The organism is Burkholderia sp. Bp8963, from assembly GCF_003854275.1.
Lineage (GTDB): Bacteria > Pseudomonadota > Gammaproteobacteria > Burkholderiales > Burkholderiaceae > Burkholderia.
The window spans coordinates 1-55,706 of record NZ_QTQP01000016.1 but is presented as its reverse complement, the minus strand read 5'-3'; the positions used below and the strand labels follow the sequence as shown (position 1 = coordinate 55,706).

At 68.4% G+C, this 55,706-nt stretch carries 56 protein-coding genes and 2 pseudogenes (1 of these 58 running past the window's edge); 22 read left to right on the top strand and 36 right to left on the bottom strand.

Annotated elements, in window-relative coordinates; translation table 11 throughout:
* The 12 genes from flhC to DID96_RS15720 all read right to left on the bottom strand — a co-directional run.
* Positions 1-113: the 5' end (the start) of a flagellar transcriptional regulator FlhC gene (gene flhC / locus DID96_RS15780; protein ID WP_124600226.1), read on the bottom strand. It extends 415 nt beyond the left edge of the window; 113 of the gene's 528 nt are visible here — the first part of the coding sequence; its start codon is at positions 111-113; the stop codon falls past the left edge of the window.
* Positions 114-124: 11 nt separating this feature from the next.
* On the bottom strand, positions 125-442 hold the full coding sequence (gene flhD / locus DID96_RS15775; protein WP_124600225.1) for a flagellar transcriptional regulator FlhD: 318 nt from the start codon (positions 440-442) through the stop codon (positions 125-127).
* A gap of 97 nt (positions 443-539) precedes the next feature.
* Positions 540-680: a hypothetical protein gene (locus DID96_RS15770; protein WP_124600224.1), complete on the bottom strand. Its 141-nt coding sequence runs from the start codon at positions 678-680 to the stop codon at positions 540-542.
* 352 nt (positions 681-1,032) lie between these two features.
* Positions 1,033-1,563 carry an SRPBCC family protein gene (locus DID96_RS15765; RefSeq protein WP_124600223.1) on the bottom strand — a complete coding sequence of 177 codons (531 nt, stop codon included), beginning with the start codon at positions 1,561-1,563 and terminating at the stop codon, positions 1,033-1,035.
* A 15-nt stretch (positions 1,564-1,578) separates the two neighbouring features.
* Positions 1,579-2,211: a DUF1571 domain-containing protein gene (locus tag DID96_RS15760; RefSeq protein WP_124600222.1), complete on the bottom strand. Its 633-nt coding sequence runs from the start codon at positions 2,209-2,211 to the stop codon at positions 1,579-1,581.
* Positions 2,208-2,630: a quinol oxidase gene (locus tag DID96_RS15755; RefSeq protein ID WP_124600221.1), complete on the bottom strand. Its 423-nt coding sequence runs from the start codon at positions 2,628-2,630 to the stop codon at positions 2,208-2,210. Before DID96_RS15755 ends, DID96_RS15760 begins: the two co-directional genes overlap by 4 nt.
* A 33-nt stretch (positions 2,631-2,663) precedes the next feature.
* Entirely contained in the window at positions 2,664-3,443 is a 780-nt protein-coding gene (locus tag DID96_RS15750; RefSeq protein WP_124600220.1) for an anti-sigma factor, read from the bottom strand.
* Entirely contained in the window at positions 3,440-3,955 is a 516-nt protein-coding gene (locus DID96_RS15745) for a sigma-70 family RNA polymerase sigma factor (RefSeq protein ID WP_124600219.1), read from the bottom strand. The genes DID96_RS15750 and DID96_RS15745 overlap by 4 nt, the downstream gene beginning before the upstream one ends.
* A gap of 27 nt (positions 3,956-3,982) precedes the next feature.
* Positions 3,983-4,342, bottom strand: coding sequence for a hypothetical protein (locus tag DID96_RS15740; protein ID WP_124600218.1), 360 nt, complete (start codon positions 4,340-4,342; stop codon positions 3,983-3,985).
* Positions 4,343-4,708: 366 nt separating this feature from the next.
* A complete protein-coding gene (locus DID96_RS15735; protein ID WP_124600217.1) occupies positions 4,709-6,085 on the bottom strand; it encodes a hypothetical protein in 1,377 nt (458 codons plus the stop codon).
* Between the two features lie 520 nt (positions 6,086-6,605).
* Positions 6,606-7,850: an FAD-binding oxidoreductase gene (locus tag DID96_RS15725; protein ID WP_124600216.1), complete on the bottom strand. Its 1,245-nt coding sequence runs from the start codon at positions 7,848-7,850 to the stop codon at positions 6,606-6,608.
* Between the two features lie 66 nt (positions 7,851-7,916).
* Entirely contained in the window at positions 7,917-8,702 is a 786-nt protein-coding gene (locus DID96_RS15720) for an ABC transporter substrate-binding protein (protein WP_124600215.1), read from the bottom strand.
* A 380-nt stretch (positions 8,703-9,082) separates the two neighbouring features.
* On the opposite strand from DID96_RS15720, the gene DID96_RS15715 reads away from it, so the two are divergent.
* The 5 genes from DID96_RS15715 to DID96_RS15695 all read left to right on the top strand — a co-directional run bounded on the left by DID96_RS15715 (position 9,083) and on the right by DID96_RS15695 (position 14,318).
* The gene (locus tag DID96_RS15715) at positions 9,083-10,045 is read left to right on the top strand and encodes an ornithine cyclodeaminase family protein (RefSeq protein ID WP_124600214.1); all 963 of its coding nucleotides are present in this window, start codon (positions 9,083-9,085) and stop codon (positions 10,043-10,045) included.
* A gap of 18 nt (positions 10,046-10,063) precedes the next feature.
* Positions 10,064-10,825, top strand: a complete 762-nt coding sequence (locus tag DID96_RS15710) for a transcriptional regulator (RefSeq protein ID WP_124600213.1) — start codon at positions 10,064-10,066, stop codon at positions 10,823-10,825.
* Positions 10,826-10,975: 150 nt separating this feature from the next.
* Positions 10,976-11,731 (top strand): DsbA family oxidoreductase, encoded by a 756-nt coding sequence (locus DID96_RS15705; RefSeq protein ID WP_124600212.1) that lies wholly within the window; start codon positions 10,976-10,978, stop codon positions 11,729-11,731.
* A gap of 112 nt (positions 11,732-11,843) precedes the next feature.
* A complete protein-coding gene (locus tag DID96_RS15700) occupies positions 11,844-13,286 on the top strand; it encodes an MFS transporter (RefSeq protein ID WP_124600211.1) in 1,443 nt (480 codons plus the stop codon).
* Between the two features lie 243 nt (positions 13,287-13,529).
* Complete coding sequence (locus DID96_RS15695; protein ID WP_124600210.1) at positions 13,530-14,318, top strand: sulfite exporter TauE/SafE family protein; 789 nt, start codon at positions 13,530-13,532, stop codon at positions 14,316-14,318.
* Positions 14,319-14,493: 175 nt separating this feature from the next.
* Here the strand turns inward: DID96_RS15695 and DID96_RS15690 are convergent, their stop codons facing one another.
* The gene (locus DID96_RS15690; protein ID WP_124600209.1) at positions 14,494-16,341 is read right to left on the bottom strand and encodes a S10 family peptidase; all 1,848 of its coding nucleotides are present in this window, start codon (positions 16,339-16,341) and stop codon (positions 14,494-14,496) included.
* 44 nt (positions 16,342-16,385) lie between these two features.
* Between DID96_RS15690 and DID96_RS15685 the strand changes: the two genes are divergently transcribed.
* The gene (locus DID96_RS15685) at positions 16,386-16,676 is read left to right on the top strand and encodes a hypothetical protein (RefSeq protein WP_124600208.1); all 291 of its coding nucleotides are present in this window, start codon (positions 16,386-16,388) and stop codon (positions 16,674-16,676) included.
* A gap of 284 nt (positions 16,677-16,960) precedes the next feature.
* Here the strand turns inward: DID96_RS15685 and DID96_RS15680 are convergent, their stop codons facing one another.
* Together DID96_RS15680 and DID96_RS15675 are read right to left on the bottom strand one after the other, a co-directional pair.
* A complete protein-coding gene (locus tag DID96_RS15680; RefSeq protein ID WP_124600207.1) occupies positions 16,961-19,060 on the bottom strand; it encodes a D-(-)-3-hydroxybutyrate oligomer hydrolase in 2,100 nt (699 codons plus the stop codon).
* A 112-nt stretch (positions 19,061-19,172) separates the two neighbouring features.
* On the bottom strand, positions 19,173-19,538 hold the full coding sequence (locus tag DID96_RS15675; RefSeq protein ID WP_124600206.1) for a BON domain-containing protein: 366 nt from the start codon (positions 19,536-19,538) through the stop codon (positions 19,173-19,175).
* A gap of 413 nt (positions 19,539-19,951) precedes the next feature.
* Between DID96_RS15675 and DID96_RS15670 the strand changes: the two genes are divergently transcribed.
* From DID96_RS15670 to DID96_RS15660, 3 genes are all read left to right on the top strand, one after another.
* A complete protein-coding gene (locus tag DID96_RS15670; protein WP_124600205.1) occupies positions 19,952-21,373 on the top strand; it encodes a TAXI family TRAP transporter solute-binding subunit in 1,422 nt (473 codons plus the stop codon).
* Positions 21,374-21,514: 141 nt separating this feature from the next.
* Positions 21,515-22,153 (top strand): DsbA family protein, encoded by a 639-nt coding sequence (locus DID96_RS15665; protein ID WP_124600204.1) that lies wholly within the window; start codon positions 21,515-21,517, stop codon positions 22,151-22,153.
* A 68-nt stretch (positions 22,154-22,221) separates the two neighbouring features.
* Positions 22,222-23,172: a LysR family transcriptional regulator gene (locus tag DID96_RS15660; RefSeq protein ID WP_124600203.1), complete on the top strand. Its 951-nt coding sequence runs from the start codon at positions 22,222-22,224 to the stop codon at positions 23,170-23,172.
* Between the two features lie 107 nt (positions 23,173-23,279).
* Here DID96_RS15660 and DID96_RS15655 read toward each other — a convergent pair whose 3' ends face one another.
* The 4 genes from DID96_RS15655 to xdhA all read right to left on the bottom strand — a co-directional run bounded on the left by DID96_RS15655 (position 23,280) and on the right by xdhA (position 28,383).
* Entirely contained in the window at positions 23,280-23,681 is a 402-nt protein-coding gene (locus DID96_RS15655; RefSeq protein ID WP_124600202.1) for a nuclear transport factor 2 family protein, read from the bottom strand.
* Between the two features lie 85 nt (positions 23,682-23,766).
* Positions 23,767-24,420, bottom strand: a complete 654-nt coding sequence (gene xdhC, locus DID96_RS15650) for a xanthine dehydrogenase accessory protein XdhC (RefSeq protein WP_124600201.1) — start codon at positions 24,418-24,420, stop codon at positions 23,767-23,769.
* A 1-nt stretch (position 24,421) separates the two neighbouring features.
* Positions 24,422-26,776, bottom strand: coding sequence for a xanthine dehydrogenase molybdopterin binding subunit (gene xdhB, locus DID96_RS15645; RefSeq protein WP_124600200.1), 2,355 nt, complete (start codon positions 26,774-26,776; stop codon positions 24,422-24,424).
* Positions 26,777-26,790: 14 nt separating this feature from the next.
* A complete protein-coding gene (xdhA, locus tag DID96_RS15640; RefSeq protein ID WP_124600199.1) occupies positions 26,791-28,383 on the bottom strand; it encodes a xanthine dehydrogenase small subunit in 1,593 nt (530 codons plus the stop codon).
* A gap of 410 nt (positions 28,384-28,793) precedes the next feature.
* Between xdhA and DID96_RS15635 the strand changes: the two genes are divergently transcribed.
* Entirely contained in the window at positions 28,794-30,008 is a 1,215-nt protein-coding gene (locus DID96_RS15635; protein ID WP_124600198.1) for an MFS transporter, read from the top strand.
* Between the two features lie 199 nt (positions 30,009-30,207).
* Here the strand turns inward: DID96_RS15635 and DID96_RS15630 are convergent, their stop codons facing one another.
* Positions 30,208-31,098, bottom strand: coding sequence for a DMT family transporter (locus DID96_RS15630; RefSeq protein ID WP_124600197.1), 891 nt, complete (start codon positions 31,096-31,098; stop codon positions 30,208-30,210).
* 247 nt (positions 31,099-31,345) lie between these two features.
* Here DID96_RS15630 and DID96_RS15625 point away from each other — a divergent pair, with 247 nt between their 5' ends.
* A complete protein-coding gene (locus tag DID96_RS15625) occupies positions 31,346-32,221 on the top strand; it encodes a helix-turn-helix domain-containing protein (RefSeq protein ID WP_185732272.1) in 876 nt (291 codons plus the stop codon).
* A 64-nt stretch (positions 32,222-32,285) separates the two neighbouring features.
* Here DID96_RS15625 and DID96_RS15620 read toward each other — a convergent pair whose 3' ends face one another.
* On the bottom strand, positions 32,286-33,497 hold the full coding sequence (locus DID96_RS15620; RefSeq protein ID WP_124600195.1) for an alanine--glyoxylate aminotransferase family protein: 1,212 nt from the start codon (positions 33,495-33,497) through the stop codon (positions 32,286-32,288).
* Positions 33,498-33,509: 12 nt separating this feature from the next.
* Between DID96_RS15620 and DID96_RS15615 the strand changes: the two genes are divergently transcribed.
* The 6 genes from DID96_RS15615 to DID96_RS15590 all read left to right on the top strand — a co-directional run bounded on the left by DID96_RS15615 (position 33,510) and on the right by DID96_RS15590 (position 39,766).
* Positions 33,510-33,833 carry a hypothetical protein gene (locus DID96_RS15615; RefSeq protein ID WP_124600194.1) on the top strand — a complete coding sequence of 108 codons (324 nt, stop codon included), beginning with the start codon at positions 33,510-33,512 and terminating at the stop codon, positions 33,831-33,833.
* 408 nt (positions 33,834-34,241) lie between these two features.
* On the top strand, positions 34,242-35,225 hold the full coding sequence (locus DID96_RS15610; protein ID WP_124600193.1) for a LysR family transcriptional regulator: 984 nt from the start codon (positions 34,242-34,244) through the stop codon (positions 35,223-35,225).
* 30 nt (positions 35,226-35,255) lie between these two features.
* Positions 35,256-36,254: a 2-hydroxyacid dehydrogenase gene (locus DID96_RS15605; RefSeq protein ID WP_124600192.1), complete on the top strand. Its 999-nt coding sequence runs from the start codon at positions 35,256-35,258 to the stop codon at positions 36,252-36,254.
* A 166-nt stretch (positions 36,255-36,420) separates the two neighbouring features.
* Positions 36,421-37,158 (top strand): 5,6-dimethylbenzimidazole synthase, encoded by a 738-nt coding sequence (gene bluB, locus DID96_RS15600; RefSeq protein WP_124600191.1) that lies wholly within the window; start codon positions 36,421-36,423, stop codon positions 37,156-37,158.
* A 144-nt stretch (positions 37,159-37,302) separates the two neighbouring features.
* The gene (locus tag DID96_RS15595; RefSeq protein WP_124600190.1) at positions 37,303-38,472 is read left to right on the top strand and encodes an MFS transporter; all 1,170 of its coding nucleotides are present in this window, start codon (positions 37,303-37,305) and stop codon (positions 38,470-38,472) included.
* 133 nt (positions 38,473-38,605) lie between these two features.
* Positions 38,606-39,766 (top strand): MFS transporter, encoded by a 1,161-nt coding sequence (locus DID96_RS15590; RefSeq protein ID WP_124600189.1) that lies wholly within the window; start codon positions 38,606-38,608, stop codon positions 39,764-39,766.
* A gap of 64 nt (positions 39,767-39,830) precedes the next feature.
* Here the strand turns inward: DID96_RS15590 and fahA are convergent, their stop codons facing one another.
* From fahA to DID96_RS15565, 5 genes are read right to left on the bottom strand one after another with little or no spacing between them, the layout of a single operon-like run.
* A complete protein-coding gene (fahA, locus tag DID96_RS15585) occupies positions 39,831-41,138 on the bottom strand; it encodes a fumarylacetoacetase (protein ID WP_124600188.1) in 1,308 nt (435 codons plus the stop codon).
* Entirely contained in the window at positions 41,135-42,469 is a 1,335-nt protein-coding gene (hmgA, locus tag DID96_RS15580; protein WP_124600187.1) for a homogentisate 1,2-dioxygenase, read from the bottom strand. The genes fahA and hmgA overlap by 4 nt, the downstream gene beginning before the upstream one ends.
* Before the next feature lie 23 nt (positions 42,470-42,492).
* Positions 42,493-43,848 carry an MFS transporter gene (locus DID96_RS15575; RefSeq protein ID WP_124600186.1) on the bottom strand — a complete coding sequence of 452 codons (1,356 nt, stop codon included), beginning with the start codon at positions 43,846-43,848 and terminating at the stop codon, positions 42,493-42,495.
* A complete protein-coding gene (locus tag DID96_RS15570; protein ID WP_124600185.1) occupies positions 43,845-44,075 on the bottom strand; it encodes a DUF2783 domain-containing protein in 231 nt (76 codons plus the stop codon). The genes DID96_RS15575 and DID96_RS15570 overlap by 4 nt, the downstream gene beginning before the upstream one ends.
* 29 nt (positions 44,076-44,104) lie before the next feature.
* A complete protein-coding gene (locus DID96_RS15565; protein WP_124600184.1) occupies positions 44,105-45,775 on the bottom strand; it encodes an FAD-dependent oxidoreductase in 1,671 nt (556 codons plus the stop codon).
* A gap of 395 nt (positions 45,776-46,170) precedes the next feature.
* Here DID96_RS15565 and DID96_RS15555 point away from each other — a divergent pair, with 395 nt between their 5' ends.
* Entirely contained in the window at positions 46,171-46,974 is an 804-nt protein-coding gene (locus tag DID96_RS15555; protein WP_124600183.1) for an EAL domain-containing protein, read from the top strand.
* Between the two features lie 42 nt (positions 46,975-47,016).
* On the opposite strand, the pseudogene DID96_RS15550 reads toward DID96_RS15555, so the two are convergent.
* Both DID96_RS15550 and DID96_RS15545 read right to left on the bottom strand, forming a co-directional pair.
* Positions 47,017-47,217, bottom strand: a pseudogene (locus tag DID96_RS15550) (GFA family protein); the annotation flags it as partial.
* Positions 47,218-47,361: 144 nt separating this feature from the next.
* Positions 47,362-48,153: an IclR family transcriptional regulator gene (locus DID96_RS15545; RefSeq protein WP_124600182.1), complete on the bottom strand. Its 792-nt coding sequence runs from the start codon at positions 48,151-48,153 to the stop codon at positions 47,362-47,364.
* A gap of 127 nt (positions 48,154-48,280) precedes the next feature.
* On the opposite strand from DID96_RS15545, the gene DID96_RS15540 reads away from it, so the two are divergent.
* Positions 48,281-49,468, top strand: a complete 1,188-nt coding sequence (locus DID96_RS15540; protein WP_124600181.1) for an acyl-CoA dehydrogenase — start codon at positions 48,281-48,283, stop codon at positions 49,466-49,468.
* A 191-nt stretch (positions 49,469-49,659) separates the two neighbouring features.
* On the opposite strand, the gene DID96_RS15535 is transcribed toward DID96_RS15540, so the two are convergent.
* Complete coding sequence (locus DID96_RS15535; RefSeq protein WP_124600180.1) at positions 49,660-50,298, bottom strand: peroxiredoxin; 639 nt, start codon at positions 50,296-50,298, stop codon at positions 49,660-49,662.
* 305 nt (positions 50,299-50,603) lie between these two features.
* Here DID96_RS15535 and DID96_RS15530 point away from each other — a divergent pair, with 305 nt between their 5' ends.
* From DID96_RS15530 to DID96_RS15520, 3 genes are all read left to right on the top strand, one after another.
* A complete protein-coding gene (locus DID96_RS15530; RefSeq protein ID WP_124600300.1) occupies positions 50,604-50,906 on the top strand; it encodes a YqjD family protein in 303 nt (100 codons plus the stop codon).
* A 124-nt stretch (positions 50,907-51,030) separates the two neighbouring features.
* Entirely contained in the window at positions 51,031-51,420 is a 390-nt protein-coding gene (locus tag DID96_RS15525; RefSeq protein ID WP_124600179.1) for a phage holin family protein, read from the top strand.
* A 43-nt stretch (positions 51,421-51,463) separates the two neighbouring features.
* On the top strand, positions 51,464-51,910 hold the full coding sequence (locus tag DID96_RS15520) for a DUF3318 domain-containing protein (protein WP_124600178.1): 447 nt from the start codon (positions 51,464-51,466) through the stop codon (positions 51,908-51,910).
* Positions 51,911-51,978: 68 nt separating this feature from the next.
* On the opposite strand, the gene DID96_RS15515 is transcribed toward DID96_RS15520, so the two are convergent.
* From DID96_RS15515 to glyA, 7 genes and pseudogenes are all read right to left on the bottom strand, one after another.
* Complete coding sequence (locus DID96_RS15515) at positions 51,979-52,422, bottom strand: type IV pilin protein (protein WP_124600177.1); 444 nt, start codon at positions 52,420-52,422, stop codon at positions 51,979-51,981.
* A complete protein-coding gene (locus DID96_RS15510; protein ID WP_124600299.1) occupies positions 52,419-52,901 on the bottom strand; it encodes a hypothetical protein in 483 nt (160 codons plus the stop codon). Before DID96_RS15510 ends, DID96_RS15515 begins: the two co-directional genes overlap by 4 nt.
* A gap of 65 nt (positions 52,902-52,966) precedes the next feature.
* Positions 52,967-53,797 (bottom strand): PilW family protein, encoded by an 831-nt coding sequence (locus tag DID96_RS15505; protein WP_124600176.1) that lies wholly within the window; start codon positions 53,795-53,797, stop codon positions 52,967-52,969.
* Entirely contained in the window at positions 53,787-54,206 is a 420-nt protein-coding gene (locus tag DID96_RS15500; RefSeq protein ID WP_124600298.1) for a hypothetical protein, read from the bottom strand. The genes DID96_RS15505 and DID96_RS15500 overlap by 11 nt, the downstream gene beginning before the upstream one ends.
* On the bottom strand, positions 54,200-54,763 hold the full coding sequence (locus DID96_RS15495) for a GspH/FimT family pseudopilin (protein ID WP_124600175.1): 564 nt from the start codon (positions 54,761-54,763) through the stop codon (positions 54,200-54,202). The genes DID96_RS15500 and DID96_RS15495 overlap by 7 nt, the downstream gene beginning before the upstream one ends.
* A gap of 152 nt (positions 54,764-54,915) precedes the next feature.
* Positions 54,916-55,395: a transcriptional regulator NrdR gene (gene nrdR, locus DID96_RS15490; protein ID WP_124600174.1), complete on the bottom strand. Its 480-nt coding sequence runs from the start codon at positions 55,393-55,395 to the stop codon at positions 54,916-54,918.
* 6 nt (positions 55,396-55,401) lie between these two features.
* Positions 55,402-55,706: pseudogene (gene glyA, locus DID96_RS15485) on the bottom strand (serine hydroxymethyltransferase); the annotation flags it as partial.

Below are 55,706 nucleotides of genomic sequence, written 5' to 3'. Positions count from 1 at the left end.
TCGCGCGACAGCGTGAGCTCCGCTTCGAGCAGCTGCATGCGCGCGCCGAGTTCGATCAGGTCGACCGCACGCGACACTTCCCGCGCGTATTCGATGAGGCTCGCCTTCGACATCGCCGCCCCCGTCACGCGAACTGCGCGGCCGGCTGGCCCGCGAGCAGGATCGCCGCATGCGTGTGCGACACGTCCGCGTGCTTCGGCGACCCGGCGAGCGCGGACAGCATCGTGTGATCGTTGAACCGGAACGCGCACAGCAGCTGGTCGCACGCGGCGAGCCGCGTCGTCTGCGCGAGCGTCAGCGACGACAGCAAGTCGGCGAGCGCCGCCGACAGCCCGAGCCTGAACATGCCGGCCGCGCGATCGTCGCGCAGCAGGCGCTGCGCGAGCATCAGGTACGACAGGTTGATGTCCCGGATCGCGTCCAGCGTTTCGTGTTGGTTCACGTCTTTTCTCCGTTCAGCCAGGGGGCCGTCGCGTTCGGCCGGCGTACTTTGCCGGCGTGCCGCACGTCATCGATGCACCGCGTACCGCGCGGCGCGTTCAACATCCGCCGCGTGCGTCGGTCACGCCCGCGGCGATCAGGTTCTTCGCGAGTTCTCGCAGAAGATGCTGGGTCAATGCGCCTGCGCCGTTCCGGGCAAGGCGTTGCAGTTCGATCAGGTCTCGTGCCGCGCGGCTCATGATGGCCTCCGTTGGTGTGATGCCGGAATTGGAGCTGCTGGTTCGACAAGGGAGCATCCAGCCACTCAAGCCTCATGCGGCGTTCATACGTGGAACCGGGCACGGAGGCGTCCGCCGCGTGGGGATCGACGCCCGTCCCGGAAGGGGTTCGGGAACGGGTTCGATCGCGCCGGACGAAACACGGAAAACGTTTGTTGTGACGAAAGTATCGACGACGGCAGGCGGGATTCAAATCGTCGGACGCTGATCTTCACGTCATATTTTTGCGGTCCGTCGTGTAGGGATTCGCCGACAGGGTTGGTACGCATAGGGCTACTGCGGGCGCAGCGCCGCCTCGACCTGCGTCACCCACTCATCCGCGCCCGTCCGGCGTACCGGCGTAGCCCGCGCCGGCGAGCGGCGCGAACGAGCGGCCGTCCGCTTCGACGCAGGCGCCGAGCAGTTGCGCGAGCCCTTGCGCGCCGGCGCGCATCACGACGTCATGGTTCCATTTGAACAGCGGCCGCGCGAGCGGCTCGAGCCAGTTCATCCACCGCACGTGCGTGCGGATGTGCCACGCGTAGCGAACGACCGTGCGCTCGCCGTCGTCGAAGAACGTCCAGCGGCCGTCGCCCTCGACCGCGCCGCTCGCGCGGCCTTCGAGCGCGTGCATCGGCTCGACGCGCACGATGCGCATGTCGAAGCTCAGCCGGTACGGCAACGCGCCCTTCCACGTATACCGGTGCAGCGCGCCGACCCCGTGCGCGTCGCCGCGCTCGAGCTCGACAGTGCGCTCGGCGCCCTTCCACCAGTCGGGCCACATGTCGGCCTGGTAGATCGCGTTCCACACCGCCGCGAGCGGCGCGTCCACCCGCCACGTCGTCGCAAACCGGTACTCCGCCATGCGGCCTCCCGCGCGTCAGGGTTCGAAGAAGTGATCGGGGAACGCGACGTCGATCTCGACGTCGTCGAGCGTCACGGTCTCGAGCGGCCGGTCGTCGCCGTCCGCGAAACTGACCACCTTCAGCGGAAAGCCGTCGTCCGTATCGAGCCAGAGCTGGTAGCGATGCACGCCGGCGATGTCGTGCGCAGGCGCACCGGTCACGGACACGCGCAGCGCGGTCCGGCCGCCGACCGTCTCCTCGCCCTGCATCACCGTCACACCGCCCACCTGCAGCGCACGGACGTTGCGCAGCAGCTCGCCGACGTCGGACTGGTCGATCCGGTGCCCGCTCGGGTCGACCACGAGCGGATTGGTCGGCGACAGCGACAGCGCGGGCGGCACGTGCGCGCCGAACGGCCGCACCCGCACCTTGCGTTTCACCGGGTCGTAGACGAGCACCGCGCCGCGATGCGGCGCGACGAAATCCATCCGGATGTAGCCGGGCTTGCGGTACGCGTAATGGATCTCGGTCGGCTCGCCCTGCCGCGGCGACGAGCGGATCGTCGCACGGTACGAGCTCGCGTGCTCGAAGTGTTCCTGCGCGACGGTCACGGGATCTGATGTCATGCTCGCTCCAATCAACGCGGCGGCCAGCCAGGCGGCAATCACGGCGCCCCCTCGACCTCCAGCACGCCTTCCATTCCGCGCTCGCGATGGCTCTTGAAGAACAGCAGCCGATGCGTGCAATAGTAGGCGAAGCGGCCGCGCTGCGTCGGCGTGAAGCGGAGCGTCTTCGGCGTCGTGCGCAGTTCGGTGCGTACCGCAACGCCGGCCTGCGGCGCATCGATCACGAAGCTGTGCGGCACGAGCCCCGGCTCGGCCGACACGGTCAGCTCGACCGGCACGCCGGCCTTCACGATCACGTGGTCCGGGCGAAAGAAATAGCTGCCGCCGACGATCGCGACCCGCTGCACGCCATCCACATCGACCGGCACGCGCACCGGCGCGTCAGCGGCGGCGGCGTTGGGGGCGTTGGCGGCGCCCGCCGCCAGCGCGAACATCAACAGGATCGGGGCCAGCAGCCTCATCGCAACCTCCGTTCCCGCGCGGCGCGCGGTGCGTCAACCCTTCCACGCGTCCGTCGGGCCGCCGAGCGCGCCGCACGCTTCCATCGCGATCTCGCGCAGGCGCGGCTCGTCGCCGCCGCCGGACAGCGCATAGCCCATCCCGCGATCCGACCAGAAATACGTGCGGCGGCCATCGTCGGCCATCGCGCGCGGCGTCACGTTGCGGTCGGCGTATGCGGTCATGTACAGCGTCACGCGCCGGCCGTCTGCACGCTGGTACATGAACTGCGCTGCCGGCCCCGACTCGCCCGGCAGCAGCCGTCCGCCGATCAGCGCATAGCCATATTCGGCGAGCGACGGCGCGCGCACCGGCCGGCCGACGCGCGCCGACAGCCAGGCTGCGAGCTCGGGCTCGCTCGCGTCGAGCTCGACCGGACGCTGGCGATCGGATGCGTATAGCGCGTACGCGACATCCGCGCGTGCGGCAAACGCAGGCGCCCCGCCGAACGCCGTCCAGCCGGCATGCAGCGCGATGCCGAGCACGAACCCGGCCGCCAGCGCGCCAACCCCGACTGCGACGCTGCGCCGCCACGACGCGCGGCGCTGCACGAACAGCGCCGGCGCGGCGCCGGGCAGCGGAAACAGCGCCTGCAGCGCGGCGCGTTGCGCGCGGTAATGCGCGAGTCGTTCGGCGTCCCCCGGATTCGCCTGCAGGCGTTCGAGCACCTCGCGCCGCTCCGGGCCGGACAGCTCGCCGTCCAGCAACGCGGACAGCAGCTGGGCCGAGACATCGGCGTCGTGCTCGTTCGAGGGCTTGCGCGAATCGTCCATCATGCCTTCCTGATCACCCGTAGCGTCGCGCCGCGGCCGGCGGACGGCTCGTCCGACAACAGCGCGCGCATGTGCTCGCGCGCCCGCGCGAGCCGCGACATCACCGTACCCACCGGCACCGCCAGCACCTGCGCGGCTTCCTGGTAGCTCAACTCCTCGAGCGCGACCAGCAGCAGCACCTCGCGCTGCTCGACGGGCAGCCGGTACAACGCGCGCTGCACGTCGCGCAACAAGAGCCCGCTGATCTCGCCGGCGGGCGCGGCCATCGTCTGCCACGGCGCGGTCGCGTCGTCGACCGCGATCTCGCGACGGGCGCGCAGCTGGTCGATGAAGCGGTGCCGCAGCAGCGTCAGCAGCCATGCGCACAAATTGCCGTCGACGCGCGGCGGCTTGTTCAGCGCGCGCTCGAGCGTGTCCTGCACGAGGTCGTCGGCCCACGCCGGGTCGCCCGTCAATGCACGCGCGTACCGCGTGAGGCGCGGCAGCCACACCAGCAGGTCGGATTCGTAGCTCATCCGGATGCCCCGTGCGCCGCCGCACCGTCACGGCCGCGCGACGTGCCACATGCCGCCCATGCCGTCGCCGCCCGCGTCGCCGGCCTTGCTGTCCATCTTCCAGCGGTACAGCGGGTGCCCCTTGTATGCCCATTGCATCTTGCCGTCGTCGCGCTTCACGAGGCTCCACGCGCCCGACGCCTTGTCGTATGCGTCGGCGACCGCCGGCGGCCAGCTTGCCGTGCACGCGCTGTCGCACATGCTCTTGCCGGCCGCGTCGTGATCGAACGTGTACAGCGTCATGTGGTCTTCGTCGACCAGCTTCCCGCCGCTGACCTGCGGCGGCTCCGCGGCCGCGGGCAGCGACGCCCCGACCGTCAGTGCGGCGACGAGCAGCATCCGTTTCATTCCCGTTCTCCTTTGCGTGGCGTCGCGGCGCGCGCGGCGCCGCAGGACGCGGACGCCGCTGTCGCGAAACGGGACGATCAACGCCGGGACGATCAACTTCGGGACGATGAACTCCGTCGTTGAAATTATCCCGCCGCGCGGCCGCGCCGTGACTTGGTAGATAAACGGACGAACGCGCCCGATTATTCCGGCGGGAATGCGCGCTTCGCGTGCGGCGGCCGTTTGGCAACGCGGGCGCCGCGTTTTCGGCATGCGCGGGAACGGGGTCGCATGTAAAAAGGCGACATGACATAGCAGTCATGCCGCCTTGCGTGACCGGTGACGTGCGGCGGGCAACATGCACCCGCCGCGCGCCGTCCGGCTGTCTTACTTCGGCAGTGCGCCCGTCAGCGTCGTGATCAGCGACGACACGGGTGCGAGCGGGTTGTTCGGCGAGCCGCCGCTCGAGTGCGGCGTGACCGACAGGCCCGGCGTCGAGCCGAGCGCCGTGCCGACGGCCGTGCCGACCGAATTGACGACCGTGGCCGTCGCATTCGCGCCGTTCGTCAACAGCGAGCCGGCTGCGCCCGCCGTGCTGCCCGCCGCATTCGCGCCCGAGCCCATCAGGCTGCCGCCCGCCGCGGCTGTCGATCCGGCCGCGCCCGCGAGCGCGCCGCCTGCCTGCGACAGGGCCGCCGGGCCATTCGCGAGCGCCCCCGTCAGTGCGCCGGCCGCATGCGACAGCGGAGCGCCGGCGTTGCCTAGCGCACCGGTGACCGAACCCAGCGCGCCCGTCAGTGCACCAGCCGGGTTGCTGCCGCCGGGCAGGCCGCCCGTCAGGCCGTTCACGAGATTCGTGATCGGCGCGATCGGGCTGCTGCCCGCGGCACCGGACAGCGTGTTGACCACCTGCGTCACCGCGCCCTGCACCGGCGCCAGCGGGTTCGTGCCGCCGAGGTTGCCGAGCGCACCCGTCAGCGAGTTCACCGCGTTACTCACCGCGGCGCCTGGGTTGTCGCCGAGCGTGCCCGCGAGCTGGGTCACTGCGCCCTGCACCGGCGCGAGCGGATTCGCGCCACCGCCGACGTTGCCCAGCGCACCCGTGATCGTGTTGACTGCGTTGCTGAGTGCGCCGGCCGGATTGCCGCCGCCGAGTGTGCCGACGACCTGGTTCACCGCACCTTGCACGGGTGCGAGCGGGTTCGAGCCATTGCCGGCCTGGCCAGCGATCGCGTTCACCGCGCTGACGAGCGCGTCGGTCGGGTTGCCGCTGCCGAGCGTGCCTGCGACCTGGTTCACTGCGCCTTGAACCGGCGCCAGCGGGTTCGAACCACCACCGACATTACCAAGCGCTCCCGTCACCGTGCCAACCGCATTGCTCAGCGCGCCGGCCGGATTGCCGCTGCCCAGCGTGCCCACCACCTGATTCACCGCGCCCTGCACCGGCGTCAGCGGATTCATCGTGCCGCCGCCACCGCCAAGCGCGCCCGTCACCGAATTCACCGCGCCGTTCAGCGCGCTGGCGGGATTGCCGAGCGACGTCTGAATCGCGCCCGAGCCGGACGCGGTCACGGTAACCGAACCCATCGGCGTCGCCTCCGTCGCGACGATGCTCGCCGATGCGCCGTTCGTCGACGGATTCACGATCACCTGCGGAATCGACAACCCATCGAGCGGCCCTGCTACTGCGGAACCCGACACCAGCACCCCGAACACCGTCGCGACCGACAGCGCGACACCCGTCAATTTAAAATTTTTTCCCATCGTGATCTCATCCCGGTTGGCACTACGTTGATAAAGCACGGGGACAGATCGCACGAAGCGTGCCATCGATAAATTCAGGTCTTTTATCTCGATTTATTGCATCGCAATAACGCGCCACCACCTGATTTCATTACGAAAAATTCAGATGCGCGGCGTGACTTGCCCGAGGGGAATCGGACGCGGAACGCGGATGTAACGTAACGTTTTCGAGGCCCGATGTAACGTGTTCCGGTACACACGGGGCGCTGCAGGGGCCCCGCCGTTCACCGGTCATCGGTGTCAATCCGATTGACGGGAAGCACCCCGTTTCACGCATATGAAAATGCATAAAAAAATCGCGTATTCATTGATTTTCTTATTTCGCGATTTCTTTCCGGACAATTACGCAGATCATTGCGAATCCGGATAATTCGTCGATTATCGACAGCCGCATGAAAAACTGTGTCGCGAAGGCCCGCGTGCACGCGGCCCCGGACCTGCGCCGCCAGCGCGCCCGACCGCGCGCGCCGTCGGCACCCACTCAGCCGAAGCGAGCGGCCCGGAACGGATGAGGATCGATGTAGGTCGGCGCGCCCGTCATCATCTCGGCGAGCAGGCGGCCCGTCGCGGGGCCGAGCGTCAGCCCGTGATGGCAATGGCCGAACGCGAACCACAGGTGTCGATGACGCGGCGCAGGCCCGATCACCGGACGCATGTCCGGCGTGCACGGCCGCATCCCGAGCCACGGTGCCGGGTCGAGCCGTTCGCCGATGCCGAACGCGTCACGCGCGAGCGGCTCCGCACGCGCCAGTTGCACGCCGGTCGGCGGCGCGCCGCGCAGCGCAATCTCGACGCCGGTCGTGAGCCGCAGGCGCCCGCCGTCCATTGGCGCGACGACGAAGCCTTCCTCGGTATCGCAGACGGGCACGTTCAGCAGCGTGCGCGTCGGCCGGTAATGCATGTGATAGCCGCGCTTCGTGCGCAGCGGGATCCGGTAGCCGAGCGGCGCGAACACGTGGTCGGACCAGGGCCCGAGCGCCACCACCGCCTGGCGCGCCGCGATGCGGCCGTCCGCGGTATCGACGCTCCAGCCGTCGCGTACCTGCTCGAGCGTCGTCGCATCGCCGAGCACGAACGTGCCGCCTTCCCGCTCGAAGAGCCGCGCATACGCTTTCGTCAGGCCGCCCGGGTTCGACACGCTCTTCGGATCCTGCCAGTGGAACGCGCCGCAAAACGCGTCGCCGAGACCCGGCTCGCGATCGCGCAGCGCGCGTGCATCGAGCACGGTCATCCGCAGCCCGTGCTCGCTCGCGACGCGCTGCTGCGCGCGCGCTTCCGCGTCGAACAGCACGGGCGAGCGGAACGCCTCGATCCACCCGCCGTCGTGCACGAGCGGCTGCGCGTCAGTGCGCGCGAGCAGCGCATCGTGCTCGTCGACGCTCGCCGCGATCAGCGGCAGCAGGTCGCGCGCGGCGGCCGCGAGCCGCTGCGGCGACGACTCCCGCCAGAAGCGCGCGAGCCAGCCCGCGTACGCGGGCATCGCTTTGTAGTCCCAATAGAGATCGATCGAGCGGTTGCGCGCATAGCGCAGCAGCGTGCCGAGCTTGCGCGGGAACGCATACGGGACGACCGACGAGCGCTCGATGAGCCCCGCATTGCCGTGGCTCGTTTCCTCGCCCGGCCCGCGCCGGTCGACGAGCGCGACGCGCAGGCCGCGATCCTGCAGATGCAGCGCCGACGACACGCCGACGATGCCGGCCCCCAGGACGATGACGTCGAAATCCATGCTTCCTCGTACTGCGTCGAGATTCGATGCGATGCGCGCCGGACCTTGCACCCGGCGCGGCCGGATTTACTTCGCGATGATGTCGCGCCGGAAGTACTTCTGCGACAGCGCGCTCAGCGTGCCGTCCTTCTTCAGCGCGTCGAGCGCGCCGACGATCTTCGCCTGCAGCGCCTTGTCATTCTTGCGCATCCCGAAGCCCGTGCCTTCGCCGAGCGTCGCCGGATCCTTCAGCGCGTCGCCGACGATCTGGTAATCGCGGCCGGCCGGCTTGTCGAGGAAACCGTCCTGCGCGGTCTGCGCTTCCTGCACCGCCGCGTCCAGACGGCCCGCGACGAGATCCGCGTAGATCTGGTCCTGATCCTGGTACGAGACGACCGACACGCCCGCACTGGCCCAGTGCGCCTTCAGGAAATCTTCCTGCGACGACCCTTGCAGCACGCCGACGTGCCTGCCGCGCAGGCTCGCCACATCGGGCAACAGCGGCGAGCCGCGCTTCGCGACCATCACGATCGGCACGACGTAGATCGCCGGCGTGAAATCGATGCTCTGCCGCCGCTTGGCCGTGATGTTCATCGCCGAGTTGATCGCGTCGAACTTGCGCGCCTGCAGCGCGGGAATCAGGCCGTCGAACGCATTCTCGACCCACACGCACTTCATCTTCAGCTTCGCGCATACCGCATTGCCGACGTCGACGTCGAAGCCCTGCAACTGCCCGGCCGGCGTCTTGCTCTCGAACGGGGGATAAGCGGCTTCGATCCCGAAGCGCAACGTGTTGGCGGTCTGTTCCGCGTGGGCCGTGACGGCTGCGCTCGCGAAAGCCGCGGCGACGCACAGAGAGAGCTTCCAGTTCATGACGGGTCCTGTCTGGGTTGAGGCAACGGGGGGACGGCCACGCAGCGCCCGCTCGACGGGGCACCGGATTGGCGCGATGCACGGCCGGCCGGCAATGCGGCAGCGCACGTCCATGCACCCGAAATATAGACTGATAGTCTACTATAGACTATAGGGGATACGATAATCGTGCCCCGGTTTCAGTGCGTCGGCGTCGCCGATATTGGGAACAAGCCGTTGATTTTCATTGATTTTTCCGACGACCGCCGTCACGCGACACATCCCGAAAATAAAATCTCACCAGCCATCGTGAGTCTATATTAGACTTTTTGTCCATCAAGAACACCGCCGGACCGACACGTCGCGAGACAGTCCGTCCGGCCCCGACCGGAGACGTATCCATGACGCAAGCCGCCCCCACCCTGCCGCTGACCGTCGACGAAGCGGCGGTGCGCGCCGCGCTGCCGTCGCTCGACGTGCTCGGCACGCTGCGCCGCATGTTCGCGTCGCTCGGCGAAGCCCGCGCGGTGCAGCCGCCGCAGACGCTCACGCTGTTCCCCGGCCAGGCCGGCGACTTCATCACCTACCTCGGCGCGCTCGCCGACGAGCAGGTGTTCGGCGCGAAGCTGTCGCCGTACATCGTGACGGGCGGCAAACCCATCGTCACCGCGTGGACCGCGCTGATGTCGATGCGCACCGGTCACCCGCTGATGTGGTGCGATGCGGGCTTGCTGACGGTCGAGCGCACCGCCGGCACGACCGCGCTCGCGGTCGACTGCCTCGCCCCCGGCGACGCGAAGCATCTCGCGCTGGTCGGCGCGGGCGCGGTCGGTCTCGCGCACCTGCGGCACACGGCAGCGTTGCGCGACTGGGAGACGATTCGCGTGTATTCGCCGGCACTGGCCGGCGACGCGGCGCTGCAGGCCACGATCGCGCAGATCGATCCGCGCGCGCGGCCGGCCGACAGCGTCGCCGCCTGCGTGCGCGACGCGGACGTCGTGATGCTGTGCACGTCGTCGGGCACGCCGGTGCTCGGCGACGGGATGCTGACGCGCCCTGCGCTCGTCACGTCGATCAGCACCAACGTCGCGCAGGCGCACGAGATCCCGCCCGCGTGGCTGCCCGGGATGGACGTCTACTGCGATTACCGGCACACGACGCCCGCGAGCGCGGGCGAGATGCAACGCGCGGCCGCCGAGCACGGCTGGACGCCGGAGCGCATCGTCGGCGATCTGCCCGCGCTCGTGCGCAACGCATGTCCGGCGCCGTCGCGCACGCGCCATGCGTTCTTCCGCTCGATCGGCCTCGGTCTCGAGGACGTCGCGATCGCGCACGCGCTTCACGCGCACCTGACGCGCGCATGAGCCGCAGATGAACCGCATATGAACATCAATCGCGCGCGCGCCCGATACAATGGCGCCACCGCCACGGCGGCGGTGCGCCGGCGTCGGCCGGAGACGCCGCCCGGCCGCGGCTCACCCGAGGTAGCGATTCCGATGCGCAAGAAGCCATCCCCCGTCAAAGACCTGCTGCTGTCCCGCTATGCGCCGATCGCCGACGGCATCGCGACGCTGTTCTTCCCGTACGCGGAAGTCGTGATCCACGACCTGCACGACCAGACCGTGCTGTACCTCGCGAACAACCTGTCGAAACGCGAGGTCGGCGACGATTCCGCGCTCGAGGAAACCGACCACTCGGCACGCGAGCGCGTGATCGGCCCGTACGAGAAGCTCAACTGGGACGGCCGGCGGATGCGTTGCGTCAGCAACGTGCTGTTCGACGACGAAGGGCATCCGGCCGGGATGATGTGCATCAACTTCAACATCGCGGTGTTCGACGAGGTGCGCGCGACGCTCGACCTGTTCATCAAGGGCGCGGGCGTCGTCGCGCAACCGGACGAGCTGTTCCGCGACGACTGGCAGGAGCGCATCAACACGTTCCTGCACGGCTGGCTGCACGAGCGGCAGGTCGGCCTGAACGGGCTCACGCGCGAGCATCGGCGCGAGCTCGTCGAGGCGCTGTACGCGGAAGGCGCGTTCCGCGGCAAGAGCGCGGCGAACTATGTCGCGAACGTGCTCGGGATGGGGCGCGCGACCGTCTACAAGCATCTGAAGCACCTGAAGGAAACGCAGGGCGACATGTAGGCGAGCAGGCGGCCACCGTCGCGCTTCGCGCGCATGGGCGCCGTTGTGCCCCAGGCACGCAACGCGGTGCCGCCTACCCCTCATTCCGGGCGTCGCGGCCAAAAATGATATAGTCGCAGTTACATTTTTTCGCCCGATCGCTACTCGCCCATGCCGACCGCCCTCACCCCCGCGCTTCGCCCGACGCTGACCGTCGAAATCTGGTCCGACCTGATCTGCCCGTGGTGCTGGATCGGCAAGCGCCGTTTCGACGAAGCGCTTGCCGCGTTCGCGCATGCGGACCACGTCGACGTCGTGCTGCGCGCGTATCGGCTGATGCCCGGCCAGCCGGTCGAGCCGGTCGAGGCGATGCTCGGCGGCAAATACCGGCTCGCGCCCGCGCAGGTCGAGCAGATGCTGCGCCAGGTGACCGATGCGGCCGCCAGTGTCGGGCTGCGCTACGACCTGCCCGGCACGCTCGTCGGCGATACGCTCGACGGCCACCGGCTCGTGAAGCTCGCCGAAACGACGGGCCGCGCACACGCGCTGACCGAGCGGCTGTATCGCGCGTACTTCAGCGAGCACGGCTCGCTGTTCGATCACGGCGCGCTCGCCGATTTCGCGGTCGACGCGGGGCTCGAGCGCGCGGCGGTCGAAGCCGTGCTGCGCAGCGACGCGTACCGCGACGAAGTCGACGCCGATATCGAACGCGCCGCGCAGATCGGCGGCCGCGGCGTGCCGCTGTTCGTGTTCGGCGGCCGCTACGCGGTGTCTGGCGCGCAGCCGGCCGACGTGTTCGCGCAGGCGCTCGAGCAGGCGTGGCACGACGGCGTCGTCGCGCTCGACGGCACGATCGGGGACACAAGCGGCAGCGACGACGCAGCCGCCTGCGGCCCCGACGGCTGCGCGCTGCCGCCGGGCGCATAGCCGCACGGGTAACCACCACCCACCGCTGCTGCCGGAAACCGGCAGGAAGCCGCGCCGTGCGGCGTCTACAATGTTGTCTTTCAAAAATAACCAACTGAGAGACCACGAACCCATGACCCACGGTATCCACGGCGAGAAGCGCTGGTACGCGCTGATCGTCCTCTGTCTCGGCGTGCTGATGATCGTGCTCGACAGCACGATCGTGAACGTCGCGCTCCCGTCGATCGGCGCCGACCTGCATTTCAGCGAGACGGCGCTCGTCTGGGTGGTCAACGCGTACCTGCTGACCTTCGGCGGCTGCCTGCTGCTCGGCGGCCGGCTCGGCGACCTGTACGGCCACCGGCGCATGTTCCTCGCGGGCCTCACGGTGTTCACGCTCGCGTCGCTCGCCTGCGGCATCGCGCAATCGCAGGCGATGCTGATTGCCGCGCGCGCGGTACAGGGGTTCGGCGGTGCGATCGTGTCGGCGGTGTCGCTGTCGCTGATCATGAATCTCTTCACCGAAACCGGCGAACGGGCGCGCGCGATGGGCGTCTACGGCTTCGTCTGCGCGGGCGGCGGCAGTGTCGGCGTACTGCTCGGCGGGCTCCTGACGAGCACGCTGTCGTGGCACTGGATCTTTCTCGTCAACCTGCCGATCGGCGTCGCGGTCTACGCGCTGTGCGTCGCGCTGCTGCCGCGCACGCGCGCGCCGGCCGCCGACGCGCGGCTCGACGTCGCGGGCGCGGTCACCGTGACCGCGTCGCTGATGCTCGCCGTCTACGGGATCGTCAACGGCAACGAGGCCGGCTGGCTGTCGACGCAGACCATCGCGCTCGTTGGCACGGCCGCCGCGCTGCTCGCGCTGTTCGTCGCGATCGAGGCGCGGGTCGCGCATCCGCTGATGCCGCTCACGCTGTTCGCCGCGCGCAACGTCGCGCTCGCGAACGCGATCGGCGTGCTGTGGGCCGCCGCGATGTTCGCGTGGTTCTTCCTGTCCGCGCTGTACATGCAGCGCGTGCTCGGCTACCGCCCGTTCCAGGTCGGCCTCGCGTTCCTGCCCGCGAACCTGATCATGGCCGCGTTCTCGCTCGGGCTGTCCGCGCGGATCGTGATGCGCTTCGGGATCCGCGGCCCGATCGCGGCCGGCCTGCTGATCGCCGCATGCGGCCTGGCGCTGTTCTCGTGCGCGCCGGTCGACGGCGGATTCGTCTGGCACGTGCTGCCCGGGATGACGCTGCTCGGCATCGGTGCGGGTGTCGCGTTCAACCCGATGCTGCTGGCCGCGATGAACGACGTCGACCCCGCGGATTCGGGGCTCGCGTCGGGGATCGTCAACACCGCGTTCATGATGGGCGGCGCGCTCGGGCTCGCCGTGCTCGCCAGCCTCGCGGCTGCCCGCACCGATGTGCTGGCGGCAAGCCAGGCCACGCCGCTCGACGCGCTGAATGGCGGCTATCACGTCGCGTTCGCGTGCGGCGCGGTGTTCGCCGCGACGGCCGCGCTGATCGGCCTCGCGCTGCGGATCAGGCAGCAGGATGCGGTCGGCGGCGGGGTCGGCAGCGCGATGCACTGATCTGGTGCGGCGGCCAATGATGACGCGTACCGCGTTCCGGCCTGCGCGAGCGTGTCGCGCGTGCGCACGTCAATTCCGTCGGAGCCCCGTCCAGCAAGGCTGCCCGGGCACCTTCGCCGGATCACCCGATGGCGCCGGTCGACCGATTTTTAACGCGGTCGTACACCACCCCGCCAGTTTTGCGACAATGTCGGACTTTGACCCGCGAGCTGCCACCGAACGCCGCATAACCGCCTGCTTCCGATGTCGCTTCCTCATATCGATCTGCTGTACTCCCTGTCCGGCCTGTTCGTCGGCATCCTCGTCGGCCTGACGGGCGTTGGCGGCGGTTCGCTGATGACGCCGATCCTCGTGCTGCTGTTCGGCGTCCATCCGGCGACGGCGGTCGGCACCGACCTGCTGTACGCGGCCGCGACCAAGGCGACCGGCACCCTCGTGCACGGGCTCAAAGGCACGGTCGACTGGCGCATCACGGGCCGGCTCGCGGCCGGCAGTGTCCCCGCGTCGGCCCTCACGCTGTGGATGCTGCATACGTACGGGATGCAGTCGCCCGGCGCCGGCCGCATGATCCAGCTCGTGCTCGGCTGCGCGCTGCTCCTCACGTCGCTCGCGCTGATCTTCAGGCCGCAGCTCACCGCGCTGGCCGCGCGCAATCCGCTCGCGCCAAGCCCCGCGCGCACGCTGTGGTCCACCGTGCTGACCGGCGCCGTGCTCGGCATGCTGGTGTCGATGACCTCGGTCGGCGCCGGCGCAATCGGCGTGACCGTGCTGCTGCTGCTGTACCCGGCGCTCGCGACGACCCGCATCGTCGGCTCGGACATCGCGCACGCGGTGCCGCTCACGCTGATCGCCGGGATGGGTCACTGGCTGCTCGGCTCGGTCGACTTGTCGATGCTGCTGTCGCTGCTGCTCGGCTCGCTGCCCGGCATCGTGATCGGCAGCGTGCTGTCCGCACGCGCGCCCGAGCGCCTGCTGCGCAACCTGCTCGCGTCGACGCTCGTCGCGGTCGGCGTGCGGCTCGTGCTCGCGTAAGCGAACCGCCGCGGGATCCCGCGGCGAAGTCGCGAAGTCGCGAAGTCGTGAAACGGCGCAGCGCCGGACGGCGTACGCGACCCAAAATGAATGACGCCGCCCGGCTCGCGATGAACCGGGCGGCGTTTTTTTACGTCAAGTCAGGCGGCGCACGGCCCGCCCGACATGACTGCCCTTACTGCCCCTGCTGCTGCAGCTTCTGCTGGCGCAACTGCTGCGTGCGCATCTGCAGCTTCAGCACGCGCTGCAACGCCGCGCGGTTCGCGAGGATGTTGTCGTAGAAGTGGCCGAGATCGCCCTTCAACGCGGTCCGCGACGGATCGTTCAGGTAGATCATGTGGCCCGACGGGTAATTCCGGATCGCCAGGTTCTGCGCCTTGAGCGTCGGGTCGAGCGGCATCTGCTTCAGCGTCAGCTCGGTCTGGTGGAATGGCGTGACCGCGTCGAAGTAACCGTTCGCGGACAGCACCTTCAGATCCGGGTTGAGGCTCATCGTCGATGCGAGATCGCCCGCCGTGTACAGCGTATTGCCGCCGCCCTTGTTCGTGCCCGTCGGGTCGATGTGGCTGAAGTCCCAGTTGTTGAACACCTGGTCGTTCAGGTCGACGAACGACGACGTCGACGTGTACTGCAGGTCGGTGTTCAGGTAGCTGTTCCACAGCACGGTGTACGCGCCGCCGATGTTGTTGATCGACGGATCGTTGCCGCCCGAGTTCGGCTGGATGAACGGCGCGATGCCCTGGCCCGTGTAGTTCGCGCGGCCGTCATACTGGCCGATCTGGATGCCCGGCACGAGCGTCAGGAAGAACGTGTACGGCGGGTTGTTGTTAGACGACGGCACGTTACCGAGCGCGGCCGGGTTGCCGAAGGTCTGGATCAGCGAGACCGGATCGGTGCCGATGTACGACCCCATCTGCTGCGCGGCCTGCAGGTTCAGGTTCAGCCGCACGTTCACGAAGCCGCCGTCCTGCGGGTTCGGCGCCTGCGCGAGCGGCGCGAGCACGCCGTCCGCATAGTTGCGCGCCTGGACCATGTAGCTGTCGAGGTCGGCCGGCTGCGGGTTGAGCGTCGTCTTCTTCCAGTAGAACGCGTCGGCGGCGAGCGTCGGGAACGTGCCGACCGCGCTCAACGCATTCGAGTAGTCGAGGATCGACGACTGCAGCGTGATCCCGTTCAGCTCGACGCCGTCCTCATGCAGCACCCACGACACCACCGCGCTGCGCGCCGTGCCGTACGACTCGCCGAACAGGAACTTCGGCGAGTTCCAGCGCGCGTACTTCGTCAGGTAGCGCTGGATGAAACGGTCGATCGAGCGCGCGTCCTGGTCGACGCCCCAGAAGTCCTTGTTCTTCGCCGGGGCGATCGCCGCCGAGTAACCGGTGCCGACCGGGTTGATGAACACGAGGTCGGAACGGTCGAGCAGGCTGTCCGGGTTGTCGAGCAGCTTGTACGGCGCGGGCGGCGTGAAGTTCGGGAACGACGACTGCAGGCGCTTCGGCCCGAACGAGCCGAGCAGCAGGTACACCGACGACGAGCCCGGGCCGCCGTTGTAGAAGAACGTGACCGGCCGCGGCTTCGACGGGTCGGGATTGTCCTGCGTGTACGCGACGTAGAACATCTTCGCGTTCGGCTGCGACGTGACGGGGTCGATCGTCGTCAGGTGGCCGGCCGTCGCCGTGTAGTTGACGACCTTGCCGCCGATCGTGACCTGCCGGTGCACGACCGCGGCGCCTTCGGTCGCGTCCGTGACCGCGTCGTTGGGGCCGGTGCCGTACACGTCGGTGTCGACGTACGGCTGATCGGGCTGCGTGGCGTTCGACGCCGTGCTGGTCGATCCGCTGCCCGCGGACGCCGGCGCGTTCGCGGCCGTGTTGGCGGCGGCCGCCGACGCGGACGGACTCGCGCCGTCGTCGCCGCCGCAACCCGTGACGAGCAGCGCAGCGGCTGTCGCCGCGACCAGCGGCCCGCTCAGTGTCGTTCCGAATAGCGCGAAACCGTCTTTCAAGGACTTCAGTGTCGTCATTATTGCCTCTCGAACAGAACGATAAATGTCGCCGGACCCAAGGGATGATTGGTTCCGGCGTTCCGCACCAGGAGCGCATTCGTTATGCGACGCACTCCGAGTTTTTTACCGGCTCGGCGTTGACCGACCGGCATGATTTACCCCACCCGATATTCAGCGATTGCACAATGGAAACAATTCCATTGAAAACGGAAACCCGCAATTCAGATGCAACTCCAGCGCCATCCGTAATCGCACACAAATCGACAGCAAAAACATTCCCCGCAAAGCCAGCCCTGGCAAGGCTGCTCCGCATCGACACGACGAACCGCCCCCTTCGGCACGACGCCGATTAATCGCCGAACGACGATCAATCCCGGTCTCTGCCGAACGAATGAAATCGAAAGGATTGGTTAATTAAATGGAAAGGAATATTCTCTCAATGTAATTTATTAAATTAAGTGAAAATATCGGCGCATAATAGATTCCGGGTTTCCTGCCGTAAAGCAATAATTTGTTACAGGCCCCGTCATTCAGCGAATGTGAAAGCTGGGACCGATTCCGGAAAGATCAAGGCAATAAAAAAAACCGGACGCTGGCGTCCGGTTTTTCGGCATGCGCTGACGCGCGTTCAAGGCATTCAGAGCGGCACGTCGATCGCCCCCGCGGCGGCCGTGATCGCGTTGCCGCCCGGCGCGGTCGAGATCGGCGGCAGGTTCGCGCCCGTCAGCGCCGGCGCCGCGCCCGGCGTGCCGCCGCGCGGCACCGTGCGGATCACCTGCGACGGCGGCAGCGGCACGCCGTTCTTCAGGTGCCGCCACATCAGGTTCAGCGCCTGCAGGTCGTAGTAGTGGACCGGCACGAACCGCGTATCGAACCCGGCGACCGGCAGGAACGCATCGAAGTGCTGACCGTTCGTCACCTCGTAGAACGCGAGCTGGCTGCGGCCGCCTTCGCTGATGCTGTTCTGCGCGACGTAGGCGCGCGACGCGTGGTTCACCGGCACGAGCGCGTCGTTGCGGCCGTGCACGATGATCGCGGGCTTGCCCTGCAGGTTCGCATTCACGCGCACCGCGTCGACGTTCGCGGGCAGGTTCAGCATCCCGTTCGTCCACAGCCGGCGCAGGCACAGCGCACCCGCGAAACTCGCGTCCGGCGTCGCGAGGCGGTGATCGATGCCGGTCGCGGCGCCCGTGTTGAACACGAGGCTGATGCCGTTGGTCGGCGGCACGCCGTTGCCCGCGCCGAACACGCTCGGCATCGGCGACGCAGCGGGCGGCGCGACCGCGCCGGTGGCCGGATTCGTCGTCGCGAAGCTGAAGTTGCACAGGTTGTCGACGACGCGCGAGCGCGTGTACGCATTCGCATAGGTCACCGCGATCGCCGGGATCGCCTGCGAATCCCACATCGGCGCCTGCAACGGGTCCGAATCGGCCAGGTAGCCGGCCGTGTGCAGTTGCGCGAGCGCATCGGCGGCCTGGCTCTGCAGGTCCGCGCCCGCGACGAGCCCGGCCGCGGCGAGCGTCGCGCAGCGCTGTGTGCGGATCGACTGCGTGACGGCCTGCGGCAGCGCGCTCAGGTACGGCGCGCCGGCGAGCGCGGACGCCGCCGCCGCGCACGGCTGCAGCAGGTTGGCAAGCGTCGCGTAGTCGGCGAGCGGCCGCCCGAACGACGGCACCGGCGCGCCGCCCTGCCGCACGAGCGCGTTCGGCGCCATCCGCACGTTGATCTGCGGCTCGCCGACGACAACCGCGGTGATCCAGTTGCGCGTGTCCTGCTCGGCCGCCGCGAGCGCGGCGCCACCACCGTTGCTGACCGACGCGGCGATCGTCGTGATATCGCCGGGCCGGTAGCGCACGCCGTGACGCTTGCCGTCGATCAGCGGTCCGAACTGCTCGTTGAGCGCCCAGTACGCGAACTCGACCGCCTGCAGCGTCACGTGCCCCCAGTCCTGCTCGGGATTCTGCTGCGAATGCGCGTGCTTGAACGCATAGCGGTTCGGGAACTGCGCGTTGAATGCGGTCAGCTCGCTGCTCGTCGCGTTCGCGGTGAAGAGGCTCGCGTTGCCGGCAAGCACCGCGTTCGCGAGCGTGCCGTCGATCAGCGTGACGGTGTCCGAGCCGAGCTCGTGCGCGCCGTTGCCGCCGCCCTTGTCGTTGTATGCGACCGCGCAGCCGCGCTTCAAGCCCCATTCGCCGGCGGCCGAGATCGCGCCGTACACGCCGCGCGAGCCGGACGACGTCGCGGTGACGATGCACGGCTGCGCGGGATCGAAGCTGGCCGGCACCTGCACGAGCAGCGTGACGTTCTTGCGGCCGCTGCCGTCGTCCGAGTAAGCGAGGTATTCGGTGCCGGCGATCCTGCCTTCGCCGAGCGTGTCGTTGCCGTCGAGATCGACGTTCGGCCCCCAGAAGCGGCCGTAGCCGCCGTTGGCAGTCATGTCGACGAGCGCGCGGTAGTTCGACCAGATCGCGAGGCGGCGCAGCTCGGCCGCCGTCGGCCGGGCCGGGTTCGCAAAGCCGGGGGGCGTCGCGCTAGCGAGGCCCGTCTTGCCGAGGCCGGCCGTCAGCAGGTCGTCGCTCGCGCCGTCGTAGGCCGTCGTGCGCACGTTGCCCGCGATGAAATCCGGCTGGCGGTTGCTTTCCGCGGTTTCGTTGCCGTTGCACGCGCCAAGCATCGTCACCGCCGCGGCCAGTGCCGCACCGAACCGGACTCGCCTGCCCCACCTGGATGTCGTCATCGCCGCCCTCTCTCTCGTTATATGTCTCGATGCATCACAGCGAACGCGGGCCCCGGCATGCCGAGGCCCGCGGGAATGCGAGCGCGGGCGGCGCGCGGGCGCCGCCCGGAGGTCATTGCTGCTGGATGGTCAGCTTGTTGCTGACGGACGTCACGCCCGGCACGCCCTTTGCGGCCGCTTCGGCCTTTTCGATCTGTGCCTGCTCGGGCACCGAGCCCTCGAGCGTGATGGCCCCGCCCTTCGAACGCACGACGATGTTCTTCACATCGACGCCGCTCTCCTTCGAAATCGCCTTGCGCACCGCATAGCCGAGCTTGCGGTTTGCCTGCTTCGCGGTCTTCGCGGCGGCCTTCGATGCGCTCTTCGCGGCGGCGGGCGCTTCGGACGCCGCCGGCTCGCTCGACTGCGCGTACACGCTGCCGGACAGACACACCGCCACCGCGGCCACGCCCAACGCTCTCAACACGATCGACTTCATGCTATCTCCTTGTGATTCGGAACGGCCGCGCACAGTGCGGCCGGGTACCCCCAAAGGCGGCCAGCCCGCGCGCGAGCGCGGCAGGACGGCCGGTGATTTCCACGGCGATGCGAGAGAGGCGAGACGGGCCGGCGACCGGCGCACGCATGAAGCGGGCCGGCCGGGCCGGGCAGCCGCCGGCCGGACGCGCCCGGTCTGATGGAGGGCCGGGTCGCGCGAATCGGGCGCGGCTGCGTCGCACAATGTAATCCAGCGCCCGCGGAAGCGCAAAGTTTTTGACGCGGCGCATCGCGCGGCCGCCGCAGCCGATTCGCGCACGCGCCGCGAAACCGGTTACCATCGCCGCGAATGCGCATCGTTCGTGACCCGTGTCACCGATGTGTCATGCCTGCGTCACCCGCCGATCGCCGCTTATGAAGCCCATCCTGCGCCCCCGCCGGCCACCCCGCATCCTCGCCCGCTTCGTCGCGGTGTCGTGGCGCGACCTCGCGCTGTCGGTCGGACCGACCGTGCTGCTCGCGATCGCCACGGTCTGGCTCGCGATCAAGATGATCCAGCCCGCGCCGCCTTCGACGCTCGTGATCTCGGCCGGCCCGCCCGGCAGCACCTACTGGAACGCCGCGGAGAAGTACAAGGCGATCCTCGCGAAGAACGGCATCACGCTCGACGTCGAGTCGTCCGAGGGTTCCGCGCAGAACCTCGAGCGGCTGTCCAACCCGAACGCGCCGGTCGACGTCGGCTTCGTGCAGAGCGGGATCGGCCCGAAAACGCGCGACGAGCATCTCGTCTCGCTCGGCAGCATCGGCTACGTGCCGCTCGCGATCATGTACCGCGGCCCGGTCGTCGCGCGCCTGTCGGACTTCAACGGCAAGCGGCTCGCGCTCGGCGCGGAAGGCAGCGGCGCGCGCGAGCTGAGCCTCGCGCTGCTGAAAATGAACGGCATCGCGCCGGGCGGCACGACCGAACTGCTGCCGACGTCCGGCGAGGATGCCGCGGCGGCGCTGCTCGACGGCAAGATCGACGCGGCGTTCCTGTCCGGCGACTCGACGCAGATTCCGGTGATGGCGAAGCTGTTCCGTGCGCCGGGCGTACACGTGTATTCGTTCACGCAGGCCGAGGCCTACGCGCGCCGCTTCCCTTACCTGACCGCAATCACGCTGCCCGAGGGCGTCTACGATCTCGGCCGGAACCTGCCGCCCGCGGACATCCATACGGTCGCGCCGACGATCGAGCTGGTCGCGCGCGACACGCTGCATCCGGCGCTGTCGGACCTGCTGATCGAGGCCGCGCGCGAGGTGCACGGCCACGCGACGATCCTGCAGCGCGCGGGCGAATTCCCGTCGCCGATCACACGCAGCTTCCCGCTGTCCGACGATGCGACGCGCTACTACAAGTCGGGCAAGACCTTCCTGTACCGGCGGCTGCCGTTCTGGGTCGCGAGCCTCGTCGACCGGTTGCTGGTGATCGTCGTGCCGCTCATCGTCGTGCTGATTCCGGGGCTGCGGCTGGTGCCGGCGCTGTACGGCTGGCGCGTGCGCTCGCGGATCTACCGCTGGTACGGCGCGCTGATCGCGCTCGAGCGCAGCGCGCTCGGCGAGCATACGGCCGAGGAGCGCGTCGAGCTGCTCGACCGGCTCGACAGCATCGAGGAATCGGTGAACCGGATGAAGATGCCGCTCGCGTATGCGGGGCAGTTCTACGTGCTGCGCGAGCACATCGGCTTCGTGCGCGAGCGGCTCACCGCGCACGATCACGACTTCCCGCACGGCGCCGCGCACGAGCCGGCGCACGGCGGCGACGGCGCCCCACCCCGGGCGACTCCCGGTTCCGCGTGAGCGGACGATCCGCGATCATTGCGGCATCGGCGCGCCGCCACGTAACATGGGAACCGGCGCGCTGCGCGCCCGCCGCCGGGTAGCAGGCCACGGGAGCACCGGCCGCCGGTTGGCCGGCCCCCCTATCCTCAGGAGAACCCCATGACCACAGGCCTCGACACCGCCCAGCCCGCCTGGTTCTTCGATTTCGTCTCGCCGTTCTCCTATCTGCTGCTCGAACAATACGACCGCTGGCCGGACGTGCCGTTCGAGCCGGTCCCGGTAGCGCTCGCCGAGCTGCAGCGTCACTGGGGCCAGCGCCCGGGCTCGGACGTGCCGGCCAGGCGCATCTTCACGTACCGTCACGCGCTGTTTCGCGCGGAGCAGCTCGGGATCCGCTTCAAGATGCCGCCCGCGCACCCGTTCGACTCCGACAAGGCGCTGCGTCTCGCGATCGCGCTGCGCGCCGACATCCCGACGGTGCGCGAGATATTCCGCTTCATCTGGCGCGACGGCAACGATCCGTCGACGCCGGACGGCTTCGTGGCGCTGTGCGAGCGGGTCGGCGTCGGCCACGGCGACCAGCTGATCGAATTCGAGGAGACGGTCGCGCAGCTGCGCCGCAATGCGGCCGATGCGATCGCGCTCGACGTGTTCGGCGTGCCGACGTTCTGGATGAACAAGCAGCTGTTCTGGGGCGAGGACGCGCTGCCGATGGTGCTGTACTGCGCGCGCACGCCGAACTGGCTCGAATCGCGCGAGGTGAAGCGCATCAGCACGCTGCCGAAGGGCCGCGTCTGATACCGGCCATCACGCACGGGCACGCGCGGCTGCGGTAAGGTTACGTTTCGCCCGAATCACCCGCCGCAATGGAAGAAGACGACCGTACCGCCTCGCTCGACATCTGGCTCGTGCGCGTGCTGCGCACGCTGCTGCTCGAGCGCAGCGTCACGCAGGCCGCGCTGCGCCTCAACCAGACCCAGCCCGCGATCAGCACCGCGCTGCGCAAGCTGCGCGAGACGCTGAACGATCCGATCCTGGTGCGCGGCAAGTCGGGAATGGTGCCGACCGAATACGGCGCGTCGCTACTCGACGCCGCGCAGCGCGCGCTTCGCGAAGTCGACTTCATCGCGACGCCGCACGGCGAGTTCGCGCCCGAATCCGCACGCCGCACGTTCCGCGTCGCCGCGCCCGACTACCTGAACGACTTCTTCATGCCGACGCTGATCGAGCGGTTTCGCGACGCGGCGCCGCAAGCGCACCTCGAGATCGATTCGCTGAATCCCACGCTCGACCATGCGGACGCGCTCGAATCCGGCGCGCTCGATCTCGTGATCGGCAACTGGCCGAAGCCCGACCCGCGCTTCGCGCGCGACGACCTGTTCTCCGACACGATCGTCTGTCTGATGCGCGACTCGCATCCGCTCGCGCACGCACCGCTCACGCGCGACGCGTATGCGAACGCCGCGCATCTCGCGCCGACGCCGTACACGGGCGACAAGCGCAACGCGATCGAGATCGGCCTCGCGCGCGCGGGCCTCACGCGGCGGATCGTCACGACGCTGCCGTATTTCGGGATCGTGCCGCAGGTGCTGCTGCAGTCGGACCTGATCTTCACGACGACGCGGCGCTTCGCGACGCACTACGCGCAGATGCTGCCGCTTGTCGTCGTCGCGCCGCCGGTGCCGTTTCCGCGCATCCAGAGCTACCTGCTCACGCATCCGCAACCCGATCGCCCGACCGACATCGCCTGGCTGCGCGCGCTGATGCAGAGCGTGTCGGGCGAGCTGACCGCCGCGCGCGGCAAGCGCAAGCGCTGACGTCCTGCGCGGCGGCGCGCGCCACGCAGGGCCCTCGATGCATCCGCCGAATCAGGATTGCGCGCAGGCCACGCCGGCGCATGCGCATGCGCATGCGCGTGCGCCGCTCATGCGCTGCAGAACGTTTCCTGAAGATGGAGCCAGCGCACCGTGCCTCTCGCGTCGCGCTCGAACACGGCGGTCGAGCGCCGTGCGGGCAATTCGCCCGCTGCCGCATGCTGCGCTTCGCGATACGTGATCACCGCGTGCCGGTCGTTCGCCGCGAGCACGCGGAGCTCCGACAACGTGATGCGCAGCCCCGGTTTCGCGCCCGCGAGCGCAGCGAACAGCGCATGTGTGTCGTCGCGGTCGAACACGCGGCCGTCGGTCATGATCATCGTGAAGCCGGGCGCGAACGGTGCGATCAGCGCGTCGAGCGCGGCCGGCGCGGTGTCGGCGCCGGACAGCCAGCGCTCGATGGTCGCGAGGCTCGCGTCGAGCGCATCGAGAAAGACTTGGGAATCGGACATGGTCACCGGACGAAAAACGCGCGGCCCGCTGCCGCGCAATTCCGTCAGTGTAGGCAAAAGCGCGCGACGGCGGCGCGACGCGCGCTCACCGCACGCAGCACAGGTCGTCCGGCAGGCGGCCGGACGCAGCCGCTTTCACGTCCGCCACGGGCACGCCCGCGCGCGCCTGCAGCAGCTCCGCGCAGACCGCGACCGCGATCGACCCGGGCGCCTTGTCGACGATGCCCGCGACGCCGATCGGGCACACCATCTCGCGCATCCGCAGCGCGTCGACGCCGCGCGCAACGAGCCGGCGCTCGAACTTCACGCGCTTCGTGCGCGAGCCGATCATCCCGAAGTACGCGAAATCGCGCCGCCGCATGATGCGCTCGGCAAGCGCGAAATCGAGCGCGTGGTTGTGCGTCATCACGAGGAAATACGCGCCCGCAGGCGCGTCGTCGACGATCGCCTCCGGCGTGTCGGTCGGCTCGGGCTGCACGTTCGGCGGACATTCGTCCGGGAACAGTTCATCGCGCATGTCGACCCACTGCACGACGCACGGCAGCGCGCCGAGCAGTGTGACGAGCGCATGGCCGACGTGCCCCGCGCCGAACAGCACGATGTGCATCGGCACGGGCACGCCCGTCGCGCGGTTGCGCCGGCCGGTGCCGCGGGGCAGCGTGGTGTCGTAATGCGTGCCATGCGTGCCATGCGTGCCGTCGGCGGGCAGCGGGCGAGCGGAGCGCGGTGCGCCGTTCATGTCAGCCTGCCTGTGCCGCACGCACGGCCTGCACTGCGCGCAGGATCGACTCGCCGGTCGCGGGCGCGTCGAGCGGCGGATTCACGCGATAGTCGCCAACGGCCGCCACCGCATCGCGCACCGCGAAGAACACCGAGAACGGCAGCAACAGCGGCGGTTCGCCGACCGCCTTCGAGCGGTGGATGCTGTCCTCGACGTTGCGGTTCTCGAACAGCCGCACGTTGAACTCGGGCGGCGTGTCGTTGACGGTCGGGATCTTGTACGTGGACGGCGCATGCGTCATCAGCTTGCCGCCCGGGTTCCACCACAGCTCTTCGGTCGTGAGCCAGCCCATCCCCTGGATGAACGCGCCTTCGACCTGGCCAATGTCCAGCGCCGGGTTCAGCGACGCGCCGACATCGTGCAGCGCATCGACGCGCAGCGTGCGCATCTCGCCCGTCAGCGTGTCGATCACGACTTCGGACACGGCCGCACCGTACGCGTAGTAGAAGAACGGCCGGCCCTGCAGCTTCGACTGGTCCCAGTACAGCTTCGGCGTCGCATAGAAGCCATCGGACCACAGCTGCACGCGCGCGAGATACGCCTTCGCGATCACCTCGCCGAACGGCACGCCGTTCTCGCCGACCCACACGGTATCGTTGCCGAACCGCACGTCCGCCGCGTTGACCTTGCCGCCGCCATACTGGCTCGCGGCGAACGCGGCAAGCCGCTCGCGCAGCTGCCGCGCCGCATCCTGCGCGGCCTTGCCGTTCAGGTCCGAGCCGGTCGATGCGGCCGTCGCCGACGTGTTCGCGACCTTGCTCGTATCGGTCGCCGTCACGCGGATCCGCTCGAAGCGGATGCCGAGCTCGTGCGCGACGACCTGCGCGACCTTCGTGTTGAGCCCCTGCCCCATCTCCGTGCCGCCGTGGTTCACGAGCACCGAGCCGTCGGTGTAGATGTGGACGAGCGCACCCGCCTGGTTGAAGTGCGTGACGTTGAACGCGATGCCGAACTTCACCGGCGTCAGCGCGATGCCCTTCTTCAGCACCGGGTTGCGCGCGTTGAATTCGCGCACGCCCGCGCGCCGCGCGCGATAGCCGCTCGTCGCCTCGAGTTCCGCGAGCAGCTCGGGCAGCACGTTGTCCTCGACCGTCTGGCCGTATGGCGTCACGTTGCGCTCGGTCTTGCCGTACAGGTTCGCGTAGCGGACATCGAGCGGATCGCGACCGAGCGCGCGCGCGATGTCGTCGATGATGTACTCGATCGCGAACGCGCCCTGCGGGCCGCCGAAGCCGCGAAACGCGGTGTTCGACTGCGTGTTGGTCTTGCCGCAGTAGCCGGCGATCGACACGTTCGGCAGCCAGTACGCGTTGTCGAAGTGGCAAACGGCGCGCGTCATCACCGGGCCCGACAGGTCGGCCGAGAAGCCGCAGCGCGACGTCATGTCGAGCGACACGCCGTCAATGCGGCCGGCGTCGTCGTAGCCGACGTCGAAGCGGTAATTGAAGTCGTGGCGCTTGCCGGTGATCATCATGTCGTCGTCGCGGTCCGGACGCAGCTTCACCGGGCACAGCAGCTTCCATGCGGCGAGCGCCGCGCAGCACGCGAACAGCCCCGACTGCGATTCCTTGCCGCCGAACCCGCCGCCCATCCGGCGGCATTCGACGAGCACGTTGTGCGACGCGACGCCGAGCATGTGCGCAATCAGGTGCTGCATCTCGCTCGGGTGCTGCGTCGAGCAATACACGTGCATCCCGTCGTCGTCCTTCGGCACCGCGTAGGCAATCTGGCCTTCGAGATAGAACTGCTCCTGGCCGCCGAGACTCATTTCGGCGCCATGGCGATGCGGCGCGGCGTCGAGATGCGCGGCCGCGTCGCCGCGCGCGAGCTTCAGCGGCGGGATCACATAGGTTTCGGCCCGGCGCGCGTCCTTCGCGGTCAGGATCGCGGGCAGCTCCTCGTAGTCGACCTTCGCGCGGCGCGCGGCGAGGCGCGCGGTTTCGTGCGACGTCGCGACGACCATGAACATCGGCTGGCCGACGAACTGCACGACGCCGTCGGCAAGCACCGGGTCGTCGTGGATGATCGGGCCGCAGTCGTTGACGCCGGGAATGTCGTCGGCCGTGAACACGGCGACGACGCCGGGCGTCGCGCGCACCGCGTCGAAGTTCATCGACACGATTTTCGCGTGCGGCTTCGTCGACAGCCCGAGCGCCGCGTGCAGCGTGCCGGCGACGAGCGGGATGTCGTCGGTGTAGGTCGCGCGCCCGCTCACGTGCAGGTGCGCGGATTCGTGCGGACGCGAGATGTGGACCTGCGCGGCGTCGGCCTGCGCGTCGAGGGTGTTCAGGAACGGTTCGGCTTGCTGGTTCATCGTGTGTTCTCCCGTCAGGCGCGCGCCGCTTCAGTTGCCACTTCAGTTGCCACTTCGGCTGCCACTTCACGCACGCTCAATGCCTGCGGCGGCAGCGGATCGTGCGCACGCGTCTCCAGCCAGAAGCGGTACATCAGGTTCTTCGCGGTCTCGAGCCGATAGGTGCTCGTCGCGCGCATGTCGGTGAGCGGCTGGTAGTCGCGCTCGAGCGCCTGCATCGCGGCCTGCGCGGTCGCCTCGTGCCACGGTGCGCCGTCGAGCACGGCTTCCGTGTGCGTCGCGCGCTTCGGCGTCGCGGCCATCCCGCCGAACGCGATGCGCGGCTCGCGGATCGTGTCGCCGTCCGCGATGAACGCGAATGCCGCGCACACGGCCGAGATGTCCGAATCGAAGCGCTTCGACAGCTTGTACGTGCGGAACCGCAGGTTCGCGCGCGCGCCGCTGCGAGTCGGCACCTTCACGCCGACGACGAATTCGTGCGGCGCCATGTCCTTCTGCTGGTAGCCCGTGTAGAGCGCCTCGAGCGGCAGCTCGCGCACGGCGTCGCCGCCGCGCAGCACCACGCGCGCGCCGAGCGCGATCAGGCCCGGCATCGCGTCGCCGATCGGCGAGCCGTTCGCGATGTTGCCGCCGAGCGTGCCCGCGTTGCGGATCGGCAGCGACGCGAAGCGCTTCCACATCTCGGTCAGCTCCGGATAGGTCTCGGCGAGCGCCGCGTACCCATCCTCGACGGTGACGCCCGCGCCGATCTCGATCCAGTCGTCGCCGTGCACGATGCGCTGCAGTTCGGCGACCTGGCCGACGTAGATCAGATCGTCGAGCCGGCGCATCTGCTTCGTGACCCACAGGCCGATGTCCGTGCTGCCCGCGAGAATGCGCGCGTCGGGGCGCTCGGCCTTCAGCGCGGCCAGCGCGTCGAGCGTGCGCGGCGCCGCGAAGCGCGCGCCGTTGGCTTCATAGTCGAACGTTTCGTCGCGCTTCAGCGACGCGAGCGTGCGCGCGAGCGCGGCCGTGTCGACGGCGGGCGGCTGCGCACCTTCGCCGGCCGCGCCTTCGCCGGTCGCACCTTCGCCGGCCGCGTCGAACATCCGCACCGCCGCGTCGACGATCGGCCGATAACCCGTGCAGCGGCACAGGTTGCCGGTCAGCGCGTCGGCGATCTCGGTGCGCGTCGGCACGTCCTTCGCGTTCGCGCAGGCGCTGCCGCATCCTTCGTGGCCGTGCTTTTCGTACAGCGCCCACATCGACATCACGAAACCGGGCGTGCAGAAACCGCACTGCGAGCCGTGGCAATCGACCATTGCCTGCTGCACGGGGTGCAGTGAGCCATCCGGCCGGCGCAGGTCCTCGACGGTCAGCAGCGCCTTGCCGTCGAGCGTCGGCAGGAACTGGATGCATGCGTTGACGGCCTTGAACGCGACCGTGCCTGCGTCGGTCAACTCGCCGACGACGACCGTGCATGCGCCGCAGTCGCCTTCCGCGCAGCCCTCCTTGGTGCCGGTGCAATGCGCGTCCTCGCGCAGGTATTGCAGCACGGTGCGGGTGACGTCCGCGCCGCCGACTTCGCGGATCGCATGACGATGATAGAAACGGATCGGCTCACTCATGTCTCGTAACGCTCTTCAAGTTGGGCAACACGGCCCGCGCCGATGCAGCGGACCGTCGTCTTCTCTGACAGTTTGAACGCTATCACCGTCAAATTCCGCAACCCATAGCCCATCGCGCATGCGGCCCATATAACTGCGGCGATATGTGGCCCGGCGCGGGTTTCCGCCTGTCACGCATGGTCGCCCGATTGCGTGAAATGCGCGCGTGGCGGCCTGCGCGGGCGTCCTGGGCGTGGAATGAGCGGCTGATGAGCGAGTTTCGGGCGGATCATGAGCGGAATCAGGTGCCGATTAACTAAATGGTACCTGCGAGAAAACCGGTTCCATGGGAAAATCCCGATTCCATTTTCGGCCGCCGTCCGTCCCTTTTCGTCCCTTATTTGCGCCGTTCAGCTCAACGTTCCGACCCCATGTCAACCGATTCCGCCTCGACGCCGCGCAGCGGGTTTGCCGTCACGCTGCAAATCATCTCCGTCGTCTGCTTCACGTTCATCTGCTACCTGACCATCGGCCTGCCGCTCGCGGTGCTGCCGGGCTTCGTCCATGACGACCTCGGTTTTTCGGCGATCGTCGCGGGCGCGGCGATCAGCGTCCAGTATTTCGCGACACTCGCGTCGCGGCCGCTCGCCGGGCGGCTCGCCGACTCGCTCGGCCCGAAGCAGACGGTAGTGCGCGGGCTGATCGGCTGCGGCGTGTCCGGCGTGCTGCTGCTCGTCGCGCTGCTGCTCGCGCACTGGCCCGCCGCGAGCCTCGTGCTGCTGGTCGCGAGCCGGCTCGTGCTGGGCGTCGGCGAAAGCCTGTGCGGCACCGGCGCGATTCTGTGGGGGATCGGCCGCGTCGGCATCACGCACAACGCGAAGGTGATCTCGTGGAACGGCATCGCGACCTACGGCGCGCTCGCGCTCGGTGCGCCGGTCGGCGTCGCGATCGCGCATGTGCTGAACCCGGCGCTGATCGGCGTGATCGTGGTCGCGCTCGCGGCGCTCGGCTATTACCTCGCGCGCCTGATCGCCGCGGTGCCGGTCGTGCACGGCGAACGGATGTCGTATGCGAGCGTGTTCACGCGCGTGCTGCCGCACGGCCTCGGCCTCGCGCTCGGCTCGGCCGGCTTCGGCTCGATCGCGACCTTCGTCACGCTGTACTACGCGGCGCGCCATTGGCCGAACGCCGCGCTGTCGCTGACCGTGTTCGGCACGCTGTTCATCGGCGCGCGCCTGCTGTTCGCGAACATGATCAAGACCTACGGCGGGTTCCGCGTCGCGATCGTGTCGTTCGCGTTCGAAGCGTCGGGGCTGCTGTTGCTGTGGCTCGCGCCGGTGCCGCACGTCGCGCTGGTCGGCGCGGCGCTGACCGGCTTCGGCTTCGCACTGATCTTCCCCGCGCTCGGCGTCGAGGCGGTCGCGCTCGTGCCGCCCGCGAGCCGCGGCGCGGCGCTGTCCGCTTATTCGGTGTTCCTCGACCTGTCGCTCGGCATCACGGGGCCGCTCGCGGGCTACGTCGCCGGCGCGTTTGGCTATCCGCAGGTGTTCCTGTTCGCGGCGGTCGCGTCGGCGGCCGGCGTTGCGCTGTCGATGCTGCTGTACCAGCGGCAGGCTCGCGTGGCCGGGCGCGGCGCGGCGGCCTGAGCGGCGCGTGCCGGCCGGCGGATTTCACGCGGCCGCAGCGGGTCCGGCAAAGGGACAAAAGGACGAAAGGACAAAGGACAAAGGACAAGCCGCCTGCAGCGCGCGGGCGGCTCGAATGAACGACGAACCCCACGTTTTCAGGAGCGTGGGGTTTTGTCTTTTCAGGCTTGGATCAGGCGTGGGACGGGAGCTGCGACCGTCACGCCGTCCGCAGAAACAGGCGCCGCGTCAGGTCGAACGCGACCAGGTTGCCGGCCAGCACCAGCAGCAGCCCCACCACTGCAAGCGGCGACCACTGGTAGCCCTCGAACACCGTCGACACGGCCAGCGCGACGATCGGAAACAGCACCGTGCAATAGGCGGCCCGTTCCGGCCCGATGCGGCCGACGAGGGTCAGGTATGCGGTGAACCCGATCACCGAGCCAGGCACTGCGAGGTACACGAGCGCGCCGAGATAGCGCGGGCTCGGGTCGACCGCGAACGGCAGCCCGGCCGCGGCGCTGCCGACGGTCAGGATCGTCGCGCCGATCAGCATTGCCCAGCCGTTGGTCGCGAGCGGATGGAGCCCCATCGACTGCATGCGGCTCGACAGCAGGTTGCCGGCCGAGAAGCACATCGTGCCGGCGAACGCGATCGCAAGGCCGATCCAGGTCGCGTGGTCGTCGAGGTGGCCTGCCATCTGCTGCCAGAACAGGCATGCGATGCCCGTCAGGCCAAGCAGCGCGCCCGCGACGGCGGACGACCGCAGCGGGCGGCCCATGAACAGCCGGCCGTTGATCGAGTTGAGCAGCGGCGCGGTCGAGAAGATCACCGCGACGAGCCCGCTCGGCACGACCCGTTCCGCGTAATAGAAGCACAGGAAGTTCAGGCAGAACAGCGCGAAGCCCTGCGCGGCGAGGTAGCGCCACGCGGCGCGCGGCGGCAGGATCGGCCGGCGCATCGCGCGCAGCAGCATGAACATGACCGCCGCCGCGAGCCAGAAGCGCCACGCGATCGACACCGGCGGCGGCACGCTGCCGAGCTGCCACTTGATCGCGATCCAGGTGGTGCCCCAGATCAGGACGGTGAGAATATAGAGCGACAGGTTCATGACGGAAATCGGGATAAAAGCGCGATGAAAGCGGGATCCCCGACTATGCCGCCGCGCGGCGCGCGCAGATTGTCCGGAATTGCGGTCTTTTCCCGGCAGGCGGAACGGGCCCGCGCTGGCGCGCTTATACTCCGTCATCATGCGCATCCCCCCTTCCGCCCCGCCCGCCGTGCCCGCCGTGCCCGCCGTGCCCGCCGTGCCCGCCGTGCCGGTAGCGGCCGCAGCTGCCGCCGCCACCGGCGGCGAGATGCCGTTCGGCCTGCAGTCGGTGTGCCGCACGCTCGCGGAGGCGAACGCGACGCTCGAGCGCTTCGCGTGGCTCGGCGACCATCTCGCGATCGCCGAATGGACGCGGATCACCGAAGAGGCGGAGACGATCTACGACCAGCCCGGGCATCACACGCTGTCGTGCTATCTCGAAGGCGGCTACCGGACCGAGCGGCAGAGGGTGCCGGGCTACGGCGCGCCGAGCCTGCTGTGCGCGCTGCCGGGCGACCATGAATCGCGCTGGTGGGTGCGCGGCGAGATGCACTTCGTGCACCTGTACTTCCTGCCGGAGCACTTCGCGCAGCGCGCGATCCGCGAGCTCGACCGCGAGCCGCGCGAGCTGCAGCTCGCCGACCGCACCTATTTCGAGGATGCGCGCGTCGCGGCGCTGTGCCGTTCGCTCGCACTGGAAAACTGGGACGACACCGACGGCCGGCTGCGCGTGAACGAAACCGCGCACGACATGCTGAGCCTGCTGCTGCGCGGGCAGAGCGCGATGCGCACCGACACGGTGTTCAAGGGCGGCCTCGCGCCCGCGGTGCGCCGCCGCGTGCGTGACTATGTCGACGCCCACCTGATGCAGCCGCTGACGCTCGGCGAACTGGCCGACGTCGCCGCGCTGTCCGAATACCACTTCTCGCGGATGTTTCGCCTGTCGTTCGGCCGCGCGCCGCACGCGTGGATCGCCGAGCAGCGGCTTGCCCGCTCGCGCATGCTGCTGCGCACGACGTCGCTGCCGCTCGCGCAGGTTGCCGCCGCATGCGGCTACGCGAACGCCGGCCATTTCAGCCATCGCTTCCGCGAAGCGCACGGCACGACGCCGAACACGTACCGGCGGGCGATGCAGGGACGCTGAAGCCCGCCTCTCCGATCACGAAGGACCGTACAACCGGGCCGCCAGTCGATTCAGGTTGACACGCTTACTCGCCGCGCCGCGACAATTCCTGCTCGAGCGCCGCGACGCCGGCCGGCAGATCGACCGGCACCTTCAGGTCGACCATCGTGCGGCCGAACGCGTGCAGCGTGCGGAACAGGTTGTGCTCGCGGCACTGCTCGCCCATCTGGCCGATCCGCACGATCGGCAGGCCGAACGAGCCGGCGATCTCGACCTGGTACTGCTTCGAGATGTGTCCGCAGATCATGCCCGGCGTGAGGCCTTCGGGCGTCTCGATCCCGACCACCGAATTGAGCCGGCACGGCTTCGGCGCATAGAGCCTGAGCCCCATCGCCTCGACGCCCGCCTGCAGCGCAAGCGAACAGCGCAGGTGGCGCGCGAAGCGGCTTTCGAGCGTCTCCGTGCAGACGAGCCGCAGCGCCTCATGCAGCGCGAGCACGCCCGATACGGGTGCGGTGTAGTGATAGCCGGCGTTGTGCCAGAAGTTCTCGGCGAGCGCCATGTCGAGGCACCAGTGCGAGTTCGGCTCGGGGCGGCTCTTCATCCGCTCCCACGCGGCATCGGAAAACGCGATCAACGACACGCCGGGGATCGACGACAGGCCCTTCTGCCCGCCGGTGATCACCGCGTCGATGCCCCATGCATCCATCTCCAGCGGCATCGTCGACAGCGTGCACACCGCATCGACGACAACGAGCGCGCCCGCCGCCTTCGCGAGCGCCGCAATGTCGCGCAGGTCGCGGTTCCATACGGTATTGGACGTCTCGCCGTGCACGATCGTGACGATCTCGGGACGCTCGCGCGCGAGCGCGTCGGCGATCTCTTCGAGGCTCGCGACCGCGCGGTCGGGCACCTCGAGCACCGAGACGTCGGCGCCGACACGCGTCGCCATCTCCGCCATCCGCGCGCTGAAAAAGCCGTTCCGGATCGACAGCACGCGGGTGCCGCGCCAGGCAAGGTTCGACATCGCCATTTCCATCGCGGCCGAGCCGGGGCCCGCGACGCCGAGCACCCACTTCGTGCGGGTCTGGAACACGTAGCGCGCCATCTCCTTCACCTGCTCGATGATCTTCGCCATCGTCGCGCCGAGGTGGTTGATCACGATCGTGTTCGCCTTCGCGACGGCGGCCGGGATCGGAACCGGGCCGGCCCCCATCATCAGCAGCGGTTCTTCGGGCAGGATCGCGTCGAGCGGCACGACGACGGGACAGGGAATCGGCGAGTAATCGATGGACATGGCTGAAAACGGGTGAAGGAAGGGAAACGCACGCTCGCCGCACATTGCGGCGAATCCATCGATCATTCCGCGTTCCGCTGCAATGCGCAAGAGGGACGCACGATTAAATGGCAGGCGGCGCGGCGGCGCCGCCTCGGGATATGCGCGGCTGCCGGGCGGCCGTCATCCGATTCGCCCGCGCATTTGCGCGCCGCATCCGAATCCGTCGCGAAGCGGTTCCATACGCGCGATTTTCTCCGTCACCCGGTCACGATTCCCGCACTGCTCCGATTGAGCGCCGGTTCCACGCCCGCACCGAAAAGCAAGTGCAACATAAAATCACACATAGCGATTTGACATCCAAATCCGCCAACCATCTGTAAAAATCCGCTAAAGCAGCCAACATTGCGCCCGCATTCCGAAATGCGCCGGCAATATTCACCGTCAACGCCATCAATTCATTGATTCATAAGCCTATTTTATTCATTCATCAGGCGTGCCTCGAAAAATCACATGTGCTTCGAGCTGTCACCGCCGTCGCAGTCGGCCGTCGTTTCGGCACGCCGACGCCCGATTTTTCGCAACCCGCCCTTTTCGCAGGTTGACGGATATCGCTGCCTTAATGAACAATCACCAACGTAATCAAAAAAACCCGTTTTCGACGCGAGGGCGAAATGGGCGTCGCGCATCGCTTAATTCGGCTTGCGCGACGGGAAATCACAACCATAATCAATCAACCGGGCCAACAAAAAATACGCGAGAGCCATGAACCAGATTCAGACCATGCGTGTATTCGTCTGCGTCGCCGAGCAGCAGAGCTTCCGGCGTGCAGCGCATCAACTCGGCGTGTCGAATGCGCTCGTCACGCGCTCGATCGCGATGCTCGAGGGGCATCTGAATACGCGACTGATCCACCGCACGACGCGCAACCTGTCACTCACCGAGGCCGGCGTGCGCTATCTCGACGGATGCCGCGCGCTGCTCGAGGAATTCGACCACCTCGAAGCGTCGGTCACGCATGCGGTACGCGAACCGGTCGGCACGCTGCGCGTCGTCGCGTCCGGCCTGCTGTCGCCGCGCGCGCTGACGCCGCTCGTCGCCGGCTTCCAGCGCCGCTTTCCGCAGCTGCGCGTGCAGCTCACGATCGCCGAAGGCCCGCTTGACGTACTCGATACGGGCTACGACGTCGGCATCGTCACCGGCAACCGGCTCGACGGCAACCCGGCGCTGATCGGTCACGCGCTCGCGCCGAACACGCTCGTCGCGTGCGCGGCGCCCGCCTATCTCGAGCGGCGCGGCGAGCCCCGCGCGCCCGACGACCTGCCGCGGCACGACTGGATCGCACTCGCGCCGCACCAGCATGCGAGCGCGTGGCGGCTGCTCGGGCCGGACGACGCGATGCACGCGGTGACGGTGCGCCCCGTCTGCACGGTCAACCAGCTGTCGCTCGTGCAGGCGGCCGCACTCGCGGGCTCGGGCATCGCGGTGCTGCCGGAGGACCTCGCCGCCGACGCGCTCGACACCGGCGCGCTCGTGCGGCTGCTGCCCGGCTACCGGATCGACGATCCGGACGCGCAGCTGTCGCTCGTCTACCCGAATCGCCAGTTCGTGCCCGCGCGCACCCGCAGCTTCGTCGAGCACACGCTCGACCATTTCGGCACGCAGGCGGCCCGCGCGCAGGCCGGCTATGCGTTCCTGCACGATGCGCGCGCGCCCGATCGCCCCGACGTCGTCACGGGGCTGCAGTAAACTGCGCACGTCAGCCTCCGGAGGTCCAGCGTGCGCGTGATCCTGTTCAGCAGTCGCCAGTACGACGACGATTCGTTCGTCGCCGCGAACCGGCAGTTCGGCTACCGGCTGCACTTCCAGCCGTCGCATCTCGACGCCGAGACCGCGATCCTCGCGCACGGCTACGACGTCGTCTGTCCGTTCGTCAACGACACCGTCGACGCGGCGGTGCTCGAACGGCTCGCGGATGGCGGCACGCGGCTCATCGCGCTGCGCTCGGCGGGCTTCAACCACGTCGATCTCGCCGCCGCCGAGCGGCTCGGCATCACGGTCGTGCGCGTCCCCGCGTATTCGCCGCATGCGGTCGCCGAACATGCGGTCGCGCTGATTCTCGCGCTCAACCGCCGGCTGCCGCGCGCCGTCGCGCGCACCCGCGAAGGCGACTTCTCGCTGAACGGCCTGCTCGGCTTCGACCTGCACGGCAAGACCGTCGGCGTGATCGGCACCGGCATCATCGGCAGCGTGTTCGCGAAGATCATGATGGGCTTCGGGATGCATGTGCTCGCGCACTCGGTGCCACCGCACAACGAAGAGCTGATCGCGTACGGCACCCGCTACGTCGGGCTCGACGAGCTGCTGCGCCACGCCGACATCGTCAGCCTGCATTGCCCGCTGCTGCCGTCGACGCATCACCTGATCAACGCGCAGACGCTCGCGCAGATGAAGCACGGCGCGATGCTGATCAACACCGGCCGCGGCGGGCTCGTCGACGCGCAGGCGCTGATCGATGCGCTGAAGAGCGGCCAGCTCGGCCACCTCGGGCTCGACGTGTACGAGGAGGAAAGCGGCCTGTTCTTCGAGGATCACTCGGACCAGCCGCTGCAGGACGACGTGCTCGCGCGGCTGCTGACGTTCCCGAACGTGATCGTCACGTCGCACCAGGCGTTCTTCACGCGCGAGGCGCTCGCCGAGATCGCGCACACGACGCTGCTGAACATCGAGGCCTGGCATGCGGGGGCGCCGCAGAACGTCGTCGCGGCGAACCGCTGACGATCGGCGCGCATGACGGTTGCCGCGGTTGTCGCCATTGCCGCGGTCACTGCCTCGTTCCCGCGCGCATCAATTAACTATCCCGCATTTTGTTTCAACTGAAGTAACGTCGCCTGCCTGCCGTCTGCTATCGTTGCGCCGACGTCACCCCTGCCCCATCCCGCTCATGCGTTTTGACGATCCCGCCATCGCCGCCGTCTACCGCGCCATTTTCGAACGGCGCGACATGCGCCACTTCACGCCGGCGCCCGTCGATCCGGCCGTGCTGGCGAGGCTGCTGCGCGCGGCGCACCACGCACCGAGCGTCGGATTCATGCAGCCGTGGCGTTTCATCCGCATCACCGATCCTGCGCTGCGCACGCGCATCCATGCGCTCGTCGAGGCCGAACGCCGCGCGACCGCCGACGCGCTCGGCGAGCGCCAGGACGAATTCATGCGGCTGAAGGTCGAAGGCGTGCGCGAATGCGGCGAACTGCTGGTCGTCGCGCTGACCGACGGGCGCGAGCGTCACGTGTTCGGCCGGCGCACGCTGCCGGAGATGGATCTCGCGTCCGCTGCGTGTGCGATCCAGAACATGTGGCTCGCGGCGCGCGCCGAGGGGCTCGGAATGGGCTGGGTGTCGCTGTTCGACGTCGACGCGCTGCGCACGCTGCTCGGGATGCCCGACGGCGCGAAGCCGATCGCGGTGCTCTGTCTCGGGCACGTCGACGCGTTCTATGCGAAGCCGATGCTCGAGGAAGAGCGCTGGGCCGCGCGAATGCCGCTCGAAGCGTGCCTGTTCGAGAACGGGTGGAATGGTGCGGCGGGCAAATCGGGGGAATCCGTCACGTCAGGCGCGTCAGGCACGCCCGGCGAAACCAGCGAATCCAGCGAGTCCGCCGCGCCGGCCGGCGGCGCCGACTGAGCCTGCCCCCGCCCCGTCGCTTGCCGGCAACAACCGATCAGGCCCCCAGCATAAGGGTTTTCACTGAAGTAGAATCGCGGCTGACACCCTCCTCCGCCTGCGTTGCGCATCCCGCGCCCGGCGGCTTTTTCCGGGCCCACCGCGATGCCACTCCCTCTATTTGCCCTTGCCGTCGCCGCATTTGGAATCGGTACCACCGAATTCGTGATCATGGGGCTCCTGCCCAACGTCGCCCGCGATCTCGGCGTGTCGATCCCGGCCGCCGGGATGCTCGTGTCCGGCTATGCGCTCGGCGTGACGATCGGTGCGCCGATCCTGGCCGTCGTCACCGCGAAGATGCCGCGCAAGCGCGCGCTGATGGGGCTGATCGGGCTGTTCATCGCCGGCAACCTGTTCTGCGCGATCGCGCCCGGCTACACGGTGCTGATGGCCGCACGCGTCGTCACCGCGTTCTGCCACGGCGCGTTCTTCGGCATCGGCTCGGTCGTCGCGAGCAACCTCGTCGCGCCGAACCGCCGCGCGCAGGCGATCGCGCTGATGTTCACGGGCCTCACGCTCGCGAACGTGCTCGGCGTGCCGCTCGGCACCGCGCTCGGCCAGGCGTACGGCTGGCGCGCGACGTTCTGGGCGGTGACGGGCATTGGCATCGCCGCGGCCGCCGCGCTCGCGGTCTGCCTGCCGAAGAATCTCGCGATGCCCGACACCAGCATCACGCGCGAATTCAGCGTGCTGAAGCACCCGCAGGTGCTGATGGTGCTCGGCATCAGCGTGCTCGCGTCCGCGAGCCTGTTCAGCGTGTTCACGTACATCACGCCGATCCTCGAGGCCGTGACCGGCTTCTCGCCGCGTCAGGTCACCTACGTGCTGCTGCTGTTCGGCCTCGGCCTGACGGTCGGCGGCACGCTCGGCGGCAAGCTCGCCGACTGGCGCCGGATGCCGTCGCTGATCGCGTCGCTCGCGCTGATCGGCGTCGTGCTCGCACTGTTCGCGGGCACGATGCACATGCCGTTCGCTGCGCTCGCAACGATCTTCGTGTGGGGGATGCTCGCGTTCGCGATCGTGCCGCCACTGCAGATCCTGATCGTCGATCGCGCCAGCGACGCGCCGAATCTCGCGTCGACGCTCAACCAGGGCGCGTTCAACCTCGGCAACGCGACGGGCGCATGGCTCGGCGGGATGGCGATCGGCGCGGGCATCCCGCTCGTGAACCTGCCGTGGGTCGGCGTCGCGATGGCCGTCGCGGCGCTCGCGCTGACGCTGTGGTCGGCGTCGCTCGAACGCCGCCCGGTTGCCGCGCCGACCGAATACGTGTAACCGCGACGTGTAACCGAGACAACGTATCGCACGGTCGCCCGGCCGCGCGGTGCGCCGCCGGCGCGCGCGCCCCCCCTGCGCACCTGATGGCCTTCATGGACCGCTTCGGGTCACCGGTGTAGCATCTCGCGCAATGAAAGCCATTATTAATCGAGATTTCCTCGCGCTGATCCTGAGCGTCGCGGTCGTCGGCCTCGGCACCGGCGCGACCCTTCCCCTCACCGCACTCGCACTGACCGAAGCCGGGCACGGCACCAACGTCGTCGGCATGCTGACGGCCGCGCAGGCCGGCGGCGGCCTCGCGATCGTGCCGTTCGTCACCGTGCTCGCACGCCGCATCGGCGCGCGCCGCGCGATCGTCGTATCGGTGCTGCTGCTCGCCGCGGCAACCGCCCTGATGCAGTTCACGTCGAACCTCGTCGTGTGGGGTGTGCTGCGCGTGCTGTGCGGCGCGGCGCTGATGCTGCTGTTTACGATCGGCGAGGCATGGGTCAACCAGCTCGCCGACGATTCGACGCGCGGCCGCGTCGTCGCGATCTATGCGACCAACTTCACGCTGTTCCAGATGGCGGGCCCGGTGCTCATCAGCCAGATCGCGGGCTTCACCGGCATCCGCTTCGCGCTGTGCGGCGCGCTATTCCTGCTCGCGCTGCCGTCGCTCGCATCGATCCGCCGCGCGCCGCTCGCGGACGACGACGCGCATCACGAAGCGCACGATCACTGGCTCGCGGTGCTGCCGCGCATGCCCGCGCTCATCATCGGCACGGGGTTCTTCGCGCTGTTCGATACGCTCGCACTGTCGCTGCTGCCGCTCTATGCGATGGATCACGGCGTCGCGAGCGGCACCGCGGTGCTGCTCGCGTCGATCATGCTGTTCGGTGACACCGCGATGCAATTCCCGATCGGCTGGCTCGCGGACAAGCTCGGCCGCGAACGCGTGCACCTCGGCGCGGGCTGGATCGTGCTCGCGGGCCTGCCGCTGCTGCCGTTCGTCATCGCGAATCCGTGGCTCTGCTGGCCGCTGCTGTTCGTGCTCGGCGCGGCGGCCGGCAGCATCTACACGCTGTCGCTCGTCGCGTGCGGCGAGCGCTTCCGCGGCGCCGCGCTCGTCACCGCCAGCTCGCTCGTGTCGGCGTCGTGGAGCGCCGCGAGCTTCGGCGGCCCGCTGGTCGCGGGTGCGTTGATGGAGCAGATCGGCAGCAACGCGCTGATCGGCGTGCTGATCGTCTGTGTCACGGCGTTCGTCGCGGCCGCGCTGTGGGAGCGCCGGGCCGCGTTGCAGCGCGCGGTCTGACGCCCAAACGACGACGGCCCGCACGATGCGGGCCGTCCGATGCATGCGCATCACGCGTTGCGCGTTACGCCTTCAACGCCGGCAGGATCTTCCCGACGCAGGTGCCGAACCCGACGCGATAGCCGTCGCCCTGGCACCAGCCCCTGAGCGTCAGCTCGTCGCCGTCCTCGATGAACGTGCGGCTGCCGCCGCCATTCAGCGCGACAGGCTCCTTGCCGTTCCACGTCAGTTCGAGCAGGCTGCCGAACGAATCCTTCGTCGGCCCGCTGATCGTGCCCGAGCCCATCAGGTCGCCGACCCGCGTGTTGCAGCCCGCGACCGTGTGATGCGCGAGCTGCTGCGCCATCGTCCAGTACATGTACTTGAAGTTGGTGCGGCAGATCGACGTCGCTTCGGCCGCGCCTTCCTCGCGCAGCGTCACTTCGAGCGCGATGTCGAACGCGTGCCGGCCCGCGTGCTGCAGATACGGCAGCGGCTGCGGCGACTGCTCCGGCTGCGCGGTGCGAAACGGCTCGAGCGCATCGAGCGTGACGATCCACGGCGAGATCGTCGTCGCGAACGTCTTCGCGTTGAACGGCCCGAGCGGCACGTATTCCCACTGCTGGATGTCGCGCGCGCTCCAGTCGTTCAGCAGCACCATGCCAAAGATGTGCGCTTCGGCATCCTCACAGGCGATCGGCTCGCCGAGCGCGTTGCCCTTGCCGACGATGAAGCCCGTCTCCAGCTCGATGTCGAGCTTGCGGCACGCGCCGAACCCCGGACGCTCCTGGTCAGGCAGCTTCAGCTGGCCGTTCGGGCGCCGCACCGGCGTGCCGCTGACGATCACCGACGACGCGCGGCCGTTGTAGCCGATCGGCATCTCCGACCAGTTCGGCAGCAGCGCATTCTTCGGATCGCGGAACATCGAGCCGACGTTGGTCGCATGCTCCTTCGACGAATAGAAATCGGTGTAGCCCGGCACGTCGACCGGCAGATGCAGCGTCGCGTCGCGCTGCGGCACGAGCGCCTGCGCGCGCAGCATCGCATCGTCGCGCAGCCGCGCGGCGTCGCGCGCGAACAGCTCGCTCAGCTGCACGCGCACACTGCGCCACGCATCGCGGCCGAGCGCGATGAATGCGTTCAGCGTCGGTTGCGCAAACACGTCGCCGGCGCCGGCCGGCAGCGTCACGAGGCCCGCGCGCGCGAGTGCCGCGAGATCGACGATCTGGTCGCCGAGCGCAACGCCCGCACGCCGCGCCGTTTGCTTCGCATCGCTGAAGATGCCGAACGGCAGGTTCTGGATCGGAAAGTCGCACGCGGGATCGTTCGCCGCGTCGACCCAGCTCTTGCGCGCCGGGTCGAGCGTCGCGCGAAGTTCGGGGGTGTCGCTCATCGTTGCTCCGGATTGAAGTGTTTCTGGATGCCTTGCCAGCATTCGAAGTAGTCCGCCTGCAGCTGCGCGGTGTCGAGCGCGAAGCGCGTCGGCCGGATCAGCGTGCGGGTCTCGAACATGAACGCCATCGTGTCGTCGACCTTGTGCGGCTTCGTCGTATCGCTCGCGGACGCCTTCTCGAACGTGTCCGCGTCCGGGCCGTGGCCCGACATGCAGTTGTGCAGGCTCGCGCCGCCCGGCACGAAGCCTTCGGCCTTCGCGTCGTACGCGCCGTGCACGAGCCCCATGAATTCGCTCGCGACGTTGCGGTGGAACCAGGGCGGGCGGAACGTGTCCTCGGCCGCGAGCCAGCGCGGCGGGAAGATCACGAAGTCGATCGTGTCGACGCCCGGCGTATCGCTCGGCGATTGCAGCACGAGGAAGATCGACGGATCGGGATGGTCGTAGCTGATCGAGCCGATCGTGTTGAACAGGCGCAGGTCGTATTTGTACGGCGCATAGTTGCCGTGCCACGCGACGACGTCGAGCGGCGAATGGCCGATGTCCGCGCGCCACAGGCGGCCGTTCAGCTTGGCGACCAGTTCGAACGCGCCTTCGCGATCCTCGTAGGCGGCTTGCGGCGTGAGGAAATCGCGCGGGTTCGCGAGCCCGTTCGAGCCGATCGGGCCGAGATCCGGCAGGCGCAGCTGCGCGCCGAAGTTCTCGCAGATGTAGCCGCGCGCGTCGCCATCGGGCAGCGCGACCGTGAAGCGCACGCCGCGGGGGATCACTGCGATCTCGAACGGCTCGACGTCGAGCCGGCCCATTTCGGTCGCGATATGCAGCCGCCCCGCTTGCGGAACGATCAGCAGTTCGCCGTCAGCGCTATAGAAGAAGCGGTCCTGCATCGAGCGGTTCGCCGCATACAGGTGGATCGCGCAACCGTTCATCGCGGCGGCCGAGCCGTTGCCTGCCATCGTCACCCAGCCCTCGACGAAATCCGTCGGCTCGACCGGCATCGGCAGCGGGTCCCAGCGCAACTGGTTCGGCGGCGTCGGCGGCACGTCGGGCGAATCGCCGAACTCGGACACGAGCCGCTGCGGGCCCGCGAACGGCTCGAACGGCCGATGTACGGCCGCGGGGCGGATCCGGTATAGCCACGAGCGGCGGTTGTGGCTGCGCGGCGCGGTGAACGCAGTGCCGGACAGCTGCTCCGCGTACAGCCCGTACGGCGCGCGCTGCGGCGAATTGCGGCCGTGCGGCAGCGCGCCCGGCAGCGCTTCGGTTGCGAATTCGTTCGCGAATCCGCTCAGGTAGCCGGCATTCGCCGGTTTCGACAGGTCAAGCGTCATCGTTTCAGTTCTCCATCATTCATTCAAACGGCGCGCGGCGCTTGCGCACCACGCTGCCGCGTCACACTTGCAAGACCGAGCACGAACAGCGCCGAGCACAGCACCGGCACTGCCGCAGCATGAAACAGCGCGCCGTTCGACCAGTTGAGCGCAATCAGGTGTCCGCCGACGAGCGGCCCGAGCACCGAGCCGATCCGGCCGATGCCGAGGCTCCAGCCGATGCCCGTCGAGCGCAGCGATGTCGGGTAGTACTGGCCCGCGAGCGCGTTGACGGCCGGCTGCCCGCCGACCACGCAGAAGCCGCCCGCGAACACGACGACGAGCAGCCACGGCAGCGCATGCGCGGCCGAGCCGATCAGCCCGACCGACACCGCCGCGCACGCGAAGCATGCGAACAGCACGCGCACGAAGCCGTAGCGCTCGATGAACCAGCCGAGCGACAGCGTGCCGACCACGCCGCCCGTCTGCAGCACGGTGCCGACGATCACCGCGGTGCCGGGCGTGTAGCCTGCGTCGCGCATCACGGTCGGCAGCCAGTTCGACAGGAAGTACAGGTCGATCAGATTCATGAAGCTGATCGACCACAACAGCAGCGTGACCGGCAGCCGCCCGTCGCGGAACAGCTCGGCAACGGGCGCGCCGCTCGCCGCCTGTTCGCGCACGATGATGCGCGTGCCGGCGTCGATGCCGGCTTCGGGCGCGAAGCGCGCGAGCCAGTCGCGCGCCTGGCGTTCGCGCCCTTTCAGCACCAGGAACTGCAGCGACTCCGGCAGTCGCGCGGCCATCGCGAACGCGAGCACGAACGGCACCGCACCGCCGACGAAGAACACCGCCCGCCAGCCGAACGCCGGGATCAGCGCGGCGCTGACGAAGCCGCCGAGCGCGGCGCCGAGCGTGAAGCCGCACGACACGGTCATCATCCGCTTCACGCGATGCGCGGCCGGGCTGAACTCGCCGACGAGCGCCATCGCGTTCGGCATGATGCAGCCGAGGCCGAGGCCCGTGACGAAGCGCAGCGCCATCAGCACCGGAATCGAACCCGCGAACGGCGTCGCGAGCATCGTCAGCGCGAAGAACAGCGTCGCGCCGATCAGCACCGGCCGCCGCCCGATCCGGTCGGCGAGCACCGACAGGCCGAGCGCGCCGAGCAGCATCCCGAACAGGCTCGAGCTGAACACCGGGCCGAGCGCCTGTTTCGGCACGCCCCACTCGGCGATCACGCTCGGCGCGACGTAGCCCATCGCCTGCGCATCGAAGCCGTCGATCACGAGGCACAGCCCGCACAGCGCGAGCAGCATCCAGTGAAACGCGGGGCGATGGGTGTCGTCGATCAGGCGCTCGACTTCGAGCGCGCGGCCGGCGGCCGGCGCGGCGCTCATTGCGCGGCCTCCGCGGCCGGATGCACGGGCGGTGTCACGCCCTGGCGCGCAAGCGCCATCGCTTCGCGCAGCACGCCGAGATCGCCGATCTGGTTCGCGAGCAGCAGGATCAGCTTCGCGTTGACGAGCTGGCTGTCGCTGTCGGTCAGGTCGCGATGCATGTCGATCAGCGCTTCGTAGAACGCGTCCGGATCGGCCAGACGCGGGCGGGTGTCGAGGTGATGCATGACGGGTGTCTCCGATGTCGTGTTGTCAGTCAGGCCGCGCAGGTCGCGCGCGCCAGTGCGTCGCCGATGGCCTGCCGATCGAGCGCGCGCATCCGCGCGCACACGTGCTGGTCGGGCCGCAGCAGGTAGAACGTGCCGGGCTTCGCGTCGTAGCGCGCGGCGGCCAGCCCGTCGACGTCCTCCACGACGTCGACGCCCGGCACCGCCTTCGCCTGCCCGCGCGGCACGACGAGCACCGGCTTCACCGGCAGCGCGAGGCCGGCCACCGCCTGCGCGAGCGCCGTCGCGTCGCCGGGCAGGCCGAACAGCACGCCCGCGAAACCTTCGCAGAGATGCCGGAGCAGCCAGCCGGTCGTGCCACCGTGCGCGCGCACCGGCGCGTCGGCGGCCGCCGCGCCCGGACGCATCGCACACGCGAATGCGTCGCCTTTGCGGTCCGGCGTGTTGAGCGGCGAATCGGCGAGCACGGCCGGCACCGACAGCCGCCCGCTGTTGACGAGCTTGCGCGCGAATTTGCAGTCGCGCGCGAGCTTCAGCGTCGCGTCGCGGAACACGCGCGACACGGGGCTCTTCGGCGTGATGAAGTCGGTCGAGCGCGTCGAGTTGCGGATGTTCTCGTCGGCCGCGAACTCGCGCTCGCTCGCATACGTATCGAGCAGGCGGTCGGGCGCGTGGCCGTCGAGCACGAGCTTCAGCTTCCATCCGAGGTTGTCGGCATCCTGCACGCCGCTGTTCGCGCCGCGCGCGCCGAACGGCGACACGCCGTGCGCGGAATCGCCCGCGAACATCACGCGGCCGTGACGGAACGTATCCATTCGCTGGCAACGGAATGTGTAGACGCTCACCCATTCCAGCTCGAACTCGACGTCCTGGCCGAGCAGCGCGCGCACGCGCGGGATCACGCGTTCGGGCTGTTTCTCGGCAACCGGGTCGGCGTCCCAGCCGAGCTGGAAGTCGATGCGCCACACGTTGTCCGGCTGGCGGTGCAGCAGCACCGACTGGTTGCGGTGGAACGGCGGATCGAACCAGAACCAGCGCTCGGTCGGAAACTCCGCCTTCATCTTCACGTCGGCGATCAGGAAGCGGTCCTTGAACGTGCGGCCGTGGCTCTCGAGGCCCATCATCGTGCGCATCGGGCTGCGCGAGCCGTCTGCCGCGATCACGAATTGCGCGCGCAGCGTCTCGATGCCTTCCGGCGTCTCGACCGTCACCGTCGCGTGTTCGGCCGATTGCGCGACGCCCGTCACCTTGTGCTTCCAGCGGATGTCGATGTTCGGCAGTTCGAACGCGCGCTCGGCCAGATAGCCTTCCACGTAGTACTGCTGCAGATTGATGAATGCCGGACGCGCGTGGCCGGCCTCGGGCAGCAGGTCGAACGCGTACAGCTGCTCGTCCTGCAGGAACACCTTGCCGACGTGCCAGCTCACGCCCTTGTCGACGAAGCGCTCGCCGCAGCCGAGCCGGTCGAAGATCTCGAGCGTGCGCTTTGCGAAGCAGATCGCGCGCGAGCCGGTGGACAGCGTGTCGTCGTCGTCGAGCAGCACGACCGGCACGCCCTGCTGCGCGAGATCGATCGCGGCGGCGAGGCCGACCGGGCCCGCGCCGACGACGATCACCGGATGGATCGCCGCATCGCTGTCCGCGCCGCGCTCCGCGCGCGGCCGGTATGCAAATTTCAGGGTCTGGTAATCGATGCTCATGGTCGACCCCGTCCGCTCAGCCCAGCTGCGTGCGCAACATTGCGCCTGCACGCCCGGATCGGCTGCCCGCCGGCGGCGGCCTGCCGATCCGCCGGGACCGCCTGCGATGCCCATTTCGTTTCACCCGCCACGTCTCGCTCCTTGCTTCCTGTTGAATCGGGGACAGGGCATCGCCCGGCGACGCCCGAATGCTGCTCGTTCTTGATCGACGACAAACTCAGGATTTACGAATAGTAAAACCAATTACGAATAGTGAAATCAACGTAAACCCTAGGCATCGATCGGTGGGCGGGATAACGATATGAGCGAATCGCGAAGCCGAGCGCGGCGCGCGCTGCTACTATCGAGTCATGAGGCGGTCCGTTCGGCCGCCGTTTTTCCACGTCCGATCCCCGATGATTCCGCCCAACATTCCCGAGCTCGTCGCCCGCGCCGGGCAACTGCCGTATCTGCGGGATCACCTCGCGCTCGCCGAAAGCGGCACCGCGTTCGCGCGCCTGCCCGAGCGGACGCTCAACAGCGCGTATGACCCGATCTACGACGTGACGATGCCGGGCGCGCCGCAATCGACGTCGTTTGCCGACGCGATCGAGCGCTACGGGGACGAGTTGGGTTTCCAGGCCGTCACGCTGGTGACGGGCGCCGCGCACGACCTGTTCGATCCGGCCGAAGACGACCAGGCGCTCGTCGCGGTCGACCGCCTCGCGCGTGCGCTGCACGCGATCAACTTCTTCGGTGCGCAGCGCCACGGGCTGCTGTTCCTGCGCGTGCACGAGCGGCTGCTGAAGAGCGTGAAATACGATCACGGCAAGCACTTTTCGTCGGTGCTGCAACGCTTCGGGTTGCCGACCGAGCGGATCGTGATCGAGCTGCCGGCCGCCGCGGTCGCACACAAGACGTTCCTTGGCTACCTGACGCGCAGCTACCAGCATCACGGCTTCAAGGTCGCGGACAAGCTGCCCGATCCCGGCCGGATCCTCGCGGTGGAATCGGAGATGGCGCGGCCGGACTACATCAAGATGGATGCGGCGATCGCGTTGCGCGACGGGATGGTGAAGGCGCTCGTCGCGTATGCGCAGCGCGTGCGGATCCCGCTGATCTTCGACGGCGTCGCCGACGAGACGCAGTGCGAGCTGCTGCGGCAGCACGACGTGCGGTTCATGCAGGGGCCCGTGTTTGCGAAGGTCGTGCCGGTTTGACGGGACTGAGGGCCGAGGGCTCCGGCAAGCGCGCGCCGCCTGTCAGTCGTCGCCGCCGTCGTCGTGCTTCGGCAGATCGTCGCCGATCTCGATGCCGGGAAACCGGTTCGCGTACCAGATGTGCCACGCCGGGCGAATCCTGGACGGCTCGTCGAGCGTCGCGTAATTGATCTCGACCGTTGTCGGCGCATCGATCAGCCGGTATTCGAGCTGCGTGCCGCAATGGCCGCAGAAGCGCCGTTCGCAGTGTCTGCAACCGCAAGCCGTTGAATGCGGCGATGCATGCGGCGATGTGCGCGGTGTTGGCGATGCGCGACGCACCGCAGGTCGCCCGGTCGCCGCGCATATATCCGGCGCGCGAATTCCTTCCCCAGCGAAACCAGGCAATCAGGCCAACTGCCCGAGCCGCTGCGCGAGCGCCTTCAGCCGCGGCCCCACCTGCGACCGGAACACCTCCTCCCCCATCGACGACGCCGGCCCGCTGCAGCTCAGGATCAGCCAGCGCCCTTCACGCGGCTCGCGAAACGGCACGGCGGCCGCGTTGACGTCCGCGTGCCACGCGCGGAACGAATAGCAGCAGCCGCCCGACGCGAACTCGGCCACCGCGTGCTGCGCGGCGGCGACGAGCGCATCGGCGTCCGGCCCCGCGCCGGCCGCGCGGTGCAGCTCCGCGTACAGCGCGCGCCGCGCGTCCTCCGGCTGCACCGCCAGATACGCGCGCCCCATCGAACTCGTCAGCATCGACAGCCGCGAACCGGGCGCGAGCCCGAGCGTCAGCGCGGTCTCGCTGCGGATCGTCTCCAGATAGATCATGTCGAGCCCGTCGCGGCAGCCGAGCGACACCGCCGCGCCGATCTCGCGCGCGAGCGCCTGCATGTGCGGCCGCGCGAGATCGAGCGTGCCCGCGCCGGACAGCAGCGCAAAGCCGAGCGACAGCACGCCCGCGTCGAGCGCATATTTGCCGAGCGTATCGTCGTAGCGCAGGTAGCCGAGCACCGTCAGCGTATAGGCCAGCCGGTTCACGGTCGCCTTCGGCAGGCCCGTGCGCTCCGCAAAATCGCGGTTGCCGAGCATCGTCTCGCCGGGACGGAACGCGCGCAGCAGGTCGAGACCGCGCGCGAGCGCGACGACGAACTTGCGCTCGTCGATCGGTTGATCGTCAATGGTTGAAAGCGTCATCTGGTGCTACACTGGGATCGATTTGCAAAACATTGTTCCGCACAGCGGAACATCAGTCAAGTGGTTCATAGACATGGGACCAGAGCAAGCGCTAAAGCGCCAACTCTGGTCGACAGGAGATGACACGATGAGCGATGCAACTTTTCATTGGGACGATCCGCTGCTGCTCGACCAGCAACTCACCGAAGAAGAGCGGATGGTGCGCGACGCCGCGCACGCGTACGCGCAGGACAAGCTCGCGCCGCGCGTGACCGAGGCGTTCCGCCACGAACGCACGGACGCCGGGATCTTCCGTGAAATGGGCGAACTCGGCCTGCTCGGCCCGACGATTCCCGAGCAGTACGGCGGCCCGGGCCTCAACTACGTGAGCTACGGGCTGATCGCGCGCGAAGTCGAACGCGTCGACTCGGGCTACCGGTCGATGATGTCGGTGCAGTCGTCGCTCGTGATGGTGCCGATCTACGAATTCGGCTCCGACGAGCAGAAGGAGAAATACCTGCCGAAGCTCGCGACCGGCGAATGGATCGGCTGCTTCGGCCTCACCGAGCCGAACCACGGCTCGGATCCGGGCAGCATGGTCACGCGCGCAAAGAAAGTGCCCGGCGGCTATTCGCTGTCGGGCTCGAAGATGTGGATCACGAACTCGCCGATCGCCGACGTGTTCGTCGTCTGGGCGAAGCTCGAGGAAGACGGCAAGGACACGATCCGCGGCTTCATTCTCGAGAAGGGCTGGAAGGGCCTGTCCGCGCCGACGATTCATGGCAAGGTCGGCCTGCGTGCATCGATCACCGGCGAAATCGTGCTCGACGAGGTGTTCGTGCCCGAGGAGAACCGGCTGCCGCACGTCGGCGGCCTGCGCGGCCCGTTCACGTGCCTGAACTCGGCGCGCTACGGCATTGCGTGGGGCGCGCTCGGCGCCGCCGAGGCCTGCTGGCATACCGCGCGCCAGTACGTGCTCGACCGCAAGCAGTTCGGCCGGCCGCTCGCCGCGAACCAGCTGATCCAGAAGAAGCTCGCGGACATGCAGACCGAAATCACGCTCGGCCTGCAAGGCGTGTTGCGCCTTGGCCGGATGAAGGACGAAGGCACGGCGGCCGTCGAGATCACGTCGATCATGAAGCGCAATTCGTGCGGCAAGTCGCTCGACATCGCGCGGCTCGCGCGCGACATGCTCGGCGGCAACGGCATCTCCGACGAGTTCTGCGTCGCGCGCCACCTCGTGAACCTCGAAGTGGTCAACACGTACGAAGGCACGCACGACATCCACGCGCTGATCCTCGGCCGCGCGCAAACAGGCATCCAGGCTTTCTTCTGATCACGCCCGCCTGACGGGCCCCGCGTCGCGCGCTGACGGCTTACGACGAAAACGACACGGCCCGCCCGGCATCGACTTGCCGGGCGGGCCGCTTTCTATGCACGCCACCGCCTGCCGGGCGGATCACCGCCCAACGGCGCGCACGCTGCCTGCCGTCGCGAACACGCGCCGCATGATGCGGCGCGCCGTGCTCACTTGTTCGGCTGCGGCGTCAGGCGCAGGTACGGACGCACCGCGTTGAAGCCCTTCGGGAAGCGCTGCTTCAGTTCTTCCGGATCCTGCAGCGACGGCACGATCACCACGTCGTCGCCGTCCTTCCAGTTGCCCGGCGTCGCGACCTTGTAGTTGTCGGTCAACTGCAGCGAGTCGATCACGCGCAGCACTTCGTCGAAGTTGCGCCCGGTGCTGGCCGGGTACGTGATGATAAGCCGCACCTTCTTGTTCGGGTCGATCACGAACAGCGAACGCACGGTAAGCGTCTCGTTCGCGTTCGGGTGAATCATGTCATACAGTTGCGACACCTTGCGATCCGCATCGGCGATGATCGGGAAGCCGACGACCGTCGCCTGCGTGTCGTTGATGTCGTTGATCCAGCCCTCGTGCGACTCGACGCTGTCGACCGAAAGCGCGATCACCTTCACGTTGCGCTTCTCGAATTCGCCCTTCAGCTTCGCGGTCAGCCCGAGCTCGGTCGTGCACACCGGCGTGTAGTCGGCCGGATGGGAAAACAGCACGCCCCAACCGTCGCCGAGCCATTCGTGAAACTTGATGTGGCCGAGGCTCGAATCCTGTTCGAAATCCGGCGCGATGTCGCCAAGACGCAGACTCATGTCGTTCCCTCCTTGTACGGTGCGTGATGAAGCCCCGCGCGAGCCGCGCAGGACAGTCGCGTAGCTTACGGGAAGCAGATGAACATGCGAACGATTATTCCGTTCGATATTCATACATTTTTGTCATTTTTGCGCCGTACCGACCGCATGAGGAAACTTTTCCGGCCGTTTGCCTCTCTCTCAATACATTACAAGCCGTTTACCATGCAGTCCTGCATGGCCGCCATGCGCGATCCCGGCTCGCCAGCAGGCAGGTGTTTCGCTACGATGGGAACCTGCAGCATGTCAGCATGAAGGGAGTTGCAATGTCGGAAATCAACAAGGAGAAACTGATGTCGGATATCAAAACCGTTCTCGCGGACGCCGAAGACCTGCTCAAGCAAGCGGCGAGCAGCACGGGCGACCGTGCGGCCGAGCTGCGCGAGAAAGCGTTGTCGCGCCTGAAGCAGGCCAAGGAAAAGGCAACCGACGTCCAGGTCGTGGTAGTCGAGAAAGGCAAGAAGGCCGCGCGTGCGACCGACGACTACGTGCACGAGCATCCGTGGACGTCGATCGGCATCGCCGCCGGTGTCGGCGTGCTGATCGGTCTGCTGGTCAACCGCAAGTAACGCGCGAGCGCCGTTCCGCCTGGCGGGCCGCCCCGGATGCGGTTCGCCGGCACCGAAGCTGACTGGCGGCCGTCCGCCGGTCGGCTTTGCCTTAGCCGTTTTCTGCACGCGCAAGCACATACTCATGACGACAGACACCACCTCGCAGTCATCCGGCCATGGGCCGCTGCGCCGGCTCGCCGGCTCCGCGCTCGGACTGCTGCAAACGCGCCTCGAACTGGTGGGCATCGAGCTCGCCGAGGAGAAGGAGCGCCTGATGGGCGTGCTGTTCCTCGGGCTCGCCGCAATGATGCTCGCAACGATGGCGCTGATCAGCCTGACCGTGCTCGTCGCGATCGCATTCTGGGATACCTATCGCTGGCAGTCGCTCGCGGGAATCACCGTGCTGTATGCGATCGCCGGCGCCGTATGTGCGCTGAAGGCGCGCGCCGGGCTGCGCGACGCACCGCCCGTGTTCGAAGCCACGCTGGCCGAATTCGAGAAAGACCGCGAACTGTTCCGCAGCAAGTCGTGAACGCACTCGCGTTCGTCCCATTCATCCATCTCGCCGACGCGCCATGAACCAGAACGCCACGGGCAACCGTTACCGCCCTTCTTCATCGTATTCGCGTTTGAGCGCCGCGCAGAACCGGGCAATCCGCAAGGAACTGCTGATCCTGCGCTCCGAAGTCGAGCGGCTGGAATTCGCACAGGCCGGCGCGGAAATGCGTCAGTCCGTCACCCACTTCCGCTGGCTCAAGGTGTTCGTTCCGGGGTTCACCGGCGGGTCGTTCAGCCAATCCGCGAAGAACCTCAACGCAAGCGTCAGCAATCTATTCAACCAGTATCCGATGCTGAGTTCGCTCGTATCGATCGTGCTTGCGAAACCCGTGCGGTCGCTGCTGCTCGCCGGCGCCGGACCGGCACTGAAGTGGGGATCGCTCGGCTTCGCCGCGTGGGAAATCTACCGGTTCATGAAGCAATCCCGCGACGAGCGCGAACAGGCGGCGGCAAACGACGACTGACACGCGGCTCGACACTTCGCTTGCCGGCGAACGGCCGGCGGCGACCGGCCGGGAGGCCGGGAGCCATGTCATCGCACGCCCCAACACGCCGGATCGTGCTCGCTCACACCGCCCGGCCTGACATTCCCTTTCGTGCCGTCTGAGCGCAACGTGAACGTGCCGCACGCATCGTCATGCATCGGCCCTGCGTCGAGCGGGCTCGCTTCCAGCTCATAGGCGACGGGCGCCCCGTCGTCCGGACGCCGGACCGTCAACCGATAGATCGCGCGTCCGTCGGCCGGTGCGTGTACAAGCGCATCCGGCAATGTCGGCGGCGGTATGCCGTCGAGCGACTCGAAATACTGCGCGGCACGGTAAAGCGCAGCCACTGCAGATGCGCGATGCGTCTGCGCGACGTGCTGACGGTATGACGGCACCGCAAAGCCCGCCAGCACTGCGATGATCGCCAGCGCGATCATCAGTTCGAGCAGCGTGAATCCGGCCGAGCGTCGCACACCGGGCCTCTCGCTCATCGATGCGCCGCCGCGACGCGGCGCCAGCGCTGCGCAACGATCCGTCCGTCGCGAATCGCGACCTGCATCTGCAGCCACACGGCGCTCGACGCATGCGCGCCGACGCCGCGCGCAGTGACGAGGTATGCACGCTCGCCGTCGGCAAGCCCCGCAATGCGCCACGCCTCGATCAGGCAGCGCGGCGGCCGCGCAGCCATCGGCCAGACGGCAAACGGAGCGATCGCTTCCGGTATCGTCTGCGTGGACAGACGCCGCCACGCGTCCGGTTCGGTGCGCGAATCGCCAGCACGCAGAAAAGGCGCCGTGCCCTGTCGCAAACGCGCGACGCATGCACCGAGCGCCGCGTCGGCCGCATGAAATGCGATCAGCCGTTCCGACAGCGCACGCGTGCGCCGCGCCTCCGTCAACGCAGCTTCGAACCACGTGCCCGTCAGTGCGGCAATGGCCGCGCCGACCGCGACAACGGCCGGCAACGCCATGCCCGCATCACGCCGCTGCCGCGTACCGCGCGCTCGCCACGTCATCCCGCGTTCGCGTCGATTCATCACGACGCTCCGAAGGCTTGCCGCCCTTCAGGCCGACCGTCGCCGCGATCGGTTGCCGCGTTCCTCAGCGCGACGACGCGATGCAAGGTCAGGCGCGCGCGGCCATCCTGCGCGACCGCATGGTTGCCGTCGCAATCGACATGGCGAACGCGTTCGCGCATCGGTTCGCCCCGTGCCCGCACGCAGACGTGCACGGCCGTCACGTCGTGCCAGTCGTCCGCACGCATCGCATCGGCGCCGATGAATCGTGTGTCGCCGCGACGCAGATAGCGAAAGCGCAGCTGGTCGATGCCTGCGACGACCGGTTGCGCGGTGCCGATGCGGCCGCTCCCTTCGCAATACAGTTCGGGCTCGCCCGTCGACGGGCTGACGTGCGCGTCGAAGCGGTTCGACACCAGCGGGCGCTCGCCCGGTGCGCCTATCCCTTGGCCAAGGCAATCCGACACCTGACCGTTCGCGGTCGGCCAGGTCGACACCGCATCGCCGATATATCGGATCAGCAACGCGTCGGACGATGCACGCGCGGGTTCGCAGTGCACACGCGCGTCGTCGCCGCGCACGCGCGCCGACTCGCAGCCGAACACCGGCGGCGATGACTGCGGCGTCAGCACGTCGAGCGGGCGGAATCCCGCCATCTGGATCTGCTGACCGATCAACACCAGCGCGGTACCAGCGGCGTCGCGCATGCGAAACCCGTCGTCGGCGCGGCGCTGCGCGACACGCTGGACGTGATGCAGCGCGCCGACCGCTGCGAGCACGAGCAGGCCGACGGACATCGCGACCAGCACTTCGAGCAGCGTGTGCGCGCGGGCGTGACGCTTACCGGTCATCGGCTGCCACCTCGCCGAACGGGATCTGCACGCATGATGGCGGATGCGTCGACACTTCCGGGGCACCGCATCGCGCGGAGGCCATCGCGTCGCCCGCGCGCCATCCGAGCGTCATCCGCCGCACGCCGCCTGGCCCGCCGTCGATCGTCATCGTGCCCAACGTGCCATTCGGCAATGACGCCGCAACCAGTGCCGCCAGGCCTGCATCCGCGTGCGGCGCCACGCGCATGCGCTCGATGCGCGCATCGGCCAGCCATAGCGCGCGTTCTCGCCAGATCGTCGTGCGTTGTGCGCGCGCCATCGCGAGCTGGCTGCCGGCCACGGTCAGCATCATCAGAGCAAGCAGCGCGACGGCAATCGTGGCCTCGATCAGCGACGTACCCCGCATCATGCGCCGCGCGTTCATGATTCTGCCTCGCAACGGCCGGCGCTCACGCGCGCGCGGCCGCTCGCCGCGATCCGCACGCACCGCAATGCGCGCGCATCGTCCACCGCGGGCACGTCGCGCCGGGAACGCAATTCGAAGCGCCGGATCCCGCCGATCACCTGTCCGGCCGGCGGCGCAAACGCCAGATCGTGTGCGACGCTCGCGACCGCCACTTCCGCATCGCGCGGGTATCGCCTCAACACACGCGCCTGCTCGTCAAAGTGTCCGCTCACGATCCAGCCGCACGACCATTCGGCCGCGTCGCATCGCTCGCCCGCACGCAGGCATGCGTCGTCGCTACCGGCCCGGCACAGCGTGACGCGCACGCCGAGACGCACGGCCTCGTTCCGCGCAAACGACAACGCGCCGAGCAATGCGCGCGAACGCGCGTCGACGCGCTCGCGCATCCGCCATTGATCGAACGACGGCGCCGCATACAGACCGAGCCCGGCGATCAGCGCGACCACGACCATCAACTCGACGAGCGTGAACCCGCACGCGCGCCGGCCTGCCTTCCGTCCTGTCTGATTGCGCCGCATCGTGAACCTCCGCCAACGTGATGCGACGACTGTAGTGACGTGCACGCACGTGCACCATCCGCCGAACGGCCAGCTGGCGCGACATGATCGCGCCGACCACAATCGACACGAGTTGAACAACCGGAGGGATCGGAATGAATCAGCGCAGCGCGTCAGCGCTTACGCGGGGGCTTGGCGGGGGAAGCGCGACGGAATTCTTCGATCACGTCGGCAAATTCGGACACGTCCTCGAACCGGCGATAGACCGACGCGAAACGGACATAGGCAATCGTATCGAGGCCGCGCAACTCGTTCATCACGAGTTCGCCGAGCTTCTCGCTACGGACTTCGCGCTCGCCTGTCGCGAGCAGCTGATATTCAATGCGGGCGACCGCCGCGTCGATCGCGTCAGCGGCAACCGGCCGCTTGCGCAGCGCGAGTTGCATGCTGGCGACGATCTTGCGACGGTCGAACTCGGTGCGGCTGCCGTCCTTCTTCACGACGGCCGGCAACGCCAGCTCGACCCGCTCGTACGTCGTGAAACGCTTGTCGCAGGCCGAGCAGCGACGACGCCGGCGAATCGCGGCGCCGTCTTCGGACACGCGCGAATCCACCACCTGCGTATCGTCGTGCCGGCAGAACGGGCAGCGCATGAGCGATCAGCGATAGACCGGGAAACGCTTGGTCAGCTCGGACACTTGCGCGCGCACGCGCTCGATCGTCGCCACATCTTCCGGGGCCTCGAGCACGTCGGCGATCAGGTTGCCGACCAGCTCCGCTTCGGCCGTGCCGAAACCGCGCGTCGTCATCGCCGGCGAGCCCAGACGCACGCCGCTCGTCACGAACGGCTTTTCCGGATCGTTCGGGATCGCGTTCTTGTTGACCGTGATGTGCGCGGCGCCGAGCGCGGCTTCCGCGGCCTTGCCGGTGATGTTCTTCGCGCGCAGGTCGACCAGCATCACGT

Bases quoted from the DNA above. Each gene is read 5' to 3' on its own strand.
- DID96_RS15770 (WP_124600224.1), bottom strand. From the start codon at position 680: ATGAGCCGCGCGGCACGAGACCTGATCGAACTGCAACGCCTTGCCCGG.
- DID96_RS15765 (WP_124600223.1), bottom strand. From the start codon at position 1,563: ATGGCGGAGTACCGGTTTGCGACGACGTGGCGGGTGGACGCGCCGCTC.
- DID96_RS15755 (WP_124600221.1), bottom strand. From the start codon at position 2,630: ATGAGGCTGCTGGCCCCGATCCTGTTGATGTTCGCGCTGGCGGCGGGC.
- DID96_RS15750 (WP_124600220.1), bottom strand. From the start codon at position 3,443: ATGATGGACGATTCGCGCAAGCCCTCGAACGAGCACGACGCCGATGTC.
- DID96_RS15745 (WP_124600219.1), bottom strand. From the start codon at position 3,955: ATGAGCTACGAATCCGACCTGCTGGTGTGGCTGCCGCGCCTCACGCGG.
- DID96_RS15740 (WP_124600218.1), bottom strand. From the start codon at position 4,342: ATGAAACGGATGCTGCTCGTCGCCGCACTGACGGTCGGGGCGTCGCTG.
- DID96_RS15735 (WP_124600217.1), bottom strand. From the start codon at position 6,085: ATGGGAAAAAATTTTAAATTGACGGGTGTCGCGCTGTCGGTCGCGACG.
- DID96_RS15725 (WP_124600216.1), bottom strand. From the start codon at position 7,850: ATGGATTTCGACGTCATCGTCCTGGGGGCCGGCATCGTCGGCGTGTCG.
- DID96_RS15720 (WP_124600215.1), bottom strand. From the start codon at position 8,702: ATGAACTGGAAGCTCTCTCTGTGCGTCGCCGCGGCTTTCGCGAGCGCA.
- DID96_RS15715 (WP_124600214.1), top strand. From the start codon at position 9,083: ATGACGCAAGCCGCCCCCACCCTGCCGCTGACCGTCGACGAAGCGGCG.
- DID96_RS15710 (WP_124600213.1), top strand. From the start codon at position 10,064: ATGAACATCAATCGCGCGCGCGCCCGATACAATGGCGCCACCGCCACG.
- DID96_RS15705 (WP_124600212.1), top strand. From the start codon at position 10,976: ATGCCGACCGCCCTCACCCCCGCGCTTCGCCCGACGCTGACCGTCGAA.
- DID96_RS15700 (WP_124600211.1), top strand. From the start codon at position 11,844: ATGACCCACGGTATCCACGGCGAGAAGCGCTGGTACGCGCTGATCGTC.
- DID96_RS15695 (WP_124600210.1), top strand. From the start codon at position 13,530: ATGTCGCTTCCTCATATCGATCTGCTGTACTCCCTGTCCGGCCTGTTC.
- DID96_RS15690 (WP_124600209.1), bottom strand. From the start codon at position 16,341: ATGACGACACTGAAGTCCTTGAAAGACGGTTTCGCGCTATTCGGAACG.
- DID96_RS15685 (WP_124600208.1), top strand. From the start codon at position 16,386: ATGATTGGTTCCGGCGTTCCGCACCAGGAGCGCATTCGTTATGCGACG.
- DID96_RS15680 (WP_124600207.1), bottom strand. From the start codon at position 19,060: ATGACGACATCCAGGTGGGGCAGGCGAGTCCGGTTCGGTGCGGCACTG.
- DID96_RS15675 (WP_124600206.1), bottom strand. From the start codon at position 19,538: ATGAAGTCGATCGTGTTGAGAGCGTTGGGCGTGGCCGCGGTGGCGGTG.
- DID96_RS15670 (WP_124600205.1), top strand. From the start codon at position 19,952: ATGAAGCCCATCCTGCGCCCCCGCCGGCCACCCCGCATCCTCGCCCGC.
- DID96_RS15665 (WP_124600204.1), top strand. From the start codon at position 21,515: ATGACCACAGGCCTCGACACCGCCCAGCCCGCCTGGTTCTTCGATTTC.
- DID96_RS15660 (WP_124600203.1), top strand. From the start codon at position 22,222: ATGGAAGAAGACGACCGTACCGCCTCGCTCGACATCTGGCTCGTGCGC.
- DID96_RS15655 (WP_124600202.1), bottom strand. From the start codon at position 23,681: ATGTCCGATTCCCAAGTCTTTCTCGATGCGCTCGACGCGAGCCTCGCG.
- xdhC (WP_124600201.1), bottom strand. From the start codon at position 24,420: ATGAACGGCGCACCGCGCTCCGCTCGCCCGCTGCCCGCCGACGGCACG.
- xdhB (WP_124600200.1), bottom strand. From the start codon at position 26,776: ATGAACCAGCAAGCCGAACCGTTCCTGAACACCCTCGACGCGCAGGCC.
- xdhA (WP_124600199.1), bottom strand. From the start codon at position 28,383: ATGAGTGAGCCGATCCGTTTCTATCATCGTCATGCGATCCGCGAAGTC.
- DID96_RS15635 (WP_124600198.1), top strand. From the start codon at position 28,794: ATGTCAACCGATTCCGCCTCGACGCCGCGCAGCGGGTTTGCCGTCACG.
- DID96_RS15630 (WP_124600197.1), bottom strand. From the start codon at position 31,098: ATGAACCTGTCGCTCTATATTCTCACCGTCCTGATCTGGGGCACCACC.
- DID96_RS15625 (WP_185732272.1), top strand. From the start codon at position 31,346: ATGCCGTTCGGCCTGCAGTCGGTGTGCCGCACGCTCGCGGAGGCGAAC.
- DID96_RS15620 (WP_124600195.1), bottom strand. From the start codon at position 33,497: ATGTCCATCGATTACTCGCCGATTCCCTGTCCCGTCGTCGTGCCGCTC.
- DID96_RS15610 (WP_124600193.1), top strand. From the start codon at position 34,242: ATGAACCAGATTCAGACCATGCGTGTATTCGTCTGCGTCGCCGAGCAG.
- bluB (WP_124600191.1), top strand. From the start codon at position 36,421: ATGCGTTTTGACGATCCCGCCATCGCCGCCGTCTACCGCGCCATTTTC.
- DID96_RS15595 (WP_124600190.1), top strand. From the start codon at position 37,303: ATGCCACTCCCTCTATTTGCCCTTGCCGTCGCCGCATTTGGAATCGGT.
- DID96_RS15590 (WP_124600189.1), top strand. From the start codon at position 38,606: ATGAAAGCCATTATTAATCGAGATTTCCTCGCGCTGATCCTGAGCGTC.
- fahA (WP_124600188.1), bottom strand. From the start codon at position 41,138: ATGAGCGACACCCCCGAACTTCGCGCGACGCTCGACCCGGCGCGCAAG.
- hmgA (WP_124600187.1), bottom strand. From the start codon at position 42,469: ATGACGCTTGACCTGTCGAAACCGGCGAATGCCGGCTACCTGAGCGGA.
- DID96_RS15575 (WP_124600186.1), bottom strand. From the start codon at position 43,848: ATGAGCGCCGCGCCGGCCGCCGGCCGCGCGCTCGAAGTCGAGCGCCTG.
- DID96_RS15570 (WP_124600185.1), bottom strand. From the start codon at position 44,075: ATGCATCACCTCGACACCCGCCCGCGTCTGGCCGATCCGGACGCGTTC.
- DID96_RS15565 (WP_124600184.1), bottom strand. From the start codon at position 45,775: ATGAGCATCGATTACCAGACCCTGAAATTTGCATACCGGCCGCGCGCG.
- DID96_RS15555 (WP_124600183.1), top strand. From the start codon at position 46,171: ATGATTCCGCCCAACATTCCCGAGCTCGTCGCCCGCGCCGGGCAACTG.
- DID96_RS15545 (WP_124600182.1), bottom strand. From the start codon at position 48,153: ATGACGCTTTCAACCATTGACGATCAACCGATCGACGAGCGCAAGTTC.
- DID96_RS15540 (WP_124600181.1), top strand. From the start codon at position 48,281: ATGAGCGATGCAACTTTTCATTGGGACGATCCGCTGCTGCTCGACCAG.
- DID96_RS15535 (WP_124600180.1), bottom strand. From the start codon at position 50,298: ATGAGTCTGCGTCTTGGCGACATCGCGCCGGATTTCGAACAGGATTCG.
- DID96_RS15530 (WP_124600300.1), top strand. From the start codon at position 50,604: ATGTCGGAAATCAACAAGGAGAAACTGATGTCGGATATCAAAACCGTT.
- DID96_RS15525 (WP_124600179.1), top strand. From the start codon at position 51,031: ATGACGACAGACACCACCTCGCAGTCATCCGGCCATGGGCCGCTGCGC.
- DID96_RS15520 (WP_124600178.1), top strand. From the start codon at position 51,464: ATGAACCAGAACGCCACGGGCAACCGTTACCGCCCTTCTTCATCGTAT.
- DID96_RS15515 (WP_124600177.1), bottom strand. From the start codon at position 52,422: ATGAGCGAGAGGCCCGGTGTGCGACGCTCGGCCGGATTCACGCTGCTC.
- DID96_RS15510 (WP_124600299.1), bottom strand. From the start codon at position 52,901: ATGGCGTTGCCGGCCGTTGTCGCGGTCGGCGCGGCCATTGCCGCACTG.
- DID96_RS15505 (WP_124600176.1), bottom strand. From the start codon at position 53,797: ATGACCGGTAAGCGTCACGCCCGCGCGCACACGCTGCTCGAAGTGCTG.
- DID96_RS15495 (WP_124600175.1), bottom strand. From the start codon at position 54,763: ATGCGGCGCAATCAGACAGGACGGAAGGCAGGCCGGCGCGCGTGCGGG.
- nrdR (WP_124600174.1), bottom strand. From the start codon at position 55,395: ATGCGCTGCCCGTTCTGCCGGCACGACGATACGCAGGTGGTGGATTCG.